Source organism: Ferrimonas sediminum (assembly GCF_900100175.1).
Classification (GTDB): Bacteria; Pseudomonadota; Gammaproteobacteria; order Enterobacterales; family Shewanellaceae; genus Ferrimonas; species Ferrimonas sediminum.
Genome location: NZ_FNEM01000006.1, coordinates 1 through 56,718, shown reverse-complemented (window position 1 = coordinate 56,718; position 56,718 = coordinate 1). Strand labels below are relative to the sequence as shown.

56 protein-coding genes and 3 tRNA genes (1 of these 59 only partly in view) are annotated in these 56,718 nt (G+C 55.9%); 27 read left to right on the top strand and 32 right to left on the bottom strand.

From position 1 onward, the window contains the following. A protein-coding gene (locus BLT77_RS09145) for a hypothetical protein (RefSeq protein WP_143026598.1) crosses the window boundary here: on the bottom strand, positions 1-325 show its 5' portion. 467 nt of this gene lie to the left of the window's left edge; 325 of the gene's 792 nt are visible here — the first part of the coding sequence; the start codon lies at positions 323-325; the stop codon falls past the left edge of the window. A gap of 361 nt (positions 326-686) precedes the next feature. On the opposite strand from BLT77_RS09145, the gene potA reads away from it, so the two are divergent. The 6 genes from potA to BLT77_RS09115 all read left to right on the top strand — a co-directional run bounded on the left by potA (position 687) and on the right by BLT77_RS09115 (position 6,920). Next, positions 687-1,796 carry a spermidine/putrescine ABC transporter ATP-binding protein PotA gene (potA, locus tag BLT77_RS09140; protein WP_090364971.1) on the top strand — a complete coding sequence of 370 codons (1,110 nt, stop codon included), beginning with the start codon at positions 687-689 and terminating at the stop codon, positions 1,794-1,796. Next, positions 1,783-2,643, top strand: coding sequence for a spermidine/putrescine ABC transporter permease PotB (gene potB, locus BLT77_RS09135; RefSeq protein WP_090364970.1), 861 nt, complete (start codon positions 1,783-1,785; stop codon positions 2,641-2,643). Before potA ends, potB begins: the two co-directional genes overlap by 14 nt. Further along, positions 2,636-3,406 (top strand): spermidine/putrescine ABC transporter permease PotC, encoded by a 771-nt coding sequence (potC, locus tag BLT77_RS09130; protein ID WP_090364969.1) that lies wholly within the window; start codon positions 2,636-2,638, stop codon positions 3,404-3,406. Before potB ends, potC begins: the two co-directional genes overlap by 8 nt. Before the next feature lie 31 nt (positions 3,407-3,437). Then, positions 3,438-4,502, top strand: a complete 1,065-nt coding sequence (locus BLT77_RS09125) for an extracellular solute-binding protein (protein ID WP_245709907.1) — start codon at positions 3,438-3,440, stop codon at positions 4,500-4,502. 601 nt (positions 4,503-5,103) lie between these two features. Then, positions 5,104-6,084: a transposase gene (locus BLT77_RS09120; RefSeq protein ID WP_090364968.1), complete on the top strand. Its 981-nt coding sequence runs from the start codon at positions 5,104-5,106 to the stop codon at positions 6,082-6,084. A 383-nt stretch (positions 6,085-6,467) separates the two neighbouring features. Then, positions 6,468-6,920 carry a Spy/CpxP family protein refolding chaperone gene (locus BLT77_RS09115; protein WP_090364965.1) on the top strand — a complete coding sequence of 151 codons (453 nt, stop codon included), beginning with the start codon at positions 6,468-6,470 and terminating at the stop codon, positions 6,918-6,920. Between the two features lie 2 nt (positions 6,921-6,922). On the opposite strand, the gene BLT77_RS09110 is transcribed toward BLT77_RS09115, so the two are convergent. The 14 genes from BLT77_RS09110 to BLT77_RS09045 form a co-directional block, all read right to left on the bottom strand. Continuing rightward, positions 6,923-7,456 (bottom strand): phosphoglycerate mutase family protein, encoded by a 534-nt coding sequence (locus BLT77_RS09110; protein ID WP_090364963.1) that lies wholly within the window; start codon positions 7,454-7,456, stop codon positions 6,923-6,925. A gap of 287 nt (positions 7,457-7,743) precedes the next feature. Beyond that, a complete protein-coding gene (locus tag BLT77_RS09105) occupies positions 7,744-8,181 on the bottom strand; it encodes a VOC family protein (protein WP_090364960.1) in 438 nt (145 codons plus the stop codon). A 652-nt stretch (positions 8,182-8,833) separates the two neighbouring features. Then, positions 8,834-8,907 (bottom strand) — tRNA-Cys (locus BLT77_RS09100). Positions 8,908-9,048: 141 nt separating this feature from the next. Further along, positions 9,049-9,627: a hypothetical protein gene (locus BLT77_RS09095; protein WP_090364958.1), complete on the bottom strand. Its 579-nt coding sequence runs from the start codon at positions 9,625-9,627 to the stop codon at positions 9,049-9,051. Between the two features lie 75 nt (positions 9,628-9,702). Then, a complete protein-coding gene (locus BLT77_RS09090) occupies positions 9,703-10,569 on the bottom strand; it encodes a toll/interleukin-1 receptor domain-containing protein (RefSeq protein ID WP_090364956.1) in 867 nt (288 codons plus the stop codon). Then, positions 10,553-12,856: a WD40 repeat domain-containing protein gene (locus BLT77_RS09085; RefSeq protein ID WP_143026597.1), complete on the bottom strand. Its 2,304-nt coding sequence runs from the start codon at positions 12,854-12,856 to the stop codon at positions 10,553-10,555. Before BLT77_RS09085 ends, BLT77_RS09090 begins: the two co-directional genes overlap by 17 nt. A 20-nt stretch (positions 12,857-12,876) precedes the next feature. After that, positions 12,877-14,733 carry a hypothetical protein gene (locus tag BLT77_RS09080; RefSeq protein ID WP_090364951.1) on the bottom strand — a complete coding sequence of 619 codons (1,857 nt, stop codon included), beginning with the start codon at positions 14,731-14,733 and terminating at the stop codon, positions 12,877-12,879. A gap of 349 nt (positions 14,734-15,082) precedes the next feature. Further along, on the bottom strand, positions 15,083-15,268 hold the full coding sequence (locus BLT77_RS09075) for a LysR substrate-binding domain-containing protein (RefSeq protein ID WP_245709906.1): 186 nt from the start codon (positions 15,266-15,268) through the stop codon (positions 15,083-15,085). A 12-nt stretch (positions 15,269-15,280) separates the two neighbouring features. Further along, the gene (locus BLT77_RS09070; protein WP_090365082.1) at positions 15,281-16,990 is read right to left on the bottom strand and encodes a phospho-sugar mutase; all 1,710 of its coding nucleotides are present in this window, start codon (positions 16,988-16,990) and stop codon (positions 15,281-15,283) included. Between the two features lie 598 nt (positions 16,991-17,588). Continuing rightward, a complete protein-coding gene (locus BLT77_RS09065; RefSeq protein ID WP_245709905.1) occupies positions 17,589-18,419 on the bottom strand; it encodes a nuclear transport factor 2 family protein in 831 nt (276 codons plus the stop codon). Between the two features lie 115 nt (positions 18,420-18,534). Next, a complete protein-coding gene (locus BLT77_RS09060) occupies positions 18,535-19,590 on the bottom strand; it encodes an alpha/beta hydrolase (RefSeq protein WP_090364946.1) in 1,056 nt (351 codons plus the stop codon). Positions 19,591-19,713: 123 nt separating this feature from the next. Next, positions 19,714-20,247, bottom strand: a complete 534-nt coding sequence (locus tag BLT77_RS09055) for a peroxiredoxin-like family protein (protein WP_090364944.1) — start codon at positions 20,245-20,247, stop codon at positions 19,714-19,716. 158 nt (positions 20,248-20,405) lie between these two features. Then, the gene (locus tag BLT77_RS09050; RefSeq protein WP_090364941.1) at positions 20,406-20,942 is read right to left on the bottom strand and encodes a nuclear transport factor 2 family protein; all 537 of its coding nucleotides are present in this window, start codon (positions 20,940-20,942) and stop codon (positions 20,406-20,408) included. A 67-nt stretch (positions 20,943-21,009) separates the two neighbouring features. Then, positions 21,010-21,333 carry a putative quinol monooxygenase gene (locus BLT77_RS09045; RefSeq protein WP_090364938.1) on the bottom strand — a complete coding sequence of 108 codons (324 nt, stop codon included), beginning with the start codon at positions 21,331-21,333 and terminating at the stop codon, positions 21,010-21,012. Positions 21,334-21,593: 260 nt separating this feature from the next. On the opposite strand from BLT77_RS09045, the gene BLT77_RS20630 reads away from it, so the two are divergent. After that, complete coding sequence (locus tag BLT77_RS20630; RefSeq protein ID WP_342707535.1) at positions 21,594-21,722, top strand: LysR family transcriptional regulator; 129 nt, start codon at positions 21,594-21,596, stop codon at positions 21,720-21,722. Between the two features lie 59 nt (positions 21,723-21,781). After that, entirely contained in the window at positions 21,782-22,474 is a 693-nt protein-coding gene (locus BLT77_RS09040; protein WP_245709904.1) for a substrate binding domain-containing protein, read from the top strand. A 360-nt stretch (positions 22,475-22,834) separates the two neighbouring features. Here the strand turns inward: BLT77_RS09040 and BLT77_RS09035 are convergent. From BLT77_RS09035 to uvrY, 5 genes are all read right to left on the bottom strand, one after another. Beyond that, a tRNA-Leu gene (locus tag BLT77_RS09035) sits at positions 22,835-22,921 on the bottom strand. A gap of 40 nt (positions 22,922-22,961) precedes the next feature. Beyond that, positions 22,962-23,035 (bottom strand) — tRNA-Cys (locus BLT77_RS09030). 112 nt (positions 23,036-23,147) lie between these two features. Continuing rightward, complete coding sequence (pgsA, locus tag BLT77_RS09025; protein ID WP_090364936.1) at positions 23,148-23,702, bottom strand: CDP-diacylglycerol--glycerol-3-phosphate 3-phosphatidyltransferase; 555 nt, start codon at positions 23,700-23,702, stop codon at positions 23,148-23,150. A gap of 50 nt (positions 23,703-23,752) precedes the next feature. Next, on the bottom strand, positions 23,753-25,591 hold the full coding sequence (gene uvrC, locus BLT77_RS09020; protein ID WP_090364933.1) for an excinuclease ABC subunit UvrC: 1,839 nt from the start codon (positions 25,589-25,591) through the stop codon (positions 23,753-23,755). Positions 25,592-25,603: 12 nt separating this feature from the next. Then, positions 25,604-26,245 (bottom strand): UvrY/SirA/GacA family response regulator transcription factor, encoded by a 642-nt coding sequence (gene uvrY, locus BLT77_RS09015; RefSeq protein ID WP_090364930.1) that lies wholly within the window; start codon positions 26,243-26,245, stop codon positions 25,604-25,606. Between the two features lie 776 nt (positions 26,246-27,021). Between uvrY and gloA the strand changes: the two genes are divergently transcribed. Both gloA and BLT77_RS09005 read left to right on the top strand, forming a co-directional pair. Beyond that, a complete protein-coding gene (gene gloA, locus BLT77_RS09010; RefSeq protein ID WP_090364927.1) occupies positions 27,022-27,435 on the top strand; it encodes a lactoylglutathione lyase in 414 nt (137 codons plus the stop codon). 40 nt (positions 27,436-27,475) lie between these two features. Continuing rightward, positions 27,476-28,900 carry a Mur ligase family protein gene (locus tag BLT77_RS09005; RefSeq protein ID WP_090364924.1) on the top strand — a complete coding sequence of 475 codons (1,425 nt, stop codon included), beginning with the start codon at positions 27,476-27,478 and terminating at the stop codon, positions 28,898-28,900. On the opposite strand, the gene BLT77_RS09000 is transcribed toward BLT77_RS09005, so the two are convergent. Continuing rightward, a complete protein-coding gene (locus BLT77_RS09000) occupies positions 28,897-29,160 on the bottom strand; it encodes a hypothetical protein (protein ID WP_090364922.1) in 264 nt (87 codons plus the stop codon). The genes BLT77_RS09005 and BLT77_RS09000 overlap by 4 nt on opposite strands. A 214-nt stretch (positions 29,161-29,374) precedes the next feature. On the opposite strand from BLT77_RS09000, the gene speB reads away from it, so the two are divergent. Continuing rightward, positions 29,375-30,292, top strand: a complete 918-nt coding sequence (gene speB / locus BLT77_RS08995; RefSeq protein WP_090364920.1) for an agmatinase — start codon at positions 29,375-29,377, stop codon at positions 30,290-30,292. Positions 30,293-30,482: 190 nt separating this feature from the next. Then, complete coding sequence (locus tag BLT77_RS08990; protein WP_090364917.1) at positions 30,483-31,508, top strand: acyltransferase; 1,026 nt, start codon at positions 30,483-30,485, stop codon at positions 31,506-31,508. A 180-nt stretch (positions 31,509-31,688) separates the two neighbouring features. Here BLT77_RS08990 and BLT77_RS08985 read toward each other — a convergent pair whose 3' ends face one another. Next, entirely contained in the window at positions 31,689-31,886 is a 198-nt protein-coding gene (locus tag BLT77_RS08985; protein ID WP_090364914.1) for a hypothetical protein, read from the bottom strand. Between the two features lie 363 nt (positions 31,887-32,249). Here BLT77_RS08985 and hemG point away from each other — a divergent pair, with 363 nt between their 5' ends. The 3 genes from hemG to BLT77_RS08970 all read left to right on the top strand — a co-directional run bounded on the left by hemG (position 32,250) and on the right by BLT77_RS08970 (position 34,318). Next, a complete protein-coding gene (gene hemG, locus BLT77_RS08980; protein ID WP_090364913.1) occupies positions 32,250-32,774 on the top strand; it encodes a menaquinone-dependent protoporphyrinogen IX dehydrogenase in 525 nt (174 codons plus the stop codon). Between the two features lie 25 nt (positions 32,775-32,799). Beyond that, positions 32,800-33,303, top strand: coding sequence for a cytochrome b/b6 domain-containing protein (locus BLT77_RS08975; protein WP_143026596.1), 504 nt, complete (start codon positions 32,800-32,802; stop codon positions 33,301-33,303). 361 nt (positions 33,304-33,664) lie between these two features. Continuing rightward, positions 33,665-34,318, top strand: a complete 654-nt coding sequence (locus BLT77_RS08970; protein WP_090364907.1) for a deoxynucleoside kinase — start codon at positions 33,665-33,667, stop codon at positions 34,316-34,318. 98 nt (positions 34,319-34,416) lie between these two features. Here BLT77_RS08970 and BLT77_RS08965 read toward each other — a convergent pair whose 3' ends face one another. The 4 genes from BLT77_RS08965 to BLT77_RS08950 all read right to left on the bottom strand — a co-directional run bounded on the left by BLT77_RS08965 (position 34,417) and on the right by BLT77_RS08950 (position 40,032). Further along, a complete protein-coding gene (locus BLT77_RS08965) occupies positions 34,417-35,295 on the bottom strand; it encodes a D-hexose-6-phosphate mutarotase (protein WP_090364904.1) in 879 nt (292 codons plus the stop codon). Positions 35,296-35,358: 63 nt separating this feature from the next. Continuing rightward, positions 35,359-36,831 (bottom strand): methyl-accepting chemotaxis protein, encoded by a 1,473-nt coding sequence (locus tag BLT77_RS08960; protein WP_090364902.1) that lies wholly within the window; start codon positions 36,829-36,831, stop codon positions 35,359-35,361. Between the two features lie 207 nt (positions 36,832-37,038). Continuing rightward, complete coding sequence (locus tag BLT77_RS08955; protein WP_090364899.1) at positions 37,039-39,051, bottom strand: MtrB/PioB family decaheme-associated outer membrane protein; 2,013 nt, start codon at positions 39,049-39,051, stop codon at positions 37,039-37,041. A 12-nt stretch (positions 39,052-39,063) separates the two neighbouring features. Further along, the gene (locus tag BLT77_RS08950) at positions 39,064-40,032 is read right to left on the bottom strand and encodes a DmsE family decaheme c-type cytochrome (RefSeq protein WP_090365080.1); all 969 of its coding nucleotides are present in this window, start codon (positions 40,030-40,032) and stop codon (positions 39,064-39,066) included. Between the two features lie 260 nt (positions 40,033-40,292). Here BLT77_RS08950 and BLT77_RS08945 point away from each other — a divergent pair, with 260 nt between their 5' ends. Beyond that, on the top strand, positions 40,293-40,598 hold the full coding sequence (locus BLT77_RS08945; RefSeq protein ID WP_090364896.1) for a hypothetical protein: 306 nt from the start codon (positions 40,293-40,295) through the stop codon (positions 40,596-40,598). On the opposite strand, the gene BLT77_RS08940 is transcribed toward BLT77_RS08945, so the two are convergent. Then, a complete protein-coding gene (locus tag BLT77_RS08940; RefSeq protein ID WP_090364891.1) occupies positions 40,595-41,482 on the bottom strand; it encodes an ABC transporter substrate-binding protein in 888 nt (295 codons plus the stop codon). The genes BLT77_RS08945 and BLT77_RS08940 overlap by 4 nt on opposite strands. 192 nt (positions 41,483-41,674) lie before the next feature. Between BLT77_RS08940 and BLT77_RS08935 the strand changes: the two genes are divergently transcribed. The 3 genes from BLT77_RS08935 to BLT77_RS20265 all read left to right on the top strand — a co-directional run bounded on the left by BLT77_RS08935 (position 41,675) and on the right by BLT77_RS20265 (position 44,051). Continuing rightward, positions 41,675-42,559, top strand: a complete 885-nt coding sequence (locus BLT77_RS08935; protein ID WP_090364889.1) for an ABC transporter ATP-binding protein — start codon at positions 41,675-41,677, stop codon at positions 42,557-42,559. After that, positions 42,556-43,539 (top strand): ABC transporter permease, encoded by a 984-nt coding sequence (locus tag BLT77_RS08930; protein WP_176819250.1) that lies wholly within the window; start codon positions 42,556-42,558, stop codon positions 43,537-43,539. Before BLT77_RS08935 ends, BLT77_RS08930 begins: the two co-directional genes overlap by 4 nt. A gap of 350 nt (positions 43,540-43,889) precedes the next feature. Further along, entirely contained in the window at positions 43,890-44,051 is a 162-nt protein-coding gene (locus tag BLT77_RS20265; RefSeq protein WP_176819249.1) for a hypothetical protein, read from the top strand. A 103-nt stretch (positions 44,052-44,154) separates the two neighbouring features. Here the strand turns inward: BLT77_RS20265 and BLT77_RS08925 are convergent, their stop codons facing one another. Beyond that, on the bottom strand, positions 44,155-45,033 hold the full coding sequence (locus BLT77_RS08925; RefSeq protein WP_218126919.1) for a LysR family transcriptional regulator: 879 nt from the start codon (positions 45,031-45,033) through the stop codon (positions 44,155-44,157). Positions 45,034-45,130: 97 nt separating this feature from the next. Here BLT77_RS08925 and BLT77_RS08920 point away from each other — a divergent pair, with 97 nt between their 5' ends. From BLT77_RS08920 to BLT77_RS08900, 5 genes are all read left to right on the top strand, one after another. Beyond that, a complete protein-coding gene (locus BLT77_RS08920; protein ID WP_090364884.1) occupies positions 45,131-46,192 on the top strand; it encodes an HlyD family secretion protein in 1,062 nt (353 codons plus the stop codon). Further along, the gene (locus BLT77_RS08915) at positions 46,192-47,193 is read left to right on the top strand and encodes a DUF2955 domain-containing protein (RefSeq protein WP_090364883.1); all 1,002 of its coding nucleotides are present in this window, start codon (positions 46,192-46,194) and stop codon (positions 47,191-47,193) included. The genes BLT77_RS08920 and BLT77_RS08915 overlap by 1 nt, the downstream gene beginning before the upstream one ends. 345 nt (positions 47,194-47,538) lie before the next feature. Next, entirely contained in the window at positions 47,539-48,264 is a 726-nt protein-coding gene (locus BLT77_RS08910; RefSeq protein WP_090364879.1) for a basic amino acid ABC transporter substrate-binding protein, read from the top strand. Positions 48,265-48,268: 4 nt separating this feature from the next. Continuing rightward, a complete protein-coding gene (locus BLT77_RS08905; protein ID WP_090364877.1) occupies positions 48,269-48,946 on the top strand; it encodes an amino acid ABC transporter permease in 678 nt (225 codons plus the stop codon). Beyond that, entirely contained in the window at positions 48,939-49,664 is a 726-nt protein-coding gene (locus tag BLT77_RS08900; protein WP_090364876.1) for an amino acid ABC transporter ATP-binding protein, read from the top strand. The genes BLT77_RS08905 and BLT77_RS08900 overlap by 8 nt, the downstream gene beginning before the upstream one ends. Positions 49,665-49,702: 38 nt before the next feature. Here the strand turns inward: BLT77_RS08900 and BLT77_RS08895 are convergent, their stop codons facing one another. Together BLT77_RS08895 and BLT77_RS08890 are read right to left on the bottom strand one after the other, a co-directional pair. After that, on the bottom strand, positions 49,703-50,524 hold the full coding sequence (locus tag BLT77_RS08895) for an alpha/beta fold hydrolase (protein ID WP_090364874.1): 822 nt from the start codon (positions 50,522-50,524) through the stop codon (positions 49,703-49,705). 128 nt (positions 50,525-50,652) lie between these two features. Further along, complete coding sequence (locus tag BLT77_RS08890) at positions 50,653-50,964, bottom strand: YciI family protein (protein ID WP_090364872.1); 312 nt, start codon at positions 50,962-50,964, stop codon at positions 50,653-50,655. Between the two features lie 465 nt (positions 50,965-51,429). On the opposite strand from BLT77_RS08890, the gene BLT77_RS08885 reads away from it, so the two are divergent. Continuing rightward, positions 51,430-53,337 carry a methyl-accepting chemotaxis protein gene (locus BLT77_RS08885; protein ID WP_483863927.1) on the top strand — a complete coding sequence of 636 codons (1,908 nt, stop codon included), beginning with the start codon at positions 51,430-51,432 and terminating at the stop codon, positions 53,335-53,337. A gap of 240 nt (positions 53,338-53,577) precedes the next feature. Here the strand turns inward: BLT77_RS08885 and BLT77_RS08880 are convergent, their stop codons facing one another. Beyond that, positions 53,578-54,273, bottom strand: a complete 696-nt coding sequence (locus BLT77_RS08880; protein WP_090364869.1) for a DJ-1/PfpI family protein — start codon at positions 54,271-54,273, stop codon at positions 53,578-53,580. A gap of 196 nt (positions 54,274-54,469) precedes the next feature. Here BLT77_RS08880 and BLT77_RS08875 point away from each other — a divergent pair, with 196 nt between their 5' ends. Then, a complete protein-coding gene (locus BLT77_RS08875; RefSeq protein ID WP_090364867.1) occupies positions 54,470-55,072 on the top strand; it encodes a TetR/AcrR family transcriptional regulator in 603 nt (200 codons plus the stop codon). On the opposite strand, the gene BLT77_RS08870 is transcribed toward BLT77_RS08875, so the two are convergent. Then, positions 55,069-55,911, bottom strand: coding sequence for a hypothetical protein (locus BLT77_RS08870; RefSeq protein ID WP_090364866.1), 843 nt, complete (start codon positions 55,909-55,911; stop codon positions 55,069-55,071). The genes BLT77_RS08875 and BLT77_RS08870 overlap by 4 nt on opposite strands. A gap of 252 nt (positions 55,912-56,163) precedes the next feature. On the opposite strand from BLT77_RS08870, the gene BLT77_RS08865 reads away from it, so the two are divergent. Beyond that, positions 56,164-56,718 (top strand): transposase (locus BLT77_RS08865; protein WP_483863926.1); only part of this gene is annotated, 555 nt, incomplete at its 3' end.

Genomic DNA, 56,718 nt, shown 5'->3' with positions numbered 1-56,718 from the left:
CGGTCAAGGGAACGACATCGAGCATGGCGCGGGCGCTGACGGGTCGCCCCAGGGCCCGCTGTAGACCAATATAGGCCAAGCCCGCTTCGATGGGAGCAGTCATGATCACCATGATCAACTGCAACACCATAAAGCCGTCAGAGGGCTCGCTGAGGCTGAAGGTCACCGGCATTCCCAGCACGGTTTCAATGACGGTGTAACAAACGAAGGTTGCAGCCGCCATGGCAATGCCACTGGCCAGGGTGGCAAACAACAACGGCTTTACGTCCTGACGGATCAATCGGAAAGTTTCGGTCAGAACGGCGATCAAATTCAATTTTTGCATGTAAAAACGGGCGTAGCTCGCTAAAAACATTAAAGTTAGCCGCCATTATACCTGCCTTTTCATCTGGCCCCAAACTTGTGAACCAGGCCGCAAACGTCGTTATCGATAATGAGTGTTGATCTTGACTAAATTTACTTTTGGCTGCCGTCACTCCCTGACCTTGAGTTCCTGCAACGATGCCGGGAAAATCGGGCCGCCCCGGCAAACTGTGATCCAGCCCACAGCCTGAGTCTGATGCCACAGAATTACGGTTTTAGAATAGGCAGTTAATACTTGGCGTTTTGCCTAACAAGCACTAGAATTCGCCGCCTGTTATTAAATGCCCGTAGCCCGAGCCCGCTGCCTTGAACTGGAACCGCCGATGAGTCACTCCACTCAAGAGACCATAGTCCGCCTCAATAACGTTACCAAAACCTATGGTGACAAGGTCGTTATCCAGAATCTGGATCTAAACATCAATGATGGCGAATTCGTCACTCTGCTTGGCCCCTCAGGGTGCGGTAAAACTACCGTCCTCAGGTTGATTGCCGGCCTGGAGGAGTGCAGCGACGGTACCCTGTTCATTAATGGTCAGGACGTCACCCAAACGGGCGCCGAACACCGTCACGTCAATACCGTATTCCAGAGCTATGCCCTGTTCCCCCATATGACGGTGTTTGATAACGTCGCCTTCGGCCTGCGCACCCAAAAGGTCGCGGAAAAGGAGATCAAACAACGGGTGATCGAAGCGCTGAAAATGGTGCAACTGGATGCCATGGCCAACCGCAAGCCGGATCAGCTCAGTGGCGGGCAGCAGCAGCGTATCGCCATTGCCCGGGCTGTGGTCAACCGGCCCAAGGTGCTGCTGCTGGACGAAAGTCTGTCGGCACTGGATTACAAGCTGCGCAAGCAGATGCAGATTGAGCTAAAGCAGCTGCAGCGTAAGCTGGGAATCACCTTTATCTTCGTGACCCACGATCAGGAAGAAGCCCTGTCGATGTCCGATCGCATCAAGGTGATGCACGACGGCAAAGTGGTGCAGTCCGGTACCCCGAAAGAGATCTACGAAACGCCCAACAGCCGGTTTGTGGCCGAATTTATCGGCGAGTCCAACCTGTTTGCCGCCAAGGTTCTCGACCCCATTGATGAGCGTCACTTCCTGTGCGACATCAGTGGCAAACACTACCCGGTATACAGCACCGCCCCCCTCACCCCCGGGATCATGATCAACGTGTTGCTGCGCCCGGAAGATCTGCGCCTGACCGAGATCGTTGCCGGCCAGGCCAGCGATCTGCTTACCGGTACCGTGACCGAGCGCACCTACAAGGGGATGACCCTGGACTCGGTGATTACGCTGGACAATGGCCAGCAGATTCAGGTCTCCGAGTTCTTCAACGAGGACGACCCGGACGTGGATCATAGCCTGGGCCAGCGGGTGGAAGTCTCCTGGGTACCGAGCTGGGAGGTGGTGCTGCCCTATGAAGGCGAGTAAGACCTTTAAATGGTTTTCCATCGGCCTCATCAGCCTGTGGCTGGTGACCTTTGTGCTGGTGCCCAACCTGATGGTGCTGATCAGCAGCTTTCTGGTATCCGATGTCCACGATCTGGTGAAGTTTCAGTTCACCTTTGACAACTACGCCCAACTGATCGACCCCATGTACGCCAAGGTGGTGGGTTACTCCATCTACCTGGCCGCCGTCACTACCCTGCTGTGTTTGTTGATCGGCTATCCGGCCGCCTGGTTCATCGCCCAGTTCCCGCCGAAAGTGCGGGGTGTACTGCTGTTTCTGGTGATCGTACCGTTCTGGACCAACTCCCTGATCCGTACCTACGCCATTAAAATCATTCTCGGCACCCGCGGTGTCATGAACTGGAGCCTGATGGAGCTGGGGATCATCGATACCCCCATCCGCCTGATGTACACCCAGAGTGCAGTGCTGATCGGCATGGTCTACATCCTGTTGCCGTTTATGATTCTGCCGCTGTTCTCCAGTATCGAGAAACTGCCCACCTCCTATCTGGAGGCGGCCCGGGATCTCGGCGCCGGTAAACTTCGCACCTTCAGAACCATCGTACTGCCGCTGACCCTGCCGGGCATGATCGCCGGCAGCCTGATGGTGTTTCTGCCGGCCATGGGGATGTTCTACATTGCCGACCTGCTGGAAGGCGCCAAGAACCCACTGATAGGCAACCTGATTAAAGACCAGATTCTGGTGGCCCAGAACTGGCCGTTCGGCGGCGCCCTGAGTATGGCCCTGCTGGTGATGATGGCGATGATGCTGTTCCTCTACCACCGCGTCAGCCAGATGCTGCGGCGTAAGGAGGAGTTCGATGTCTAAGATTCTGAAATGGGGCTTTCTGGGGCTGCTGTTCAGCTACCTGTACCTGCCCATTGCGGTACTGGTGGCCAACTCCTTTAATGCCCACAAGTACGGCATCAAGTGGACCGGGTTCACCACCAAATGGTACGACGCCCTGATCAACAATGCCGGTCTGATGCAGGCGGCCTCGCACTCGCTGACCATTGCGGTGCTATCGGCCACACTGGCCACGATCATCGGTACCCTGACCGCCGTGGCGCTGTTCCGTTACCGCTTTAAAGGCAAGATCGCCCTCAATGGCATGCTGTTTGTGGTCATGACCTCACCGGACATCGTGATGGCGGTGTCACTGCTGGCCCTGTTCGTCAGCCTGGGAATGGCGCTGGGATTCTGGTCGCTGCTGTTTGCCCACATTACCTTCTGCCTGCCGTTTGTGGTGGTGACCGTCTACGCCCGGCTTAAGGGCTTTGATAATGCCATTTTGGAAGCGGCCCGGGATCTGGGTGCCAGTGAGTGGCGGATCTTTAAAAAGATCATCCTGCCACTGGCCACCCCGGCGATCTTTGCCGGCTGGCTGCTCAGCTTTACCCTGTCCCTGGACGACGTGATCATCAGTTCGTTTGTGACCGGTCCCGGCTATGAAATTCTGCCCCTGAAGATCTACTCCATGGTCAAGGTGGGCGTGTCGCCTGAAGTTAATGCCCTGGCGGCGTTGATGCTGGTGTTGTCGCTGCTGATGGTGGCGCTGGCCCAGCTGCTCCTGAAACGAAAATCGGCTTAAGCTCAGGCTTGAGTCATACTTGATTGAATTAATGAACAAGGAACCCACCGCCATGCTCCGCACTCTGGCAAAAACCGCCTCAGCCGCGCTGATTGGTCTGTGCAGCCTGACCGCCCACGCGGCCAGCGACGTTGTCTACTTCTACAACTGGTCCGAATACATACCGGAAGGCCTGTTGCACGAGTTTGAACAGGAAACCGGCATCAAGGTGATCTACACCACCTACGATTCCAACGAAGCGATGCACGCCAAGCTGAAACTCACCGGTGCCAAAGGCTACGACCTGGTGGTGCCCTCCACCTATTTCGTGGCAAAGATGCGCGATGAGGGCCTGCTCCAGCCCATCGACCACAGCAAACTGTCCAACTTGAAACACCTGGACCCGGTGATGCTGGACAAGGCCTACGATCCGAAAAACCAATATTCGATCCCCTACGTCTGGGGCGCTACCGGCATCGGCATCAACACTGACTTTGTCGACGCCGACAGCATCAACAGCTGGAAAGATCTGTGGAATCCGAAGTGGAAAAGCCAGCTGATGCTGATGAACGACCCGCGGGAAGTGTTCCACATGGCGCTGCGCATTCTCGGCTACTCGGCCAACTCCACCGACGAAGCGCAAATCAAAGAAGCGTACCAACTGCTGAAAAAGCTGATGCCCAACGCATTGGTGTTCAACTCCGATACTCCGTCCCTGCCCTACATGGCCGGCGAGGTGCCGTTGGGTATGATCTGGAACGGCTCCGCCTTTGAAGCCAATAAGAATGACCCGGCCATCACCATGATCTACCCCAAAGAGGGCGCCATCTTCTGGATGGACAACATCGCTATTCCCGCCGGGGCGGAAAACGTGGACGCCGCCCATAAGCTGATCAACTTCCTGTTGCGCCCGGATGTGGCCGCCAAGGTGTGTGAAGAGGTGGGCTACCCCACTCCCAACAAAACCGCCAAGGAGATGCTGGATCCCGAGTTTGCCAACAACCCGATCATCTTTCCGCCAGCAGAGGTTATCGAAGCCGGTGAGTTCCAGTCCGACGTAGGCGACGCCGTGCGCCTGTACGACAAATACTGGCAAATGCTGCGCACCGGTAACTGATCCCACCGCCAATCACATCACAACGCCGCCCCTTTGGGCGGCGTTGTCGGTTCAGGAGATCGCACCTGCGACTGATCCCCTAGGGTTTAGGCTCGTCACTCCCGCGTAACGCCTTTTTGGGACTGAAAAAGTCGCACGCCAGCCGAGTGGCCGTTGTTGGCTGCTCCCAGGCGCCACACTGGTCGCGTTGGTGTTCAGGCATTCTGGTAAACTGCCGGCATTGTCCGCATCGATTCATATCCCCTCCCCGAAAAATAAAGACCACAACATCGGATGCACCTGTCAACGATCCCGGTCGATCACTGGTAAGCATCTACGATGGTCTGTCAGATTAGCAGCACCGACTAGGAAAAATCGACTGAAAATTCAACACGAACCAGATCCCGTGTGTCTCAAAACACAAAGAACTCCTTATCGAGACCTTATCGAGACCTTATCGAGACACCCATGTTAAAAATCCTGAACTCCTTATCAACGCCTTATTAAGACACCCACATTAATCCATCCCCTTAGCATCCATTATCGGGCGATCGTAACAACCAATCGGATCCAAGCCCGCCATCGACTACACTTTGGCTTCGTAAGTTTCAAGGATGAGACTATGCCCACCGCCAGAAAACAGCTGGTATCGCTGCAAGATACCCCTTTCTATCACTGCGTCAGTCGTTGTGTGCGCCGCAGTTTCCTTTGCGGCGTCGATACCTACACCGGCATCAGTTATGAGCACCGCCGCGACTGGGTCGAAAAACGATTACTGGCGCTCAGCGACGCTTTTTCAATCGATATCTGCGCCTTTGCCGTGATGACCAACCACACCCATCTGGTGCTCCATGTGGATGCACCAAAGGCCAATGCCTGGAGTACCCTGGATGTGCTCCATCGCTGGCACCGCGTGTTTGCCGGAACCGACCTGACCCGCAGCTATTGCGATGACGACCAGCGTGACAACCTGACCCAAGTTGAGCTGAACCAGGTGAAGCGCAAAGCGGAGCTGTACCGAACCCGACTGGCCGATTTAAGCTGGTTTATGCGCTCTCTCAACGAGTACATCGCCCGCGAAGCCAACAAAGAGGACGAGTGCACCGGCCGGTTCTGGGAGGGGCGGTTTAAATCTCAGGCACTACTGGATGAACAGGCCCTGCTTGCCTGCATGGCCTACGTCGACCTCAACCCCGTCCGTTCCGGCATCGCCACTACACCGGAGCAATCCGACTACACCAGCATCCAGATGCGCATCCGTGCGGCCCTGCAAGGCAAACAGCCACAACAATTAAAGCCTTTTGATGCCAATGAGTTGGGACCTCATACCCTGCCCTGTCACCTCAACGATTACCTGGAACTGGTGGAGTTCACCGGCCGCGCCATCAGAAACGATAAAAGGGCAGCCATCCCGGCGTCCAGCGACACACTCCTGCAACGGCTCGACATCGATTTAGACAGTTGGTTGGAGCTCACCGAGGGCTTTGAGTACCAGTTTTGCCACCTGGCAGGCCGGCTTCAAAGCCTGCAGCACTGCCGACAGACCGACGGCATGCATCGAATCCGGGGCTCGGGCAACGCCAAGCGCCTGCTTGGCACCTGACAAACATCCTCTGTTGCACATTTTTAATTAGCCTGCATTTTTCGGGCTATTTCTGCTGTTCGAGGCACGGGCCTAGGGGCACGAAACCGCTCAATCCCGCCGACTATTCCAAGTCAGCGCAAATCTCTTGCTCTGCAGCACCCGCCTGGCGTCTATGAAATACGGACTCCACAGGGAAAATCGGAGTAGGGTTTAATCTGGCTGTCTTGGTAAGGGGATGACAAACAGCGTGGGACTTAATCTGGCTGTCTTGGTAAGCGTAGGACTTAACCTGGCTGTCTTGTTAAGAGGGGTCGTTTGGGGAACAAACAGCGTGTTCATGGAGCGTTCAGTAGCACTAATTTAGATTTGAGGAATATTGGCATCACTTAAGGATACGTCATATGAAAACCATCACCTCAGCCGTTTGTGGCATCGCTGTCTCGGCCGCACTGTTTACAGCGGCTCCGTTAGCAACAGCCTCAACCACGGCCCCTGCGGTAGAACCGGCTCCCGCTCCTCAGACTAACCTGCAGAAAATGGTTCAATCTCTGGAAATAACCGACGCCCAACGGGAAAAAGTCTTCGAACTGATAGAGGATTATCAATCCAATCAGCCTGATATCAATGTGGAAAAGGTAATAACGCTAAAGAAGCAACAATTAACCTTAATAGCCCAAACGGAGTTTGACGAAGCGGCCATGGCCGATGTATTGGATGCTGCTTACTCTGAAAAAAGGGAGGCCATGCTGCATCAGATGCGATTAAAAAACCAAATCTATAATGTGTTCACGGATGAACAAAAAGCGAAGTTTAAATCCGCTCTGCAGCAGCAAATGATGAGCGAAGAGCTATGAGGCTAAGGCTCACCATACCTGAGTAACACGGTCTCCACTACACCGCCCCCCTGGGTTATCACGTACAGCCGGTCGAACTCACTGGCATCGTCGATGCTGTCACCGGCTTCGCCTCCCAACAGGGTGACCAGGGCCGGGGTGGTGTTGCTGTGGCCCACTACCAGGTGGCGGCCGCCGCGGCGCTTAAGCGTGTTGGCGAACGCCTTTAGCTTAAAGGGATCATACAGGCTCAGCTCTATGTTCAAGGCTGCGGCGGTGGGGCCGGCGGTGGCTCGAGTGCGAGCAAAATCGGTACTGTGGACGGCCTCAATTTGGGCACTCTGCAGTAGGTTGGCCAGATCCCGGGCCCTGTCCCTTCCCTCCTGAGTCAGTTCAGGATCCTTTCCTGGCTGCTGCTTTTCGGCATGTCGCACCAAAAACACCACCAACGGCATTGACGCCTGGGTGACGTCCGCGCTTGGCGCCGAGTCGGCTCCCGCCAGGGGAGAGTGAAGGGTTGCCAGCAACACCAGCAGTGAACCAATGAGTCCTTTCATGCAGATTATCCTTAGTGATTTATCGATATGGCGTCAGATGAGCCTGTCACTCCGACTCGAACGCTGCCAAAACTCGGGTGCTGGAATGATGCTCCTGCTGAATTAACCCAGCCATCGGTGCCCATCCTCTCCAGCCGTCATACTCAAAGCGGCAACAGCTACCGTGCCACCGATAGCGGCCAGACACTCGAAAGATGCCGGACGCCGCGTGTATTCGACTGAAGCTAAATGGCGTCATCGATATTGCCTCGGCCAACCATTTCCTTCCCGGACAGCGGTTTACCCCCTTAGCACCGGCTGGTTAAGGCGGATCGCAGCGCCATCGGGTGATCGTCGTTTAACTGCAACAGATCCCACAAGTTGCCATACAGATCCTCAAACACCGCCACGGTGCCATAATCCTGCTCCTTGGGCGGACGAACGAAATTAATACCAAGCTCTACCATGCGGTGGTAATCCCGCCAAAAGTCATCGGTACTGAGAAACAGGAACACACGGCCACCGGCCTGATTACCAATAAACGGCTGCTGCTCCGGTTCTGACGCTTTAGCCAGCAACAGGGTTGCGCCGTTGGATCCGGGAGGCGACACCACAACCCAGCGTTTATTCTGTTCGGGCTGATAGCTGTCTTCAATCAACTCAAACTTAAGTTTGCCGACATAAAAGTCCAGAGCGTCGTCATAGTCTTTGACTACCAGCGCAATGTGGACGATGGATTGCTTCATGTTTCTCTCATTTATCAACTGATTCAAGAAAACCGGTTCATCTGACGCAGAGTGACTCGCAGCCGCCCAAAATGCAACTGGCAGACGCAACCCCGCCCTTAGTAACCCCCACTCCCGCCTGGAAAATCACCGGCCAACAAAATGCGCTACAGCGACAAGGGTGGTCATTATTATCCGCAAGACACTGGGTACTCGCATTCGCAAGTACGACTGAGGGAGGATTCGCGTTTGGCCGGGCGTTGCCGGGTGCGGGTGTTCTCTTGCAAGGCAACGGGACTGTCGGAGTTTGAAGAAAGGACACTGGGTACTCGCATTCGCAAGTACGACCGAAGCATGGTTCAGGTGCTGTGGAAAGTCGCTAGTTCGGGTGTTTACGATTATGACAGAGGGATTTTTATGAGTTTAAAGGTAAAACCGCCAGTGCACGCGTTCGATGACGGAGGGTTGAATTTTTGGCTGTCCATACGAAAAACGGCAACCCGAATAAGGTTGCCGTTTTTGCTTAAATGTGGAGGCGCGTCCCGGAGTCGATTGGGAGTCACGAATTGGGGTCCACGGATTGGGGTCCACGGATTGCCCGTCCGCCTCGGCCTGGATTTCAAGCCTGAACGAAAAACGGCGACCCCATTTAGGGTCGCCGTTCGTCGAAATATGGAGGCGCGTCCCGGAGTCGAACCGAGGTCCACGGATTTGCAATCCGCTGCATAGCCACTCTGCCAACGCGCCAGATTCGGTGTGTTACCGAACGCTGGCTATTGTACCTGGCCACCGCTGCTGTGCAAGCCCTCAATCGTTCAAATGACGATTAATTAATTGATTTTGGGACATTTTGCAGCCAAACAGTCTAAACAGCCATGCCGTCTTTCTTTACCACGCTTCAGGCGGCACCGGAACCGGCTCGGCCAATGAGAAGCTCACCTCAAAATGGCGCCCCGACCGACTCATGCTGTAATTAAATCGGTCGGCATTCAGCTTCAGTTGCCAGACGTTGGTCACCGAGACCCCGAGACCAGTGCGCTCAAACATCGCGATAGAATAGTTGTCCACCGGAAAAGACTGCACTTTGGCACTGTCGGTGCCAATACTCGAGTCGGTGTGGCCGCCGTACCAAGTCACTTCATCATCGCTGCCATCGGCATGGCGATGCTGGTGCTTTAGCTGCAGTCCATCGTCGGTTTTGGTGATCACCCAGGTGCGGGAACGGTCGTCGCCGACAAAGAAGGGAATCCGAATCTCGCTGTCCGAGCAATCGCGCACGTGCATCACCATCTCGGCGCCGGCCATGGCTTGATCGGCAGCATCGCCGGAGATCAGACTCCCGGCATAGGCCTTGCCACAATGGGCCGACAACGCATCAAAAAACAGTTGAGATTCACTGGTCTGCGCCAACAGCGCCCCACTCCAAACCGCAGTGGCCGCGACCAGCCAGGTTATCCTTGTTGCCATCTCCCCTCCTCCTGGTTGGGTGAAATCAGAAAAAAGGCCACCGGTTTCGCGGTGGCCTTATTGGCAATACTGACACTAACGCCAGCGACTGACAAACCCCATGCCATCGGCAGGGAAGCCATCGGTCATCTTGATGTACTTGGCCTTCAACCTGCCGTGAGGCTGGGCTTGCAGCTTTAAAGCCATGAACCCGGCGGTGCCATCGGCAATGCTGTTGGCCAGGTAGAAATTCTCACTGAGAATCGCCTGCAGATACAGCGCCGGACCGGCAACCGCCCCCTGGCCGAGTTCGCCGAGACGATGCACGCAGGCGTCGGCGTCGCGCTTGCTGAGGCGACGAATCGACGTTTGCCCCTGCAAAAAGGCAATGATCTTCAGCAGCGCCAGTTCATCGTTGAATTCAGCTGGCAATCTGAGGGCATTCAGCACCTGACGGGCATCGTTGCAACGCTTCGCTTTCAGCAGGGTTTCCACCTCCTCCAGCTGGGCGGAAAATCCGCTGAAGTCCGGCTTAAGCCCGCCTTGAATTTCACCGTCAATCCGCTGGGCAATCACATCGAAGCGACGGCTGAGCAACATGGCTTCGATATCGACCCACTGGAAGTTTTTCAGCAGATAATCGAACCCGGTGGCGCCTCCGCTCTCCAGGCTGGCGTCCACCTTGAGGGGGATCACCGCAATCCCCTTCTCCCGGGCCATCTTGATCTCAGTTTTCACCTCGTTGGATCCCGGGCGAGTGGCATTGCCCACCGAATGCTCGCTGGCCAGCAACAACAAGGCTTCCGCCGACTTCATCGCATCACTGATCTCCGCCGCGAAGCATTGGCCTGCGCCAATTCGCTGTGGTGCAAACCATACCGTATGACCCAGTTGCACCAAAGCTTGCTGAATCGGCGCCGCGATGTCGTAGTCGGCGCTGGAGTAACTAAGAAATAGGTGCATCGATGTGGGCCTCGTCGTGCTTACCGGATTGCTTGTGGTCTCGCAGTTGGATACGAATGTTCTTTACGGTTTCATCCGCTTTTGAGGCGGTCTTCTGCACGTTCTGCGCCACGTTCTGAGTCTTGAGGTCGGCCATTTCAGCAGCATTCATGTCCAGCTCTTCCTGACGCTCAGTCTCGGAAATGGTCTGATCATCGAGGATGTTCTGACGCTCCTGCTCCAGCTTCTCGATGCGGTCCACCATGGTGATGTTCTCGTTATCTTTGGCCGAGGCGGCAATGGCAGAAACACTGTCTTCGTTCAAGATGGTCAGGCGAATACGCTCGCCACTGGCGACATACAGGGCAATCTCGGTTACCGAGATCTCTTTTTCATTCACCGTAGACTGGCCACCGCGCTCGACATTGCGCTTGGCGATGTTGGTAACGTCTTTGTAGTAGAAGGCGTTGGCTTCTTTACCGATGCACTTACCAGAAATGAAGTCGTAGTAGGTGGTAAATACATCCACCTTGTCTTCGGTCAGGAAGATGTACTGAATGTACTGAACGGCAAACAGAATCCCATCACTGCCAGAAGACCAGAACGACCGTTCATTGCCATAATTCAACTTGGATTTCACCTGAGCCCGCTTATCCAGATCCTGAATCAGGGCCCAGTCTGACAGGACGATGGACTCGTGATTGGTGTAAACAATGTCTTCACGCTCCAGTCCACACTCCTCCATCGCCATGGCTTCAATGGTGTCGTTGATATGACGATCCATGGTCTCCATCACCTTGTTTGGCGATAGTGCCGACATGTCTTTAACCACTGGAATGTTATTCAGCAGGCCCTGGCGGTAGTCCTTAATGGCGCCGATCAGCCCGTCAAACTGAGGCGCCAGGCAATCCACCACTTCCAGGTTGGCTTCCTGCTTGAGCTGATGCCCACGATGAATGCGGTTACGAATCAGCATAACCAGGCTCAGCAGCAAACAGGCTCCGCCGATGCCGGCAGCACCAACAGCCAGCGCCAGATTGGCATTTCGGCCCAATCTGTCCACCAGCTCAGGCTGCTGCTGACGGATCAGATCCATCACCAGGGCGTTATCAAGAAAGAACAGGTAACCCACCCCCGCAGCGACCACCGCCAGCACCAGGAATACCCACGACCAGATAGACGCGCCCTTACGTTTGCTCTGCCTGAGTTGCTGTTGTTGCTCAGACGCCTCTCGCACCCCGGCCAGGATTTCAAGCTGCTCACGCGCCTCTTTAATCGGCTGCTTCAGTGCGGTACGAATGGGGGTGAACAATGGCCGGTTAAAGAAATCCCAGAACATGCGCCGTTCGGCCTTGGCGTCCAGGTCCAGCTTCTGCTGCTCCAGTTCGGCACGGGCCGTAAAGACACTGTCGCTGTTGCCCAGCGGGTTGCGCACGTGGGGGAAATCGATCACTTCCGGCCTTTGCTCGATGTACCGCTCGCGGGTCTGGTGGCCCTGCTTCAGGTTGTCGAACGCCGCAACGATATCGTCGTCAGGCAGGTGTTCGCTGATGAGTTCCCCTTCCACATGCCACAGTCCCAGTGACTTGCCCGGCTGTCGAATCAGCAGGCGCTCACTGTCCACTTCGTGCATGTCGTCGGCAAAATCGAAGTCGAACTTAAACCGGTGCAGGAACTTACCGGTGGCCGACCAGATGCTTGGGTGCTGCTTTTCGCTCTGCACCATCCAGCTGCCATTTTGCAGCGTACTGACACCAATGATGCGGGATTTCAGTCCCTGCATGACCGCAATTTTCTTGCCGGTGAAGCTCCAGATAGACACACCTTTGCCGTCACTGATGGCCAGGTGCTCGGAGTTGGCAAACATCTGAATCGCAGACAGGGAGGTGATCTTGGCGTCGATGGTGCAGACCAGAGAGCCGCTGCGCAGATTCCAGATTCGCACCGTGCCATCGAGACTGGCGCTCAGTAATCGATCCTTGGCGATCTCGATGACCCCAAAGATGCGATCGCTGTGATCGCTCATTGAGTGCAGACTGCGGCCACTGAACGCCGACAACTGGATGACATGATCCAGGCCAATGGTCAGAAATACCTGCTTAGACCCCTTCAGGGGAAGCACCCCGATGACGGTATCACTGTGACGGTTGAAGCTCTTACGGCTGTCCTCGTCGTCACAAACCATGGTGTAACTGTCATCCCGTCCCCACTCGATGCGGATGCGGCCGTCCAGAGGGGTGCTCTGCAGCGTCGGCGACGCCAACTGCTGTTCAGTCAGGGTTTCGAAGCGAATCTGCTTACTCATCATTATCTTCCGTTAAAGATTAATTATTGCTTCTGTTTCAGATCGTTGTCTGATTCGGAATTGGTCCAGGTCACATGCTCGAACATCGCCTCTTTGGCCAGTTCAATTAGCATTGCCTGTTTGGATTCATTCAGTTCACCGTCCAGCAGGTACTGGGCGCGGCGGTACAACTGTTCTAACGAGCGGTATCCACGGGCGGTGGTGTCGTAGCCCGCCAGCTCGCCCCACAGCGCGATGGCACCGGCGGCCATCAGGGCGTACTGGGCGAAGTACATCAGGTAGTCTTTGCTGGCAACAAACAGGTCGATGCTAAAGCCGTATTGCAGCAGCAGTACCCCCAACAGGGTCACACCGAAGATCACCGCGGCGTTGAATAGCTCACTGGCCCAGCGTTCACACACGCTGGCCGCCCAGGCCGGGCGCTTGTAGAAACGCTCGGACAGACGCAGTCGACGCGGCTCTTTCAGACGCAGGCGAGTATTAAGAAAGTTGCGCTGGTCATCGAGCCAGCTGGTGCGGATCAGCTGCGGATTTTCCGGCAGCGGCGCCCGCCACCAATCCAGTTCGGCCACCGAGATGGCGTGTTCAATCAGAGGCAGGTGCTGTCGAAAACGACGCGGGATCAGCGGCGTCGGCGACGGTGCAATGGCCGACAGGTTCAGGAAGCCGCGGATGCGCATCCCTTCGGCCACGCCGCGAGCCAGTTGATATTGCCACTTGAGCTCACGCTTAGCGGCGAACCGAATGATGGCGTAACAGCCAAGCATAGCGGCGAACATGATGGCGATAAGCCAGGAGCCGGTGGACAGCTCCAGAAAGTTGGACACCACTTCGTACAGGCCCAGGGCGATCAACGCGAACAGAAAAAACATCTGGGTTAAACGTCGATAGCGGGTCTGTTGATTCAACGCCATGGCATCGGCTTTAAGGAAGATGCGTTGAGACTCCTGCAGACCCGGCGCTGGCCAGGCGGTCGCCGGATCGGCTTCAATGTTGCGCGCATGCTGGTTATAGAACCGCAGCTCTTTCAACATCAACTCAAACTCTTGCGTCAGAAACCCACTGGGGGCGATGTCGCTGTCGTCGTCGTGGTTATGGCAAACGTACAGGCCGCTGCCCTCGGGCAAGGCACCACTAAGCCCGGTCACCGGCAGTTTGGCATACGCCAGAGCGGAGGGAACCAAAGGCTGATCGGGGCGCGCCGACGGAATATGGTGAACCACTCCGCCCTGCTGGCCATCAAAATCGGACACTGGTGCCAGCGCCGGATTGGCAATGCCCAGTGGCCACTGCAATGGCAGGCCCAGCTTATACGCCACCGCATCTGCGGTGCCGCCACTGCCCCGGGACGGCGCCCCGTCCCACAAGGACAGCAACACCTGGGCGTATTTGGCCACAAACACACTCTGGTTCAGATACAGGTGATTGCGGGCTTCACCATACTCCCGATCCGCCAACGCGGTGGCCAGTTGCTGCTCATCGAGCACACTCTGAACCTGGATGATCTCATCGTTGTCATGGCGAAGCTGGGCCAGGTGGGCATGGAATTCGGTGACCGCATCGGGGGCAAACTTCAGGCCTTCGAAATCTTGCAGGTAGGACGCCTCGTCCATGGGCAGGCAGGCGATGATTTTGAGGCTGTCGGGGCCCCACTGGGCACGCAACTCACGGGCCACCTCCACCACCAGGGTGTCGGCCCCCACCGCCATGCCAGACAACAACCATATGGGGGTGTCGGTCAACTGCTGACGCCAGAAAATCAGCGCCTCCCGCACCCGCTGGCGTAACGCCTGAGTCGAGTTGGGGTCTAAGTTCCTGTGGCCGCTGACACCAATAATAAACGGTAACTGACTTGCTGTTCCCTGTGCGTCTTCAACCACGTGCACGTGTTCCTTTCACTATCCTGAGTCCGACTGGCTCCGAGCGTGAGATTGACCTCATTCGCATGGTGAGCCGGTGTTAAGTGGATCATAACACCACAGTCAAACAATTGATTCAAATGTCATTATTCTAATCTACACAAAAATGCAGCCTGAAACGGCGGTCAGGGCCACAAAATCAGTCTCTGGCGGCAAACGGGATTCAGTTCGATGGCAAATCAACCACCTGCTGCCCACCCGGCGGTGCCGACGCTAAACCAAGGGGGGCGTGCGCTATGGTGGAAGATGGGAACCGCACCGAAGGAAAGAACCAGGGGGCAACTAAAATGCCACTGCCACAATAACCTAACTACTGATAGCGGGCGTTGTCGGTAACTTTCTGTTTGATAAAATCGACAAAACACCGCACCTTAAGTGGCACATAGCGGTTTTGTGGGTAGATGGCATTGAAGGGGAGCGACTGGGCGCTGTAGTCGGCCATCACCCGAACCAGCCGGCCGGCAGCCAGGGGTTCGGTCACCACCCAGACGGGCAACGCTGCCAGGCCCTACTTGCCCAGTGACTGCTGGTGCTCATCGATCAGCATCGCCATCGCCGCCTCGGCTCGCCGCTGCACCGGCTCCAGCGCTTCTCCGGCCGCAAAGGCCTCCACCACCTCGTAATAGCACTTGAGCTTGGGTTCGGTGCCCGATGGACGTACCACGACCCGGCTGCCCGCTTGCAGGTGATAGATCAGTACGTCACTGACCGGTAAGTCGATGGACTCGGAGCGGCCATCGGCGAACCTGGTGTGCGATGATTTCAGATCATCCACCGACAGAACTGGCTGACCGGCAATCTCGGTCGGCGGCGTGCTACGCAACTTATCGCCAATGGGCGGCGCCGCCGGGTCCAGGGCAATGCTGCGCTGAGCATTCAAAAACAGGCCATGTTGACGATAGATGGCCTCCAGTTGATCCCAGATGGTCATTCCCTTGGTCGCCAACCCGGCGGTCAACTGGGCGAAGGCCACCAGGGCCGACAAACCGTCCTTATCCCAGACCTCGCTGCCGACGGTGTAGCCCAGCGCCTCTTCGTAGGCAAACAGGAACTGATGCTCGGCGCTTTGCTGCTCCATGGCCACATTCGTCAGCCACTTAAAGCCGGTCAGCGTTTGGTAATAACGGGCTCCCGCCGCCTTGGCAATGCGCTGCAGCAGGCTGGAAGAAACGATGGTGGTACCGACCAAGTCCTGCTGTGGCCGCGCCCGCGACAACAGGTAGTGGCCGAACAGCACGCCCACCTGATCGCCGGTCAGCATCTGGTATTCACCATCTGGCCGGCGCACCGCCACCGCAAGCCGGTCAGCATCGGGGTCATTGGCACAGGCCAGGGTGGCATCATGGGCGCGGGCTTCCTCGATGACCAGGTCCATGGCGCCGGCCTCCTCCGGATTGGGAAAGTTCACCGTCGGAAAGCGACCGTCCGGCTCTCTTTGCGCCGCCACGCTGTACACATTACAGAACCCTGCATCCGCCAACAGTGCTTCCGCCATCTCGGCCCCAACCCCATGCATGGCGGTATAGGCCAGGCTGATGTTCTGTGGCTGAGTATGGTTGTTCAACAGAGGGTTGGCCTTCATGGTATCCCGATAGGACTGGTAGAAACCGTCATCCAACCACAGCAACAATCCCTGCTGCTGAGCCTTGTCCAGATCCATCAGTTGCAGGTCAGATTGAGCGGCCCGCTCAATCTCGGCGGCAATGCCGCTGTCGTGGGGCGAGATGATCTGGGCGCCGTTGCCCCAATACACCTTAAACCCATTGTATTGGGGCGGATTGTGGCTGGCAGTCACCACGATGCCAGCGGCGGTGCCTAAATGGTTTACCCCGTAAGCCACCAGAGGTGTGGCCGCCACTCGAAGCGTCAGATACACCTTGATACCGTGGGCGGTCAGCGCCGAAGCGGAATCGATGGCAAACTGGCGCGAGTCAGGACGGCCGTCATAACCAATCACCACCCCCTGCCCGGCCGCCTCGGCGCACTGGGACTTCAGGTAGTGGGCCAGCCCGGTGGCCGTTTCCTGAATCACCAAACGGTTCATGCGGTTAGGGCCGGCTCCCACCACTCCTCTCAAGCCTGCGGTGCCAAAAGCCAACCGGGTTTCAAACCGGCTCTTGAGAGCGGCCTCATCCCGCGCGTCCACCAAGGCCTGCAACTCCTCCCGGGTTTTGGCATCCGGGTCCCGGGCGATCCAGCGGGCGATCTCTGCGTTCATCATGGCGGTTTCCTGTAGTCGACAATGACTCAACAATACCGCCAATACGAATAATTCGCATTAGCGAACTTAAAAATCATTGATGTCGGTGTTGATGGATACCTACCAGTATAGTGACCGGCAATCCACCGGTACCGTACACTGCGGTACTCCAAACTCGAAGCACCGCTTTTCGAAGCGGTTGGGATGGATTTGAGACAACAAAAAAGCCCAACCTCCGAAGGAGATTGAGCTTTAATGTACTAACCACAAGGGTCAGAAGATGGTGCCCCGGGCCGGACTTGAACCGGCACGCTGTTACCCCTCCCCTGATGACATCACCAGGCGATTCACCCCAGCGATGACAGCCGTCAATCCGGGCAACCCCGATTGAGCCAGAGGCCCCATGACGCCCCATACCGATCATTGATGGCTGCGAAAGTCCCTGTTTTGAAGGCGGGTGGTTTTCTGGTCATGAAGGCCACTCTACCACCTTAATGGGGGGCCGGGGTCTAAGACCACTACCGTGCCGGTCTAATTTTCCATCAGCCGAATAGTGAATAGCAGCATATAAAAAGGCAGCCCGAAAGAATTTTCGGGCTGTTATGTGAATCAAACGCTATTTGGTTAATGGGAATTTGCAGCTCCCCTTACCCGGCATAGGATCGGGTTCGGAGGGTAAATTCAGGAACTCGTAGCTGGGATCAATGCCTCCAATATCGCTACCATCGTGCCATTCGCTCGATTTTCCATCCTGGCTCCTATCACGACCGCCTTTGAACTTATCCATATAATCGTCGCTGAAGTGTCCGGTGGCCGGTACGTTGGTAAACCAGTCAAAAACCGTTAACCGACGCATTACCCGCCATTCGTCACCGCGCTTTTCAAAATTAAACAGCATTCTGCCATACAGGGTAACTTCGCGTGCTTTGTCACCTTCACCGGCCAAGTGGTAAGCGTAAACGTAGCTTTCGGCCTTGGCGGTATTTTCATCGACCAGATCGATGAGAATGTTACTGATACGGTGTTGCGTCATTCTTAGGCCAGCAAAGCCGCTCATAGCCTGACAGGGAAAGTTATTGTAGGTCCCTGGTGCCGGGTTGCTCTCGGCATCGGTAAAGAACACCGGGAACTCGGGATCCTGGTGCTCCTCGATGGCTTCCGGCCAGTACACGGAGCGCATCAGGCCACGATCCATACGGTCCAGTGAGCGGCCGAGATGGTAGATCACTTCGGTGATGGCCTGCTTGTCGAGCAGATCCTGGATCCGGTTCTCCGTGCTTCGACGCCACTGTTTGCCCTCGGCAGACTTATCGCTGAACTGCCGGTCAACGCCGGCACCGGAAGCGGTTTCGCCAGCCATGGCGGAGGAAGTCGCTACCGCCGCCAGGCAGAACAGAGTCATGCCGAGCAGCCGGTTCAGGCTTGAGGTTTGTTTGAGTAGTTTCATCTAATTCTTTCCTTGGGTTGTTCCGATATCGAAGCCGAGCTCCGACAAACTGAAACTGTACTTGTTGGGGTTCCCCTGCCCGGGACAGAGGAGGGAACACCGTTGGCGTTAACCGCTACTTCTCGGCCAATGCATTCTTCAGGGCCGAGAGGTATCCGTGGCGCATCTTCTGGCTCACCGGCGCTCCAGGTACAAAGACCTGGCCCCCGTGGTACATGCCGGGGAAGACCGCCAGCTCGGTGGAAACACCGGCGGCCATCAGGCGCTGGGCATAGTCGACGACCTCGTCTCTGAACAGATCAACCGCGCCAATGGTCATATAGGTTTTGGGCAATCCCCCCATCTCCTTCGCCCTGGCAGGGGCCGCATAGGGGGATGCTGCAGCGCCCGGAGTCCCCCCCAGGTACATCTCCCAGGCGTTAAATGAGGTTTGGCGGTTCCACACCGGGTAGTCCTCAACAGATCCGGAGGGGGTGTTGTGCAGGTTGTCCAACATGGGGTAAATCAGCAACTGCAGCGCAATGGCCGGGCCCTGGGCATCACGATTGTGCAGTACCATCCCTGCGGCCATACCCGCGCCCGCGCTATCGCCACCGACGGCGATGCGGTCAGGATCGATACCCAGCTCCTCTGCGTGCCTTACCGCCCACAAAAATGCTGCATAGACGTCGTTATGCCCGGCTGGGAACGGATGCTCCGGAGCCAGCCGATACTCGACCGAGATAACGGTCGCGCCCAACTCTTTGGCAAATTCGCCGGTAAAGTCGTTGCTGTCAGCCCGGCCCATGACGTAACCGCCTCCGTGGATCCACAGGATGGCGGGAGTAACCGCCGCGCTGTTTTCAGGACGATAAACAAAGACCGGGACCTCCCCGTCCGCGGTTACAACGTGTTTCTGTTCAACCGTGACTCCGGGGGTGTCCGGAAACTTCAACATGTTGTGCACTGTGGCTCGAGCTTCGAGGACGGTATCCCGGGTGATCACCGCCAACTCTGACGGCATCTGATCCAGCGGCGCCCTGATGTCAGGGTCGATGAACTCCCTGACGTTTTTCGATGCGTCAGCGGTTAACGCGCTGTCCATCGTATTTGAATTCTCGACGGCACATCCCGCCAGGAAGCCCAGAGCCAGGGCGGTAACCAGTAGGTTTTTAGGCGACTTTATGTTCATGACATCCTCATTAATTCAGATAGTTAGCCGCTCGCAAGGCGCGGCTTGGAAATTCGTTGGCGACAGTTAGGAGGTCGATGCCAATTGGATCAGTTCTCGACCTCTAACAAATGGTGCTAGTGCCTAGCTATAGGTGCCACGAATCGGATAGTTGTTCGCCGGATTGCGGATGAAGGCCAGCCCGGAGAGCAGAATTCCCAACTCGGGACGGGCAAAAGGACCGTTGGACATATCCAATACCTGAACCTGTCCATTGTCGTTGATCACATACAGGCCGGGTTCGGCAAATGGGTGATCCGTTTCCTGCTCTGAGCGAGGGTGGGAGATATAGAGACCCAACTGTTGCATCTGCGCAATGCTCAGGCCATAAGCTATCGGGTAACTGGCTGTCAGTTCAGGCATATGGGCGGTTAGCTGTGCCTCGCTATCGGCCGATACCGCGACAATATCGATACCGAGCTTGAAAAATTCCGCTTTGAGCTTTTCAAGTTCATTGAGGTAACGGGTACATAGCGGACAGTGCTTACCGCGATAGACCACCACCATCTGCCAGTCCGCGCCCCCCTGTGGGACTCCCAGGGTGATCGGTTCACCGCCAGCCTTGACCACCTCAATCGCTGGAAACTGTTCGCCGGCTGCAATTTTTTTTGAACTCATAGTCATTACCTTTGCTACCACATAGACACGAGCGGCCTAAAGGGTAGCAATTATGAAAGTGTGGGCAGCAGCGGGTGAACCCGCCACGTAACAAGCAGAGTTCAACGATTGGGCCGCCGCCCGAGACAAGTATAGATAGGACCGCTAGCTACACTCTGTTAGAAGCTGAGGTAGTTGTAACTGTCATCCGCTTTATCGCGCTTACCTCGGAGTTTATCGCTGTAGTTTTCTGCCCAGATGGCGGTGGCGTTCTGGTTCTGATTCCAGTCAAAGGTGGTAGAGCGGTGTTTGATTTTCCAAACCCCATTGCGTCGCTCAAACTGGAAATGGTGACGGCCGCCTAAGATGCCCTCCTTCTCAACCCCATCCTCTTCATGAACGTGGTAGGCCCACACATAGGCCTCGGCGGTGGCGGTATCACCATCGATCTCGATAAGGGGGTTACTGATGCGGTGCTGGGTCACCTTCAGCGCTCTGAACCCCTCCATCGCCGGCTCGACGAATGCGTGGGCATTGTCGTTATAGAAAAACAGATCCGGGAAGATGGGATCCTGATGCTCCTCGATGGCGTCCTCCCAATAGGTGGACTTCATCAGTTCGCCATCGACGCGATCGAGGGCTCGGGCGAATTTGTACATCAACTCGGTCATCTCTTGCTTGTCGAGCAGTTGTTTCAGTTTCTGTTGCATATCCATGATTCTCTCCTTATCTCAGCCTCAGGAGGCTGCCTGAGGCTGTTAACGGTCAATGTGAAACGCGGGATTACTTGCTTTCCCACTCATCGATGGGATCCAGCACGGTGAATTTACGGGGGCTGGCCAACAGATCTGGCAGGTAGGCCTCGTATTCATCGCGGTAGGACTTGCCCTGCAACTGGTTCTTCATAAAGTCGTCCATCGACGGCTCATTCCAGCGCTCATACAGAGTGAATTTATTCGGGTTATTGGCGTCCCGATGGAAGTAGGTGGAGACAAAGGTGTCCTCTTTGGACATCGCCTCCAGGACGCCGGTGGCGCCTTTGACAAACTTGTCGACACTCTCGGGCTTAACATCAAATTCAACATAAAAAACAAGATCTTTTGCCATGATTGATTACCTCTCTAGATATCTCGTATCAAATAGGCTGCAGCCGGTCACCGCTTAGCGATGGGTTTCAGACACAACCGGATCAAACGACCGCTTCAGCTCGAATTCGCCCATCGGGCGCCACCGCCGGTAATCGCTGTCGTTGACACTGAGACTCATGATAGATACTGCGCTTTAAGAATATAACTAGGGCATTTTGAATAGCATGAATTCCAATATGGAATTCATGCTAGCAAGGGAGAGCGGATCAACTGAGCGCCATGCGAGCATTTGTTCGAGTTGTACAGACTGGTAGTGTTTCATCGGCGGCCAGAGAACAGAGCTCGACTCAAGGCAGAATCGGTAAAACGGTGTCTGCTTTAGAGGCCAAACTCAGGGCAAGCGGTTAACCCGCAGCAGCCGCGAACGGACTCTGACCCAGGCCGGCGTAGAGTACTATGACAAATGTGTGGCAATTCTGTCCGAACTGGATGAGGCACTTGCGTTGATCAGTTCCCGGGTGGCAACGCCTCAAGGCGTTCTCCGGGTTGCAGCACCGGTAGTGTTTGGCCGCCTGGTCATTGCACCGAGTTTGGCTGAGTTTCTGTCACTCTCCCCCGATATTGAGGTAGATCTGGCGTTAAGTGACAAGCATGTAGACCTTATCAGTGAAGGCGTCGACGTCGCCATCCGGACTAAGGTGCTGGAGGACTCATCCCTGGTCGCCAGGCACCTGTTCGACAACCCTATGCTATTGGTCGCCGCTCCCGATTATCTGGCACAGCACGGAGAACCCAAAGAGCCGGCGGACCTGCAAAGACACAACTGTCTGATCTATTCGATGCTGAAGAGCATTAACATCTGGCATTTTTCCCATCACGACCCAAACGTCTCTGTCGCCTTGAATGGCAACATCCAAGGCGATAATGGTGATGTGATCCTGAAACTGGTGCTTGATGGGGCAGGCCTTGCCCAGTTAAATATCTGGATGCTTGATGAACACCTTAAATCAGGTAGGCTGGAACCGGTATTATCTGACTTTGTGGCAACACCGCTTCCTGTTAACGCGATCTATCCGCAAAGCCACTATGTCCCCCTTAAAGTTCGATGTTTTATCAATTTTATAAAACAGAAAATCTCCAAAAATTTGGTATTCCAGTAATTGCCTGAATGGCTTTTCAATCGTGAATCGCGTCATCGCGAGCGACTCGGATAACGGATTTCCCCGTCACTGGGTGCGCCGCGACGGTGCTCCTTCCCTACTAAATTGGCCGCGGTTACGACACCTTGGTCACACAGCCGATGTCGATAGGTATCGTCTGTTCTGACCCCATTGCCATCTGGGACTCCCACGGTCCAGTTTAGTCACAATTTTAGTTACGAATTTAAAGTAAATGGGAATGCACTTCTGCGTGAGTGGTAAGAAAACCACATATTAAATACGAAGGGTAGGCAGACAACAAAAAAGCCCAACCTCCGAAGGAGATTGAGCTTTAATGTACTAACCACAAGGGTCAGAAGATGGTGCCCCGGGCCGGACTTGAACCGGCACGCTGTTACCAGCGAGGGATTTTAAATCCCTTGTGTCTACCAATTTCACCACCAGGGCAGAATACAGGCACCGTATCCGGCATCTCTATTCCAAATAGTGGAGGCGCGTCCCGGAGTCGAACCGAGGTCCACGGATTTGCAATCCGCTGCATAGCCACTCTGCCAACGCGCCATTTTTCTGCCTTCGTCCCCGAAGACGCTGTGTATTCTACTTAAACCCTAACCGCCGTCAATAACCATTTGTCTTCAAACAGGTTAACTGCTGTCAAAACGGCCAATGGGGTTTAACCGTGAGCACTCAGATCCTTCCAGGCCGCTTTCAGATACACCAGCATAGACCATAGGGTCAGTGCCGTGGCCACATACAGCATCACCATGGAGATATTGACCATCTCCTCGCTCATCTGCGCAATCAGGCCGGTAATGGCCAGCATCTGGGCGGCGGTTTTGAATTTGCCAATCCAGGACACCGCCACGCTACTGCGTTTGCCCATCTCCGCCATCCACTCACGCAGGGCTGAAATCACAATCTCCCGGCCGATCATAATAATGGCGGCGATGGTCATCCAGATGGAGCTTTCGTAACTCTGCACCAGCACCACCAGGGCACTGGCGACCATCACCTTGTCGACCACCGGATCGAGAAAGGCGCCAAACGGCGTAGTCTGGTTGAGTTTTCGTGCCAGGTAGCCATCCAGTGCATCGGTAAACGCCGCCAGCATGAAGATACCCGCTGCGGTCACGTATGCGTATTCCCACGGTAGATAAAAGAACACCAAAAAGAACGGGATCAGTACGAGCCGTAACAGTGTGAGAATATTTGGAATATTAAAGGTCAAAACAAACGCCCTAGCTGGCTCACGTAGCCGTCAATCATGCCCAAAAGCGGTTAGCCGCGCAATGCGTCATGTATCTTTTGTGCCAGTTCTGCGCTAATTCCCGGTACTTTGCTCAATTCCTCAACACTGGCCCCTTTGATCTCCTGCAATCCGCCCATGTATTTGAGCAGAGATTGACGTCGTTTGGCGCCCACTCCGGGGATCTGTTCGAGGGTGGATTGGGATCGGGCTTTGCCCCGCGCCGCCCGATGGCCGGAAATGGCAAACCGGTGGGCCTCGTCCCGAATGTGTTGAATCAGGTGCAGGGCCGGCGAGTCGGCGGCCAGATCGATCACCTCCCGGGTAAAGCCGACAAACAGGGTTTCCAAACCCGGCTTACGCCCCTCCCCTTTGGCCACACCAATCAGCAGCGGCAGCCTCAAGCCTTTGGCTCCCAGAGTCTCTTCGACAATGGTTTCCGCCTGACTCAACTGGCCACGCCCGCCGTCGATAAACAAAATGGTGGGAATATTGACCTCCTCCACCACTTTATCGAACCGCCGCCTCAGGGCCTGGGCCATGGCGGCATAATCGTCTCCCGGGGTAATGCCATCGATGTTATAGCGCCGATAGTCCCGCTTCGACGGCCCCTCGGCGTCAAACACCACGCAGCTGGCGACAGTGCGCTCCCCCATGGTATGACTGATGTCGAAGCACTCCATTCGGCTGATGGGCTGACTCAGTTCCAGTGTCTCATTCAGCAACCGGTAGCGATCCGCCACTGTGGTTTTATGGGCCACCTTGCTGGAGAGTGCGGTCACCGCATTGGTCTGGGCCAGCCGCTGAAACTGCGCCCGATCGGCACGGACGGTGTGTTTCAGGGTCACCTTATGGTTGCCGCGCTGGGTCAGCGCCTCCTGCAACGGCAGCTGATCTTCCGGCATCAACGGCAGGATGATCTCCGGCGGGACCTGACGCTCGTCGCCGCCGCCGAGGTAAAACTGCAGCAGAAACGAGGTCAGCAATTCGTCGTCACTGGTGTCTGCCGGCAGGTTGGGAAAGTAGCTACGGCTGCCCAGAATCTTGCCCTCTCGAATGAACAGCATATGGCAACAGGCCATGCCTTTGTCGGTAGCCACCCCCACCACGTCCATTTGGCCCAGAGAGCCGTGCACGCCCTGCTGTTCCTGCACCGTGCGCATCGCCTGTATCTGATCCCGGTACAGGGCCGCCTTTTCAAAGTTCAGGTCGTTACTGGCCTGTTCCATCCAGCCCACCAGTTGATCGATCACCTGGCGGTTTTTGCCTTGAAGAAACAGGGTCGCCATTTTGACCTGCTCGGCGTAATCCTCATCGCTGATCTTACCGACGCAGGGGGCACTGCAGCGCTTAAGCTGGTATTGCAGGCACGGCCGGGAACGGGCTTTGTAATAGCCGTCTTCACACTGTCGAATGGGAAACAGCTTCTGCATCAGGTGCAGACTGTCGCGAACGGCACCGCCATTGGGAAATGGCCCGAAGTAACGGCCCTTGGCCCGCCGGGGGCCACGATGAAACCCCAGTTTGGGGTGCCGGTGCTGGGACAAGAAGATGTAGGGGTAGGATTTGTCGTCTCTAAGCAGAACGTTGTACCTGGGCATGTACAACTTAATGTAATCGTGCTCCAGGATCAGCGCTTCGGTTTCGGTATGGGTAACGGTGACTTCGATAAAGCCGATGTTGGCCACCAGCGCCTGGGTCTTGGCATCGGGCAACTGGGTGCGAAAATAGGAGCTGAGTCGTTTCTTAAGGTTTTTGGCCTTGCCGACGTAGATCACCGTACCGCCGGGGGCATCGTACATACGATACACCCCAGGTTGGGAAGTTACGGCCTTTAAAAACGCCTTGGCATCAAATTGTGTGTCGGTCATTCAAGCTGGGGATCAGAGTTTCTCTGCATCCAGCATACCATAGCGAATGGCCAGACGGGTCAACTCCACATCGCCGCCGATGTTCAGCTTCTGGAACAGGCGGTAGCGATAACTGTTGACGGTCTTAGGGCTCAGATTCAGGCTTTCGGAGATGTCGCTGACCTTCTGTCCGGCGGTAATCATCATCATGATCTGCAGTTCCCGCTCCGACAGGTCGTCGAACGGGTTCTCTTCGGTCTTGAATTTATTCAACGCCATCTGCTGGGCAATCTGCGGAGACAGGTAGCGCTGACCGCATGCCACCTGGCGAATCGCCTGAACCATTTCGCCCGGAGGCGCATTCTTGGTCAGGTAGCCCGCAGCGCCGGCCTGCATCACCTTGGTGGGAAACGGCTCTTCGGTATGGATGGTCAACACAATGATCTTGGCGTCGGGATTAAAACGGAGAATCTTACGAGTGGCCTCCAAACCGCCAATGCCCGGCATGTTCATGTCCATTAAAATGACATCAACATCGTTTTTGCGGCACCAGTTTACCGCGACTTCACCGTCTTCGGCTTCACCAACCACTTTGATGCCCCGCTCATCATCCAAGATTCGACGGATGCCGGTACGCACCAGTGCGTGGTCGTCAACTAGGTAGATATGGATCAAACGCCAACCCCTTTATACAAACCGTTATCACTGCTCAGTCAGCAGTCCTTCGATAATACTGAAATTACTGATGCGATCAAGGGCTTACACCAGTTTACACCCGGACGGCCCCTGCCGACACTCACTCTCATAAACTATTGATTATTAATGCACTTAATCAATTATCCCGCGAACAACCTTGCCGACTTGAGCCCCCGTTTGGCAACTAAGCGTGACAGTCTTTGCCTCTTGAATTTGAACCAGCTTATCAAGGATTTACTCCAAAAAAATCGGCTTTATTATCACTCCTAACGACCCAACGGCAATCACTCACGGTGGCAATGGACAAAGTCGCAACAGGCGAATAATCATGCGCTTATATGTGCAGATCACCCCCACCAAAACCCAAAAGAGAAAAAATTATTAGCGATTATGTCTGGATTGTGCGCACCAAAACAGGCAAACCACCTGAGAATCCACACTATTACTGCCAATAACGGCGCCCAAAAGCCACCGCAACGGAAACGACTCACAACAGAGCGGAGTGATCATTGGGTAAGCCTTCACAGGATAGTAACCGACTCCCCCATCGCAGCTAACCCTGGTTTGCCGCAGCCGTAGGATGCCGGTTGCTCCACCAAAGCCTTGTTAACTTCCTGATCTTGGCTCATTTTACTCCTGGTTCCACAGGCAGAAAATTTTGCTCGCCAGGCATCAATCTGGCTTTTCGCGGGTCGACCCGTGGCAGATTAGGCATTACACTTTGCGCCATAATTGACAATCAAGGAACGCACCCCATGCCACAAATGCTGCACACTATGCTGCGCGTGGGCGATCTCGATCGCTCCATTCAATTCTATACCGACGTCCTGGGCATGACCCTACTGCGTAAATCAGAAAATCCAGAGTACAAGTACACCTTGGCGTTTGTCGGTTACGGAGAAGAGAAAGAGGGTCATGCGGTGGTCGAACTGACCTATAACTGGGGCGTCAGCGATTACGATCCTGGCAACGCCTTTGGCCACCTGGCTCTCGGTTTTGATGACATCTACCAGGCCTGCGCCAAGATCAAAGCCGCCGGCGGCGAAGTGACCCGTGAACCCGGACCAGTACTGGGTGGCAACACCCACATCGCCTTTGTCCGCGACCCCGATGGTTACATGATTGAACTGATTCAACAGAGTCAGGCAAGTGCAGGATTGGACAACTAAACACAGCTCCCGTCGGGTCGTCAGGCCCGGCTCAAGACCTATGCTCAAATCAACGCTTCTCGACACCCTAAACCGTCTCGGCCCGGCCCGCTTTGTCCTCGACAGTCGCGCGGTACGCTCCGGCGATGCCTTCGTCTGCAAGCAGGGCCTGAATCAGGACAGCCATCAATTTGCCGAGGCGGCAGTGGATGCTGGCGCCTGTGTGGTGATTGCCACCCGGCCTCTGGCGCTGAGTGTTCCCTGCCTGGTGACCGGTAGCTTTGCCGCCAGCATCAGCCTGATCAATCACTACCTTCAGTTTCCCGCAGAGGGACTGACTCAGATAGGCGTCACCGGAACCAACGGCAAAACCACGGTGGCCTATGGCCTGCATCAGCTGCTGAACCAGGAAGACCACAGCAGCTACAGCGGCACATTAGGCCGGCTGGCGGGCAATCATCTTGTGCCGCAGCTGAACACCACCGCCGACGCCGTGACCCTGCTCAACCAGTTTCATGAGCTACGGCAACAGGGGTATCGTCATCATGTGATGGAGGTCAGCAGCCATGCACTGGCCCAGGATCGGGTCGACGCCATGCTGTTTGATGTCGCGGTATTCACCAACATCAGCGAGGATCACCTCGACTTCCATGGCCATCGCGATGCCTATCAGCAAGCCAAGCTGCGACTCATTGATCGGCTTAAGCCCGGCGGCACGGCGGTGATCAACCTGGATGACGACAGTGCCGCCGTGATTGCGGATCGTTGCCGCCAGCGTGCCGATATCATCGGTTACAGCTGCACGGATTCCAGCGCAACCCTGTACGCCGACATTCACCACTGTGGGGCTCAGGGCAGTGAGTTTGTGCTGCATTATCAGCAAAACCGTTATCCCTGTCGGCTGGCTTTGCCGTTTCAATACAATGTGGAAAATGCCCTGGCGATGATCGGTGCCGCGCTGGCCGCCGGCCACCCCCTGAGCACTGTCATCCACCAACTGGTGCAACTGCGCACCGCGCCGGGACGAGGCCAGCGGATGGTGTGGGCGGACGGCAGCCAGGCCATTGTCGATTATGCGCATAATCAGCCCAGCCTGAGTCTGTTACTCAATCAGGCTCGGCAACAGTGTCAGGGCGCCATCCATACCGTGGTGGGCGTCACCGGCGATCGGATTGAAGACGCCGCTCAGATTGGAACCACCGCACTGACCCTGTCGGATCACTGCTATTTTACCTGTGACAACCCATTAGGCCGGCCGATTGAACAGATCCTGAAGCGTATGGATCCGGATCGGGCAGCCCGGCAGATCCCCTGTCGCCACGGCGCCATCGCCGCCGCCCTGGCCGCCATGAAGCCTGGCGACCTGCTGCTGCTATGCGGCAAAGGCGATGAGCAGTATCAATACCTGAGCGCCGACCGCGCCCATCCTGCCCCTTATGACGGCGACTGGCAGATTCTGACCCAGCTCAGGCCCGCCTCCCGTTAGAACGCCCGGGCGCGCTTTTCGAAAATCAGCTCCTCGCCCACCCGGATTTTCACCGTCGGCCAGAACATCTGATACTGCACCTCGGCGCTTACCGGTTGATCGTCGAGGTGCCCCACCACACGCTGCAGTGCCGGCAAGCCGAAAACGGCGCCGTTGCGATCCACCAACTGCTCGTCCAGGTACAGACGGGTACCGGCCGCCCAAGTCGACTGCACCCGAATCTTATGCCCTTGCCATTCTACACGCCATTGATGAGACATCAGTTTTCTCCAAAATCAGGGTTGCCTCAGTGTAATGGTCACCGCGCCACATTTCGCCCCTCAGACGGGCAACTGGTCATTGTTACAGCAGTTCTTTAGCAAAAAGCGCGAATGCCGACGGGAACTTGGTGACAAAACCCGGGACTCGGGTGAAAATGTTCCTTCGTTCACCCCTTTACCAGCGCCATCCGACGTGATGGGTGTTGAGGTTAGTATGGCAACGCTTGCCGATAAAAAAGATTACTCTCTTTACTCCAATGCCTTTGGCTTTTTGCGCCAGCCTCTGGAGTTTCGTCCAACCCAGTCGAACGCCGACTGGGTGGTCACCGGTGTTCCCTTTGATCTGGCCACTACCGGCCGTCCCGGCAGTCGCAATGGCCCCGATGCCATTCGACGCGCCTCGGTAAATCTGGCCTGGGAAGATCAGCGTTATCCCTGGCGTTTCGCCCTGGAAGATCGGTTGTCCGTAGTGGATTGCGGCGATCTGGTGTTCGACTGTGGCGACGCCGAACAACTGTTGCAGGGGTTGGAAGCCCATGCCGGTTCAGTGCTTGATGCCGATAAACGGATGCTCACCTTTGGTGGTGACCATTTTGTGACTCTGCCACTATTAAGAGCCCACGCTAAAAAATTTGGCCAACTGGCACTGGTCCACTTTGACGCCCACACCGACACCTACAGCATGGGCAGTCGCTACGATCACGGAACCATGTTCTACCACGCCCCGAAAGAGGGGCTGATCGATACCGGGCACTCCATTCAAATAGGCATCCGCACCGAGTACGACTACCAGAATCACCCGTTTGAGGTGCTGACTGCGGACAGCGCCAACGATCTCAGTGCCGATGAGATTGCCGCGCAGATTATTGCCCGGGTTGGAAACCGCCCGGTGTATCTCACCTTCGACATTGACTGCCTGGATCCCGCCTATGCCCCCGGCACAGGAACGCCGGTATGCGGCGGCATGACTACGGATAAGGTACTTAAAGTGCTGCGTAAACTGACTCAATTGCCGATTGTAGGCATGGATGTGGTCGAAGTGGCCCCGGCCTACGATCACGCTGAAACCACCGCCCTGGCCGCCGCCACCATCGCCACCGAATTGCTGTACGTGGTCGCACATCAGAAGTAGCCGGTTTTCGGCTCAGGCCAACGCCGCCTCCAGGGCGGCGTTTTGTTTGCTGCGGTTCAAGATTGATTAAGCTAGGCTACTGTTTCCTCTTTATTTACTGAGGTATGCTGATGGTTTATTCGAACGATACTGAGCGGCGCAATGCCAATTCCGGCCCGTTTCCATCGGCCTGAAGCAATGAGGAAAGATCATGTCGACACAGAAGAACACCATCTTCTACCTGGATCTGCTACGCTGTCTGGCCGCCGTCGCCGTCGTCATCATCCACGTACTCGGACCCTGGCGTCACCTGTATGGATTGGCCCCGGAAACCGAGTGGTTGGCAGCCAGCAGTTACAACGCCGTTACCCGTTGGGCCGTACCGATATTCATGATGATAACCGGCGCGTTGCTGCTGTCAGACAGCCGCCCCTTTAATTGCCGCTACTACCTGACCCGTCGCCTTTCCAAAGTCGCCATCCCCTTTATTGGCTGGACGCTGATCTATTCCTTGGTACCGACGTTTTTTTCAGAAACATTTGATATTCAACCATTTATTGAAAATGTGACCGCCTCTCCCGATGAACCGGTTTGGTATCATTTGTGGTTTTTTTATGATTTTATTCCGCTCTATTTTGTGATTCCGCTTTTAGCACCGATGCTGGCTGCCATGGGAAAAGAGCGAGTCAGACTGGTCATCGCTGGCTGGTTGTTATTGACCTTAATGCACTGGCTAAAAGTAGAAACGCCACTTCGGCAGAATATAATTCTCTACAGCGGCTATCTCATTCTCGGGTGGTATTTATTTCACAACGATAATAATAACAGCCGTAAATGGTGGATTTTAGCAGGACTCACTGCCATGGTGGTCAACGTGTTTGGCAGCTGGTGGTTCAGCGAATTAAAACAAGGCTACAGCAGTTTCTTCATGGGATATAAATCCCTGAATACCGTGGCCATAGCCGGTATGATTTTTGTTCTTGCACAAAAATGGGCCGATAACATCAATGTGACAACCCGTCAGATGATATCGTTAGTCTCCAAGTACAGCCTGGGCATCTACCTCATTCATCCGTTGCTGTTAATCCCGGTACGCCAGATAGGCAATGGCTTTTACCAATGGTTTGGCAGCAACTGGCTGGCAATACCAGCCTTGTCACTACTGACATTAATCTGTGCGTTGCTGGTAACCATGGTACTGGCCCGAATTCCGTTACTAAAACGGCTGGTTCCCTGAACTATCGCACTTGAGCATCGACCTGCGTCGGTGCTCAAGTAACGGATAAAAAAGAGTTTTTCAAAATCATAGAGGGAGGGGAGCAACAGAGCGGTACGATCTGAATTCAATAGATCGTTATCAAGTTATTGGATTAATTATTCAAGTTAGAGGTTCTGGGTCGATAAGCCGCAAACGGGTTTATACGTAGCGCCCCTGCTCTATCTCTGTTTCCCGCACGTCAAAAGCTCGACAAATCGACGCTTCTTCTTCGCTATTGGCTGCGTCACGCTCCAGCTTTTCAGTCATTAATTCCAGAGTTGCTAAAGTTCTTGCTTTGCGCAACTTATAGAGATAATCAAGCTCATCGCTATTTAACTGTTCTAATCTAATTCTCATTTTTCCTACTTCAACAACGCGGGATAAGGGGTATCCCATTGACAGTGACAAAGTACCTTTTAAGTATATCACCAAATTTCTCAAGTCACCTAGGTTTAATATGAACCTTGCTCAAGACTGCCTGATTGGTGTGCCTTCGGCATCCACCTGTGACTGAAATCTGAGCAAATGCAACAACTTCATTGAACCTGTGTAACTCGTCGTTGTCCCACCACTCACAGTCGCTTTTCAGGTCACAAAACGGGCACTTAAGTCCGCTGCCAGGGCCCCAACCTGCCAAGGGGTGATCCTGTTCAAATTAAACCCTTGGGGCTATTCGCTATCATAACCCGGTCGACCCAAGGTTGATCAGCTGGAGAATACATGAGCACTACGTTAATCGCCTATTCCACCGATAAAGGCCAAACCCTAAAAATCTGCAAACAAATTCAGGCACAACTGGAGAAGAAGGGCGAAATCGTTACCTTACATAACCTGGCTGAACCTGACCTGGACCTGATGCCATTCGATAAGATTTTGATCGGTGCCAGCATCAAACACGGTAAGCATTCCCATCAGGTGTTTCAGTTCATTAAAAAACACCAAGATGTACTGGAGCAGAAACCGGCGGGGTTCTTCTCGGTCAGCCTGGTAGCCAGAAAACCGGGTAAAGACAGCCCGCAAACCAACCCCTATATGCAGGCATTCCTGAAGCGCATCGCCTGGGTGCCGGACTTCATGGAGGTGTTTGGCGGCATGATTGACTACCAGAGGTACAACTTCCTGGATAAGCACATCATCCGGCTTATCATGCGGATTACCAAGGGACCCACCGATCTCAGCAGCTGCATTGAGTACACCGATTGGGACAAGGTAGATCGCTTCTCCCGGCAAGTGGCAAACTACTAGCACTCCCTGGTGCTGACAAGGATAGATGATGTCGCAACTGTTTGAACGCCTTCACGTTATGTTGGCACTGCTGGCAATCTGGCTGTTTATCACCGCCGATCAGGTGCATCTGGCCAACCGAATCCACGTCAATGCGGGATTTTGGGACTACAACCATATTGTGCTGGGAAGCATCACGGCCCTGTTAAGCCTGTGCTTCCTGTATAAATGCTGCCGATTAGGGCAATGGCGACTGTATTTCGGCTGGTGTATTGGCCAGATCTCCCCCATAGTCAACGATTTACGCCAGCTTAAAAATAAGCAACTGCCCGCTGCGGGAGCCCCGGGCCTGCTGACGTTCATTGAGGGTTTCGGCCTGATTCTGATGGTACTGGTAGGACTGAGCGGCTGTGGCTGGCTGATGTCCCAGGGAGGTTCCATGGCCATGACATTGCGCGACTGTCATATCGATCTGGCCGGGGCGTTGTTCTGGTACCTCATTGTTCACGCCATCGCCTCTTTCAGCCATTTCCTAGAGATGCTGCGCTGATTGAACAGTTGACAATGCCTGGTTGAGATCCAGGCATTTGACCCTTTCATGCCAAAATTGATAGTTATGCAACATAGTTGTCAGCCCACATCGTAATCCGCTCCCTAATGCCGCACAAAAAACAACCAGAGCTGGTATTCACCCACTCTAACACTAAGAAATATAGGCTTAAAATACATGCAGTTAATTGTTAATTGAACTTGATTTAACCATTAAGGTGAAGAAAAATGCAAACTCATCAATATATAATGCACTGTCAACCAATTTGGTAAGAAAAACCTCAACAAAAGTGGCCTTTTTTACGTTTTAAATTCTTACAGTTTTGCTATCATCGCGTTCCAATTTACAGGAGCCGTTGAACGTGAACCAAACTCAAGATTTCAAACTGATCGCCATTGAAGGCAACATTGGCGTAGGCAAATCCACCCTACTCCCGAAACTGGCTGACCGGTTAAGCAATCTTGATGACAGGCCTTGGCGATTGATCATCGAAGAGGTGGACACAGACCCCGAATTTCAGCGACTGCTTAAGGCATTCACCAATGATCCGTCGCAGCGAATCAATTTCCAGCGCTACATCACCAACAAGCGCGCGGAAACCTGCCAAGACCTGGATCCCGGCTTTAACTACATCATCGAACGTTCTCTGTTTTCCGATCTGGTCTTTTGCCAGGCGAACCTGGCTGAAGCCTGCCGCCCGGATGGCAAAGATCTGGATTACTACTACGACATTCAGGATAAGTTGGAAGACTACCCGCAGGTCAGCGCCGTGGTGTACCTGAAGTCCGACCCTATCGTCTCCTATGAGCGTATGCTGAGCCGTGGGCGCGATGCTGAAGTGGGCACCCCACAAAGCTACATCCAGTTGATTTCTGACTGCCACAATACGTTTCTGCCGCACATCTGCGACAAGTACAATACGCACCTGTTGACCGTCGACTGGACCCACTTCGGCTGCCCGGACGGTCTGGCCGAACAGGTGATTGACGTGTGCCAGGTATTAAACGCCGGTTAGAATGCATTTTCTAAGATAGTCGCGTTTACTGGGGGTGTTGACCGTTTAAGTCAATCCTTCCCGATAAAATTCAGCCGCTTTATTTCAAGCGGCTTTTTTTATGCCTGGCGACTGACCACCAGTTTAAGTTGATGCGCCTTTCCGGGCGCCAGGGTGATACCTTCGCTTCCCAGCGCCGCCGTCTCGACGCACAGCATGGACCCGGACGTAGTCGCATCCATGTCTTTGGGGAGCCGGGTTCCCGGATGCCACACCACCACCGAGTCCATGCCGGCCTGGTCGAGTAAAATGCTGTGCTGGGCTGCCGCCATCACCACCTGGGGCGCGGCTCCAGGGTAGATGCGATCCAGCGGAGGGCTTACTTGTAAGGGGCCGGTGTCGATGACACTTTGCCCGTTGAGCTTATCCCGATAGCGGCCACCAACCCCATATACGGTGGTTTTGCTCACGTCGCCGACATTAAAGTAGCTGTGCAAGGCCGTTGAAAACCGCCACGGATGGTGGTCACAGTTGTGGCCGGTGAGCGACAGCTCCAGCTGGTGACCGATGGTGACATCCAGTTGCAACTCAAACGCAAACGGCCAGTAATCCGGACTGACATCATCGTCAGAAAGAAACAGCGACAAGGTAGTGCCGCGACTGGTGTCAGAGACCGCATCCAGCTGCCACAACTGGGTCCGGGCAAAACCATGGGCCGGCGCCCCGGAAAGCTTGGGATTTCGCCCAAACCAGGGCCAGCAGATGGGGATGCCCCCTCGTATGGGACAAGTTTGATCCAGGCGAGCCAGATTGCTGACCCACAACCACTCACTGCCACCGCAGGGGCGGTAACTGAGTAACTGAGCGCCAAATAAGCTGATGATGGCATCGGCAAACGAGTTACGAACCACCAACACTGGCAGCCCCCCCTTAAGGAAGGCCCGGGAAACCGAGTCGGTAATAAACTGCTCCGAGACCGGGTGTAGCGCTGCTTGCATGGGTACCTCTTCAATGCAGCCTATGCACTGAGGATAGACCCAGTCTCCTCATCCCGCTAAGGCTCACTCCCTACGGGAAACCGGGGCGCTGTTATCCACAACGCCGGTCAATGAAGCCGTCAACCCTTTGATGGTGGTCACCTGGTGGGCCAGCTTCGCTCCTTGCTCGGCCACCTGTTCGGCGACCTGGCTGGTGTCTACCACTCCAGACGACACTTCGGCACTGGCGGTATACAACTCCTCCACCGCCTGGGCCTGATGCTTAAAGATGTCCGTAAGCTGGCTCACCTCTTGCTGTGTAGTGCTCACCTGGGCAATGATGCCGGAGATCTCCGAGGTGGTTGACTGCATCACCTGCTGCCCATGATTCACCTCTTTGCGGCCCTCCTCCAAAATGGTGCGAATCTCCAGGGCGGCGCCATTGCTCTTGGCCGACAACTCACGCACCTGCTCTGCCACCACCGCAAAGCCCCTGCCCTGCTCGCCGGCCCGGGCCGCTTCGATGGCGGCATTCAATGCCAGCAAATTGGTCTGCTCGGCCACCGAGGTGATCAGATCCGCGACGCTGGTGATCTTTTCATTGGCGGTGAGGATGCGATCGATGGCGCCAGTGGACGCCTGCAAGCTGGAGGAGCTGCGCTGGGCCTGTTGGTTGATGGTGTCGCTGTGGTGCTGCAGATCAGAGACGAACTGATCGGAGCGATTCATGTCTTCGGTAAGTTGCTGCAGTTGGGCAGTCATCTGTTCAGAGGCGCAGGACTGACCGCTGCAGTTATTATTGAGGGTATCCACATGCTGGTGCAGGGAGTGCGACTGGCCATCCAGATCCGCCGCCAGCTCCATCAGCTGATTGACGTTCAGTCGTACCTGTTGCATCACCTCATTCAACTGCTGCTGCCCCTGCCGGGCCTGCTCCGCCGCCGCCGCCATCTCCAGTTGCGCCTGCTCAGAGTCGGCCAGCGCTTTGCGGCGTAATCTGGCCGTAAAGCCCTGAGCCGTGGCAATCACCAGCAGCGGTACCACCACACCGGAGATCATCTCAATGGCCTGTGCCCGTCCGGACAGCGCCATCTCCGGGAACGCTGCGCCCTCCAGGAAAGCCAACACCATCGCCAGGGTGGTACCGCCAATCATCAGCGACCAGAGGGACGCCATCAGCGTCGAGGCACACAGGTAAAACGCGATGATCATCACCGGCACCCACAGGCTCTGGCTGGAGCCGATAAAACCACCGGTCTGGTAGATCATATTGAGGCAATGCAAGCTCATGCCGAAAAAGCCCAGATTCAGGGCCAGCACCGGCGCACGCAAAAAGCGGATGGTTAGCCCTGCCGCCAACTCCACGATGATCAGCAGTATCGACGTCTGAGTCAAAACCTCATGGCCATTGCTGGACCATTTTACGAGGCTGTACACACCAGTTAGAAAAGAGAGAAACAGGAAAAAAAGTGCGGTATCAACGTAGCGGGTTTGTTCATTGGTCCATTGAGCGTCCTGAGGTTGAAAGCAGTGACGCCACAGCGTTACAGGGTTCATGATGTTTTTCCTTGTCAGTCTGTTCCCCCACCTCCTCAGAGTAATCAAATCGGAATCAAAGAAATAGAGTAAAAACTCTATTCATATTCATCCGTTGATAAAACTTCTTCGTTGATCACACTTTGGTCACTCGCCATTTTATTACCCCGAACCAGGACCACAAAAAAGCGGGCCTCAGCCCGCTTGATGTAATGCCTACCTTAGCCCTTAAAGGCGATAACTCAAGGTCAGCATGATTAAGTGAGCGTTATAGTTCTGGCTCAGTTGACCCAGGCTAGTCAGGCCGGTAACGCCCTGACCGGGGTAGTTTTCCACTGGAACCTCGGCATAATCGCTGTCCTGATAGCGCTCATACTGATAACGCAGGCCCACGGAGGCAGCGGCGCTGATAGCGTAGCCGGCGTTCAACGATACACTGTGACTGTCGGACTCATAGTCGTCGTCAAAGGGTTGACCACTGGTATCGACGTCACTGCCGGAGTAGCTGTACTGATAATCCATGGACAGCTGAATGCCCTGCTCCTGCAGGCCGGTATAGGCCACAGACACGCCGGCATAGCCGAATTCATCGTGGTTCTCGGCTGCCCAGGTAGCATAGCTGCCGCTGTCACTGCCCAGCTGCTGGTTATCAATCCACTGCATGCCGCCAAAGGCGGTGACCGACACGCTGGACAGCGCCTGCCAGTGGCCGCTGAGATCCCAGCCGTAGTCCTCTGACTCAGTCAGTCCAATCTCGGTATCGCTGTAATCATCCAGCGCGTAATAGGTGCTGAAATCCAATGACACGCTGTCCAGTGGCGTGTGGCTGATCTCCAGCTCCAGCTTGGTGCGGTCACGATCCGCCAGATAGTATTTGCGCATCAGCTCATTGCTCTCAGTCGAGGTGGCCGCCCCGGCCTGATAGCGGGAACCGTCACGCTGACCAAAGCTGGCTTTCACCCGCATGTCCCAACGAGCAGCAGCAGACCAGTGGTAACGGGCCCAGGCGGTGACTTCATCGGTCTCCTCACGGTCTCCGGCACTGCGCTCGGTCTGCTTGTAATCCACACCACCGGTGAGCTTGTGGCCGGACGCCAAACGGTAATCCGCAGACACTTTGTAGGTGCCGTAGCTCCGATCAACCGCCTGAGTCTGTTCCACGGTACCGCTGAGGGTATCAAAGCGAAGCTGGTCAAACTGATACAGGGTAGACGCGTTGTCACGGTCGTTGTAGATCATCGATGCCCGCAGCGTCGACTTAGAGGACAAACGGCTTACCAGTGCCAACTGGCCGTCCAGGGTGTCCACCTGCAGATCTGCCGCCGTCACCCCAGTCGGTACGCCGGTGAGAGTGACCAGGTCCTGATCCTGAGTCTGTCGGCCGCTGGCCAGCCGACCACTCAACTGGGTAGCCCCGAGGCGATAACGCCCCTTAAGGTAGACAGAGTAAGCCTGATTGTCCGGAGCCCCGGCTTGAGCCGGCTGAGCGGCCCCTTCGAGGGACAGGCTATCGATGTCGTTGTCGTACCAGCTGCCTTTGACGCCGGCTTCCGCCAGCCAGTCGCCACCGCTCACATGCACGGCTGCCGTCAGATTCTGAGTGGTGCTGTCGATGGGCGCCACAATGTTCTGAGCTTCAACACCGCCGTTGCTGATGCTGCTGCGCTGACTGCCTTTACGCGATTCGCTGGTCATCGACAGGTAACTGCCCCAGTGACTGCCCATGTATTTGGCGTCAAAACCCAGCTGCTGCCGCTCTTTATCCAGTTGCTGCTGTACCGGCTCTCCCTGTCGCACCAGCGTATTGCCGCTGGCGAGCAGATCACTGTGGGCGGTGGTTGAATCAACCTGGTATTTTTGATCCAGGCTGGCACCCACTTTCCATTGACCCGCCCGGCCGGCAGTCACCGCCAGATCGCCGCGCTTGCTGCCCAGCTCCTTGGCCTCGACGCTGGTGCGCAAGCCGGAGTCACTGCGGTGCAGCAAGTCCGCGTCCACCGACGCCGCAAAGCCGTCCTCGTACCCCAGGGCGTTGGCGGCATGGTCGTCGCTGCTGATTGCATTGCCCAGGCCTACGGCTACGCTGCCTTGAATACTGTCACTGCTGACGCACTTCTTACACGCCCATGCGTCGGTTTTGGCCTTGCTGGTGTTGGCTGCTGGCACACCAAAATCGAAGGCGTTCGCCTGGCCACACAGGGCCAGCAGAGTGGCTGCCACTACACTGATTTGAGTTTTCATTCTGGTTCTCCCTTAAAACTGAAACGCCTGACCGGACGGATGGTTCGAGCCGTGGATCTGGCTATGACAGTTCAGGCACCCCTGGCCAGCAGTTTGAATGCTGCCATTGCCACCGGGAACGGTGCTTGGGTGATTAGACTCGGCGTGGCACTGTTTGCACAGCATCGGCACCCGGGTCTTGAGCATCTGCTCATTGACACTGCCGTGGGCATCGTGACAATTGGCGCAGTTTTCCATCACCGGCGCGTGCTCCCACAGGAACGGGCCGCGCTTGTCGGCATGGCAGGTGTAACAGGTGTCATTGAGCATCGGTTCATTCAGTGCCGACTCCGCCATCGAGCCATGAGGGTTGTGGCAATCGCTGCAGCTCATCTCATCCCACTTAATAGGGTGAGCCGAACGTTTGTGGCTGTCTGCCTTCACCTTGGTGTGACACTGTTGGCAAGTGTCGTTCTGACCGCTGCGACTGAGCACAGGGTCTTTGGCGATGTGCACCTGGTGACAATCGGTGCAGGCCACCTCTTCCGAGACGTGCGCCGATCCATGCCAGTCCATACGCTGGCTGTCGTCGTGACACCCCATGCACACGCTGTTCTGCATGTCGGCGGTTAACGGCGAGTCTTCACCAAACGTCAGCATGGGCTCATTCTTGCCCCGGTGCTTACCCTGAGGCCCGTGGCAGGCTTCACACTGCAGTCCGGCCATGGGGCCGGCGACGGTGTTGGGATCGCCATGCACACCATCAAAAATGGCGTCCACACCCTCGGTTTTGCGATGGCACATCATGCAGCCATCGGCCCCTTTTTTGGAGTATTTCCCCTGTTCAAATTTCTGTTGCAGTTGCAACAGCACGTCCTGTTGCTGAGCCTGGGCCGCGCCAGCGGTTCCCAATGCCACCAGTATCATCGCTCCAAAAGCGGTCACTGTTTTCATCATCATCTCTGCCAAGCTGTTTTTATCGAAATTAAGGCGATTGAACATCATCGATCCCGCCGCCCATTGCCCAAGACGGTAATGGGTTGAAGGCGTAAATACTCTGGGGCTTTTCACAGTGATCGCGGTTTTGCCAACGGGCTAACATAATTTTTGGGGCCGTTGAGACCCGAATGCGACCATAGATAGATATGCACTAGCAAGCGACAGGAGTTTGAACTAGTTAACTGATCTTGAAGAAATTATTATCGTAGACTCATATCTGACAATGACGATATAGTCATTCGCACACTCAAGAGGAGAAGCCTGTGGCCTGGGTTTGCAACAACTGTAATGTTCTTATCGACGACGACGCGTTTTCCCAATGCTGGCACTGCTGCTCCGCCCGCAGCCTCGATACCGGATTGCCCGACGTAGCCACCCAACCTTTATGCCTGCGCTGCGATGTTCCCCTGCAAGCACTGCCCATCACCCCATCGCCGGCATTGCAGACGCTGCTGCTGGCCCTGAGCCTGAAGCAGCCGTTGCAGCTGTATGCCTGTCGCCGCTGCGGCAAAGTGGAGCAGTTCTTATCGGAAGCGGATCGCGATAACCTGGTCGTCACCGGCGATTAATCACCGTGAATGGCCTCGGCCAGCAACCTCGCTGCCAACGGGATGCTGGGGCCGGCCTGCTTAGTCACGGCCGAATCGATGTAACGCACCTGATCCAGACGCACCGCATCCACCTTGTCGGCCTGCTCTCTGGCCCGAACCTCTGCCACCGTGGTGGTGCCACTGCCCGCCTGGGGGCCGTCAAAAACCGGTCCGCCGGCATTGGGCCACAACGGCATCAACATCACCTGTGGATTGGCCACCACCACCTCATTCCAGTTTACCGCCGGGGCGATGCCCGGCCGGTCACCAAACACAGGTTCGCCGCCCACCATCCGTATCAACTCGGTCATGTAGGAGTCGGCACCCGGCACGCACTTGTACAGATAGTTAATCTCGTAATAAACACTGACTCGTGGCTGGTGGGCGTACTGACGTGCAATCCCGGCCAATTCCGATTGAATCTGCTCTACCATAGCGTCGGCCGCCTTGGGCACGTCCAGAGCCTGCCCCAGGGCCTGAATCTTTAAATAGACCTCCTCCAGACTGCGCTCCTGCATGTGGATGACCCGCACCCCCTGTTGCTGCAAACTCTGCTGCAATCTCTGCTGCAAACCGGTTGCGGTGAGCACCAGATCCGGTTTCAGCGCCAGTACCGCCGCCACATCGATGTCGGTGAAACCCCCTACCACCGCCAGTTCGCCGCGCGCGACTCGCTGGGGAATGCTGTCAGGGAAACGAGCATAGCGAGTCACGCCCACCAGACTGTCCTCCTGCCCCAGTTCGGCCACCGTATGGCTCCAGTTTGGAGCCAGAGACACCACCCTAAGCTGTGCCCACACACTGGCCGGCGCCACCAGCACCAGCAATAACAACAGGCGTACGCGCCATCGACAAACAGACATATCAGGCTCCTAGTTTTCCAAGCGTCAGCATACTCCGCCAGTGCCGGTCGCCGCAGCGTTGAAGCAGTAAAGTCAGAGCCATTGCACAGTTCCGGCAACCGACCCAAAACTCTGTTAAAACCCACAGTGATTGCATAACAAAAGGCCCGGACAATGAGCCATTGAATTGCATTTAGGTAAAAGGGCATCCCGTTGAACACCCTGATACATGCCCAGGCTTTGAGCAAACGCTACGGCGAAAAATTGGCAGTGGACCACATCGATCTGGCCATCGAACAAGGCAGCTGCTTCGGACTACTGGGACCTAATGGCGCGGGTAAATCCACCACCCTGGAGATGCTGGAAGGCATCACCCCGCCAGACTCCGGCACCATCCTGTTTAATGGCCAGCCCTTAAGTCGTTCATACCAACACGCCATTGGCATTCAGTTTCAATCCACCGCCCTGCCCGACTATCTGAGCGTGAGGGACTGTCTGAAACTGTTTGCCAGCTTCTACCCCAAGCCGGTACCGCTGGAGCCACTGCTCGAGCAGTGCCAGCTTACCGAGGTGGCGGATCAGTTGCATTTCCACCTGTCCGGAGGCCAGCGCCAGCGGCTGCTACTGGCCATGAGTCTGGTCAATGACCCTCAATTGCTGTTTCTCGATGAGCCCACCACCGGACTGGATCCCAATGCCCGTCAAGCGTTTTGGGCCCTGCTGCAGAAAGTCAAAGCCCAGGGCAAAACCATCCTGATGACCACCCACTACATGGAGGAAGCGGAGCAACTGTGTGACCGCATCGCCATCATGGATAGGGGCCAAATCATCGCCGAACAGAGCCCGATGACGTTGATCGAGGATCACTTCTTTCCTCATCTGGTGTCCCTGCCGTCGGACCGCCGATTGCCGGATCCGCCAGCAGCAGAAATTCGAGTTCATCGCCAGGGGCCGCAGCTGTTACTGGAGTGCCGGGACACCGACGGAGTGCTGAAATGGCTCAGTGGCGCCGGCGTGTCGCTGCAGGGACTCAACATCCGCCAGCCCAATCTGGAAGACCTTTTCTTGAAACTTACCGGGAGCACGTTGCAGTCATGAACGCCCTGCTTGCACTGATTCACGCACGAAACCTGGAGTTTGGACGGGACAAGTCCGCCCTTGGCTGGTCGCTGCTGTTTCCTCTGGTGTTGGTCATCGCCCTGACTTTGGTGTTTGATGACGACGACAAACCGCTGTACCAGATCGGCATCGTCGGCCCACAAAGCGCCGTCTCTGCGTTGCGGGATCTTCGCCACATCGAACTGATCCCCTACGCCGACAGTGCGCTGGCCAAACACAAGGTGGCCCGCCATCTGGTGGATCTGGCCATCGAAGGCGATCGCTACTGGGTCAACCCCGATTCGGCCCGGGGCTACATCGTGGAGCAGCTGTTGCTGGCCCGGGCACCAAATTTGACCAAGCAGACGATACAAGGCCAAGCCGTTCGTCATGTGGAGTGGTTGCTACCCGGCATCATCGGCATGAACATGATGTTTTCCGCCCTCTACGGCGTTGGCTACGTGGTAGTGCGTTATCGGCGCACCGGCGTCCTTCGGCGCATGCAGGTCACGCCACTTAAGCCGTGGCAGTTTCTGACGTCGCAATTACTGAGCCGACTGGGCACCATCGTCGCCACCTCGGCGGTGGTGTTTACTCTGGTGTGCCTGCTGTTCTCGATTCCCATCGTCGGCAATCCGCTACTGCTGTTGCTTACCACCACACTGGGATCGGCGGCGATGATCAGCCTCGGCTTGCTGGTCGCCAGCAAAACCCGGTCCGAGGAGTTTAGCAACGGCATGCTCAACCTGTTCTCCTGGCCGATGATGCTGCTGTCCGGGATCTGGTTCAGCCTCGAGGGCAGTCAGCCCTGGGTGCGGACCCTGGCCGACCTGCTGCCACTGACCCACATGAATGACGCCAACCGGGCGGTGATCATCGACGGCGCCGGCCTCGGCGCCATCGCGCACCACCTTTGGCCCCTGGCCCTCTTTACTCTGTTGGCAATGGCGCTGGCCAGCTGGCGCTTTCGCTGGAACTGAGCCAGGCGGATAGCCGGCTCAAGGATCGGGAGAGCCGGACTCTCCCGACGTTGTTCCGTCCAACCTGAGAATTCTCACGTAGAAACGGGTTCATCACTGACATTCCGCGCCCTCTCCCACTCCCCCGCCGCCCATTGACGCCGTCGCTGCCGGTGATAGCTTGGACACAGCCGACAATAACAACCAATTAAAAGTGAAAAGAATTTTCGCATGAACCAGCCCGGATCCGCTTACTTATTCCACCCCATTGTCCCCCATCGGGGATCGGATTTTCCCGACCTTATATCGGGGCAACTGACCGCTACCACAGCGTACTGCACCACACCATCAACCACCGCATGAGAGCCAGTATGAAAACCGCCCTGATCCATGCCGCGAAAGAGAGTGCCAGCCTGGTATTGATGGTGGTCATCGGCCTGGGAATCGGCCACTGCTGGAGCGGCAGCTTAAAAAGCGTCAGCGGCTCAAGTTGTAACCGGCGAACCAGAGGGATTGGCCGCTCTGCGGCCTGATGCTCCCCCGCCCCGCCCCTTTTTAGACACAACTGGAAAGTCACATCAAGGAAGCCGGAGCGGTTTACCCGGTCTCAGGCCGGCCCTGGCGTCTCGGCGTCGATTACGACTGCTGGTTCAGCTGAATAAAAGTGTCACGGATCAAATCGATCATCTTGCGCGTCTTCTCCGGCAAGAAGGTGCGGGAGGAGTAGATCAGGCTCAGCCCCATCTCCATGGCCAAACGATCGCCAAACAGGCGCTCCAGTTGAAACTCCGGTTGAGTGCGCCTGACAAACACCTCCGGCAGCAATCCAATGCCCATACCCTGAGCCGTCAGTTGCTGGACGATATGGAGATCATCCGAGCGCAGACGAAAACTCAAGTCCTGCTGCAATACGGCGGCGATATGTCGGCTGGCGATCAGCGAATGCTGCTTCAACTCGCCTTCGTCCTGAGGACGGCCGTGCTTACTCAGATACGCCGGCGACGCAGCCCAGCAGCAGGGAAACGGCAGCAAGGTCTGGCGGACGTAATCCAGGTTGATCACCTCCGACTCTGACGGCAGCAACTGAATGTCGATGTTCTGCCGCTGCAGATCAACACTGTGCTGGTGATAAAACACCTCCAGATTGACCCGGGGAAACCTCTCAATATACTGCTGCATCATAGAGATAAAGGTCGGCGATGACGCCACCGCCGCCGGCACCGCCAGTCTCAGCGGCCCCTCCATCTGCATTCGGCGCTGCTGCAACCGGCTCATGGCAGTATTGAGGGTGTTCAGCGACGCCTGCGTCTGGTCAAACAGCATACGGCCATTTTCGGTCAGCTCGATGTGGCGGGTGGTGCGGATCAGCAACTGACACCCCAGCGCTTTTTCCAGCTCCTGCAATCGACGACTGACCCGTGAGCGTGGCATTCCGGCGGCTTTGGCCGCGGCGCTGATCCCCTGATGCCGAACCGTCATCACAAACAGGTTGAGATCATCGAGCTGAGTCATCATTGTCTCTCTATTAGGTCATATAGGTGCCATTATGCCCCCTATATGAAACCAATAACAATCTCTATACTTGCCCTCCATTTATCGAACCGGACCCGTTATGCCTACCCTGGATGCCGTTTTTAAACGCTGGACTTTCAGCCTGATCGCCCTGTTTATTGTTGTTGCCCTGTATGTGGTCATCGCCGATCGCTTTGCACCGGTCACCACCGAAGGCCGGGTTCAGGGCCGGGTGGTCCAGCTGGCAACGGAGGTATCGGCCACCGTCACCGCCGTGTACGTTAGCAACAACGATCGTGTCGACGCCGGTCAGTTACTGTTCTCTCTCGATAATCGCCGCTTCAAACTGGCGCTGGACCAGGCCAGGCTGGCCCTGCATCAGGCCCGGGAACAGCAGCAGGTGCTGATGGCTCAGATTCAAGCGGCACAGGCACAACTGGCCAGCAGCCAGGCCAATTTTGAGCACGCCTCAAAAGAGTACAATCGCGCCCGAAAGATGGGCGAGCAACAGTTGGTTTCGCAATCAGTGCTGGATCAAAACCGGACCGCGGTTCTGGCTGCCGAAGCAGATCGAAACATGGCCAAGCAACAACTAAAAACCCTTGAAGTACAACTGGTTAACGGAAGCACCTCTGCGGTGGCCCTGGCCGAAAATGCGCTCAAGCAATCACAGCTAAATCTCAGCTACACCGAGATTCGCGCACCGGAGGCCGGTACCGTTTCCAACCTGCAACTGGTCACCGGCAGCTACGCCAACGCCCATCAGCCCCTGCTCTCCTTTGTGCCCGCCGACTCACTGTGGATCAGTGCCGATTTTCGGGAGAAAGCCCTGGCCATGATGACCACAGATTCCAAGGCTCTAGTGGCCTACGATGCGCTTCCCGGAGAGGTGTTTGCCATCTCCATCGGCACTCGCGACATGGGCGTAGCCCAGGCGCAGCAAACCGCCAATGGCACCCTGGCTAGCATTCAGGTCAGTAACCGATGGGTACGAGATTCACAACGGGTTCGCCTCAACCTGACTCCAAACCGCTCTCTGCCCGATCAGCTGTTCATCGGCTCCCGTGCGTCCGTTACCCTCTACCCGGAAGAGAACAGCCTCTGGAGCACCCTGGCCCGACTGCAGATCTCGCTGATCAGCCTGTTGCATTTCATCTACTGATGGCCGCTTCAATGCTAAAGCGGCTGTGGCTTGGCGCCAGCCTGGCGTTTGCTCTATGCACCATAACCAGTTGGAGCTATGGTGCCATGTTCACCCCCCTGTTCTCGCTGGTACTGCTGTCAAGGCTGAACCAGTGGAGTGGCCTGGCGGCCCGGCAACTGCAGCAGTCCATCCTCATTGCCTGTCTGATCGCCAACCTGATCCTGGGGTTTCTGCAGCCTTTCCCAATGTTGATGCTGACCGCCGTCGCCCTGTGGATGGCAGTCAACTGCATCGCCATGACCCACCCGGGTAGCTACCTATTCGGCTTTGCCAATCTGGCGGTGGGATCGATTCTGCTCAATGTCGGCAGCTTCGACAGTTTCGACCTTCTGGATTTCAGTCTGGATCTGATGGCCTCGGCCGTTGCCGCTGCCGCCATCACCGCGCTGATGTTTCTGCTGTTTCCCGGCCAGAGCGCGACATCCGCATCGGCCGGCAATCCGCCCCCCCCTTCGGTACTGCTGCATAACCTGAAACTGTGCTGGTGGATGGTGATGCTGCTATTTGGCGCGTTTCAACTGCTGGATCTCAGTGACACCCTATCGGCCCAGGGGGCCGCCATTTTACTGCTGACCCCCATGAGCCTAAATGGCAGCGCAATCGCCACCCGGGCGCGCATTGTCGGAACCGTCATCGGCTGCAGTGCAGCGTTGTCCCTGCAACTGCTGCTGTTTTCCTACATCGACAACTTTACCCTGTACCTGCTGGGCTTTAGCCTGTTTTTAGGCCCATTCGCCTACTGGGTCTGCCAGGGCGGCGAGCGCAGCGCCATAGGGTTTGCCGGTATCTCATCACTGGTGGTATTGATGTCCGGTGTGGTCCCAGGCCAGAAAGATCTGTTTTTTTCCACCCTGTATCGGTTTAGCTCAACCCTGTCACTGGTCGTCATTACCGCCTTGCTGTTTGCCCTCATTCACCAGCTCTGGCCCCAGAAACCTAACCTGGCGAGTGCTCAGTAGCCGGAGGGCTCCCCTTTCACCCGGGGGGCTGCCTGGCGCCGCCCCCCCCTCCCTTTCGACAGGCCATATTGAATAAAAATTCACCAAACGGTCGCTCCGCGCTTATGATGCCGCCCGCTTGGCCGGCCATTAGCCATAAAGCAAAACAACCCCCGTAACCCAGCCACACAAAGCTTGATGCAAGTCACAAAATCGCCACAAAATGTAAACGCCAAGTTATCAGTGCGCTCAATCCCTACCGCCACTAAAGATTAATTATTCAAAAAAAGCGCATAAGTATTGACTGGAAAATTCTCTCTGTTTATAGTCCGTGTCAATGACGTTTTTCGATACAGAGAGTGCCCCATGAAAAAGACCCTGGCCGCCCTGAGCCTGACCCTGATCGCCCTCACCGGCTGCAATAAAAAAGAGGACGTACTGGTGGTCGGCACCAACGCCGCCTTCCCTCCGTTTGAATATATCGGTGGCGCCAGTGGCGATGAAATCAAAGGTTTCGATATCGACATCGTCAAACAGATTGCCGAGGACAGCGGCAAAACCCTCAAAGTTGAAAACATGAAGTTCGATTCGCTGATTGTGGCGCTGAACTCCGGCAAGATCGATATGATCGCCGCTGGCATGACCATCACCCCCGAACGTCAGGCCAGCGTTGCGTTCTCCGATCCCTACTACGAAGCCACCCAGGTGGTGATCACCCAAAAGCAGGACGACCAGATCCACTCTGTCGATGATCTCAAGGGTAAGCACTTTGCCGTGCAGCTGGGATCCACCGGCGACATCATGGCCAAAACCTTTACCGAGCAGGTCACCGCCTTTAATACCGGTTTTGAAGCCATGATGGAGCTGAAAAACGGCAAGGTCGATCTGGTGCTGTTCGACAGCGAACCTGCGGCCAATCACCTGCAGAAAAACCCCAACCTGAAACTGCAAAAACTGAACTTTGATCCTGAGTACTATGGTCTGGCCGTGTCCAAGGACAATCCGGAACTGCTCAAGCAGGTCAACGCCAGCCTCGACGCCATGAAAAGCAACGGCAGCTACGACGCTCTGATCACCAAGTACATGAAGTAGCGCCATGCAAGCAGTCATTGATTCCCTGTTTACGCCCATCGGTAACGATGGGCTGATCGGCGGCCTGCTGATCCTCAACGGCCTGAAAGTGACCCTGATGGTGACCTTTTTCGCCATCATTCTCGGCGCCATTCTCGGGGTCGGAACCACCCTGATGAAGATGTCCGGCAAATGGTATCTGACCTGGCCGGCCAACCTGTACGTCGGCATTATTCGGGGTACCCCGGTGGTGATTCAGCTGGTGATCCTGTACTTCATCGTACTGTCATCACTGGACGTGGATAAGATCAGCGCCGCCATCATCGCTTTCGGCCTCAACAGCGGCGCCTACATCTCTGAAATTATTCGCGCCGGGATTCAAGCGGTGGACAAAGGCCAGATGGAAGCCGCCCGTTCACTGGGGCTGTCCCATGGCCAGACCATGAAAGCCGTGATTCTGCCACAGGCGCTGAAGAACATTCTGCCGGCATTGGGGAATGAGTTTATCGTGCTGTTGAAGGAAACCGCGGTCATCGGCTTTATCGGCGGAGTGGATCTGATGCGGGCCGGTGAGATCATCCGCAGCCGCACCTTTGAAGACGTGGTACCGCTGTTTACCTGTGCCCTTATCTACCTGATTCTGACCTATACCTTCACCTTTATGTTGTCCCGGTTCGAAAAGAGGCTCAAACAAAGTGATTAAAATAAGCAACCTGCATAAGAGCTACGGCGATGTCGAGGTATTAAAGGGGATCAGTGAGCACATCAAGGCCGGCGAAGTGGTCAGTGTGATCGGCCCCAGTGGCAGCGGCAAGAGCACCTTTTTGCGCTGCATCAACCTACTGGAGCAACCCAGCAGTGGCGACATCGTCATCGAGGGTGAATCGATCACCGCCCCGGGAGCCTGCGTGGATAAGCTGCGTCAGAACGTCGGCATGGTGTTTCAGAACTTCAATCTGTTTCCCCACAAAACCGTGCGCCAGAACATCACCCTGGCACCGGTGAAACTGGGGGTCATGAGTCAATCCCAGGCCGATGGTTATGCGGTTGAGTTACTGACGCTGGTGGGACTGGCCGATAAGGCCGACGTCTACCCCTCCAGCCTCTCTGGCGGCCAGAAGCAGCGGGTGGCCATCGCCCGGGCACTGGCGATGAAACCAGACATGATGTTGTTTGATGAGCCCACCTCCGCCCTGGATCCAGAGATGGTGGGCGACGTACTGGACGTGATGAAATCACTGGCCGAACAGGGGATGACCATGGTCATCGTCACTCACGAGATGGGTTTCGCCCGCGAGGTCTCCGATCGGGTGGTCTTTATCGACGGGGGTGAAATTGTTGAGAGCAGCGAACCTAAAGCGCTGTTCGACCAGCCGCAACACCCCAGAACCCAAGCTTTTTTAAGCAAGGTGCTGCGTTAATCGGTCTCACTCCCCTGGCACAACGCCAGGGGAGTCAGTCAGCCGCGACGAATCGCTTGCTGCAAAAACGCGCCAAGAGCGTCGTTGACAAACCCCGGGTTCTCCAGGGTTGAGATGTGCCCGGCATGGGGGATCTCTTTCAGCACACTGGCGGTGATCTCGTCCTGCATCAGATAACTCTCCAGCACCGAGCGGGCTTTATCCTGCTGCCCGGTGAGAATCAACACCGGCAGGGTTAGTTTCGGCAACTGGTCGATCAGATCCCGGCGGCCGAAAATCATTCTGCCCATGGCCACCACGCCCTCCACCCGCTCGGGCGCCAACCCCAATAATACGGCTTTAAAACCGTCAGCCAGCCCGGGATTGGCCTGCTTGACATCATTGGCAAAAAACAGCGGCACAATCTGCTCCGCCATCGGGGCTGGCACGCCGCCGGTTTGCTCAATCATTCTCAACATGCCGAAGTACTTCTGGTGGGTCACCTCCGGTTCCAAGCCGACAAAAGTGTTCATCAACACCAGCGCCTGAACCCGGGCCGGGGCTTTCAGGGCCAACTCGGTGCCCCACATGCCGCCCACCGACAACCCCACTACCGTAAACTCCTCGATCTGCAGAGCGTCCATCAACGCCAGCATGGTATCCGCCACCCCGGCCAGGTTACGACAGCCGGCGGGGCGAGGACCGGATTGACCATGATCCCAGAGATCCGGAACGATGCAGCGGTAATGTTGACTGAGCACCTCTACCTGCGGAGCCCACATGGCGCTGTCCCACAAGTAGCTGTGGCCAAACAGCAGCACCGGCCCCTGGCCGACGTCCAAATAGGCCAGCCTGCTGCCCTGAATCTCTATGTTATGCATCGTTTTTATCCTGTCGAAAGCAAAATATGACACTAAAGCCATCACTCTACCCCATTTACAGAATCCACTTCATCACCTGAATGAAGCAGTTACACAACCTTAGCTCGTTAAAGGGTCAGCGCTGCAGCCTAGGGAGACTGTTCTGACCACAGTGCCACCCGAAACGGCAGTAGCTCCATTCGCATCACCGCTTCGCTGACCGCAGGATCCGCCAGCATCAACGCCCGGGCCTGCGCCTCATTGGTGACCTTTAGAATCACCAGCCCCTGTGCCCGTTCGTCGGTCACCAGGGTTCGCCCCGCCATCAGCACGCTTCCCTGTTCGGTCAACTCAGCCAGGTAACGAAAGTGCGCGTCGATGGCAGCCGACTCCTGGGGCGTCGGGCCCTGGGCTAACATGTCATCACGGGTTGGAGACAATCGGCATAAAAACTGTTCCATGATGGGTTTACACTCCCTAAATTTGCGGCCATTGTGCCTATTTCATCAGCTTAGCGGCCCGAGCGTGTCAACAACAGCGTAATTTTGTTCAAAAGCCATCGACAACTTTTCACTATGGAAGTCCCCCTCCATCAGCGGCCTTATGGCGAACAAGGAACAAGGCGCCCGGTCGCTACGCCAAGAAGATGGGAAAAGCGCGGGCCCAAAAGTGAAACTTTGCTCTGCGACCGGCGCAATTCTGCGCTGGATCCTGCCCTTTGCGCGGCTCTGTGACCCCTCTTATAGAAATGGCACTTGGTCTGGGCGCTCGGTCAAAACGCGCCTTTGTTCTCACATCATTTTCAATCACTTGAGTAACCTAACCCCATGACTTACACACTTTTGCGACCCCGCAAAAGCCGGTAAGGCGAACAGGTTGGTCCGCAAACCGGCCATCGCCCTGCCCTGCAAACGGAGAATCTCGTGGTGAAAAAACCCAACATTGGTAACCGCATCGTAATCGGCATCTGCACCATGCTGGTGGTGGTGATGTCGGTGGTGATTCCGCTGGTGCTGTCCCAGTTGTCCAAGGTGATCGATAGCGCCGAAGAACGGGAGTTAACCAAACTGTACGAAACCGCCAGCGCCCAGATCGATGCCTCCGGTAAGCTGGCCGAAGCCCTGGCCACTGTGGTAGCACAAACGCCAGAGATTCAGTCGGCCTTTGCCAATCGCGATCGCGACCGCCTGCTCAGTCGCACGCTGCCGGTGTTCGGCAAGATGAAATCCGACTTTGCCGTGCGCCAGTTTCAGTTTCATACCGCCCCCGCCACCTCGTTCCTGAGGGTGCACAAACCGGCAAAGTTTGGCGATGACCTGTCCTCTTTCCGCAAAACCGTAGTCCGGACCAACCGCGATCAGCAACCGATTCGCGGTCTGGAAAAAGGGGTCGCGGGCATCGGTATCCGTGGTGTGGTGCCCGTGGCATACCAACAGCAGCCCATCGGCTCGGTGGAGTTTGGCATCTCTTTTGGCCAGGCTTTTTTCGATGAATTCAAGCAGGCGTATCAGGTAGAGATTGCCCTGTACACGCAAAAAGACCAGCAATTTACCGCCTTTGGCTCAACCCTGGATGGCCAGATACTGTCGTCACCCGAAGTGCTGCAACAGGCCATTTCCGGCAAACCGAGTACCGAACAGGTGCTGCTCGACGACCAGCCTTACGCCGTTTACCGTCATGCGGTCAACGACTTCTCCGGGCGCCCCATCGGCGTGCTGGAGATAGCCATGGATCGCAGCCACAATGCTGCGGCCCTGGCCGACGTTCGCAACCGGGTGCTGCTGACCGGACTGATGGCGCTGATTTTCGGGGCCGGCATCGCCTGGGGCATTGGCCGGGGGATCTCCCGCCCCATCATCGAAACCACGCAAACCATGAACAACATCGCCGAGGGCGATGGCGATCTGACCCTTCGCCTGGACGACTCCGGCAGCGACGAACTGGCAGATCTGGCCCGCGCCTTCAACCACTTTGCCATAAAAGTGCACCACACCATCTCGCAAGTAGCCGGTGCCAGTGATCAGTTGGCCGGCTCTGCCGAACAGATGGCGTCGATCACCGATGGCGCCAGAGTGGGAATGGAGCGCCAGCAACAGGAGACCGAGCAAGCGGCCACGGCCATGAACCAGATGAGCGCCACGGTGCAGGAGGTAGCCCAGAACGCCACTCTGGCCGCCGATGCCGCCCAAAAGGCCAATGACTCCACCGCCGAGGGCAAACGGGTGGTGGATGCGGTATCAGGTTCCATCAACCAGCTGGCACAGGAGATTGAACAGGCCTCGCAGGTGATCAGCCAGCTGGAAACCGAAACCAGCCACATCGACAGCGTACTTGAGGTGATACGTAACATCGCCGATCAGACCAACCTGCTGGCCCTCAATGCCGCCATTGAAGCGGCCCGGGCCGGAGAACAAGGGCGAGGGTTTGCGGTGGTCGCCGATGAGGTTCGCACCCTGGCCAGTCGAACCCAGGCCTCGACCCAGGAGATTCAGCAGATGATTGAACAACTGCAGGCCGGGTCCGCCAAGGCAGTCAACGTCATGCAGCGCAGCAAATCCACCACCGCAGCCTGCGTGGACCAGGCCGGCAATGCCGATGTGGCCCTCGATGGCATCAATCAGGCGGTCAATCACATCACGGAGATGAACATGCAGATTGCCAGCGCCGCCAACGAGCAATCGGCGGTATCGGCTGAAATCAACCAGAACGTCAACAACATCAATGATATTGTTGCCGAAACCACAGAAGGTGCAGCCCAGGCCGCCGCCTCCGGGGAGCACCTGGCCCAGCTGTCGGTTCAGCTGCAACATCAGATCGGTCAGTTCAAACTCTGAGCCACCGGCCCACCGCTTCGGCGGTGGGTCATCGCCCTCTGGCCCCCCCTGCTTCAGCCGAAACGACAGGGTCTCAGCCACCACGAAAAACCAGGTGCACGTCAAACTCTTCCCATATTAATCAGTCTAATACGCAAAGTTTGCAGGCAGGAGCAAAATGGAAAAGGAAGGCGGTCGCTACCGGTTGATGACAAACCCGACCGTTTTACCAGGCCGATGACCTCAAAGCCCGTTCCACCGTTAATCAAACAACCCTTTAGCCATATTGATGACCTTCTCTTGAAGAGCTTGCCTTAACGGCAAAGGTGCCTGGCTGGGGTGGCCGCAGGCAAACGGCGGCTGCGGAGCGTACTCCAACAACAACTCCATCGCCGCCCCTTCGGAGCGACCGCCAATCTCACCGATCAGGTACAGCGCAAAGTCCAGGCCGGCAGTAATGCCACCGCCGCTGATTCGATTGCGATCATGAACCAGGCGCCCGTCATCATGAATCACCTTGGGAAACCGCGTCAGCGCCTCGGAATAGGCCCAGTGCACCGTGGTTCGATAGCCGTCCAGCAGCCCGGTCTGCGCCAGAATGAGCGCTCCAGTACAGACAGAAGTAACGTACTTCGCTCTCTGCCCCAGTTTACGTAACACCGCCAGCACCAGTGGGTCCTGCATCTGCGTCTCGGGATTGGCGCCGCCGGGCACCAACAACACATCGATCTCAGGCAAGTTTGAAAAGCCGTATTGGGGCATCAACATGACTCCGGCATCACAGGCAAGCGGCTCTGTGGTCGCGGCAAAGGTAAACACGGTAAACGACTCGCTTAATGCCAACACCTGCAGCGGTGCGTAAGCGTCCATCATGGTCATTCCGGGGAACAGAAAAATGCCAACATTCATTGGGGTCGCCTTGGTAACGGCGCTGGAGCGGTCGAAGCAAGGGGTCATAATAAAATCCTGAGAGTAAAAGACCGGACCACTATGACAACCATGGCGCCATCTCAGCAGAGTCGAATCACCACTGGAGTGCCAAACGGAACCAATGACCGTAAAGGTTCCGGTTTAGTTGCTAAACCGGTCTGTGTGCTTGCCAGCCCCAGTAAGATCATTACTCTATCCATACTCCCAATTGGCAGGTCAGTTCATGGTCAGCACACCGAACCGAAGTAAGAAAAGAATCCTGACGGCATTTCAATCACTACTAGGCCAAAAAGATTACTGCGATATTACGGTCTCCGAAATCATCGACCAGGCCAATGTTGGCAAGACCACCTTCTACCGCCATTACGAGCGCAAGCTCGATCTGTTTGTGGCGCTGCACCAAGGCGTTTTTTCACGACTGTTGGAAGGCTATTCCGCGCCGGACCAATGGTTGGATAACCAACCCCCACCGTCGGTGGTGAATATACTAGACATCATCAACCGCGAAAGTGGCTTTAGACGCTCCATGCCCTACAAGTTGGGCAACGATTGGAACCAGGCACTAAGGTTGTTGAAAGGCAACCTGGCTAAGCAGATTGCAGTCAGACTGGCGGAGGCTTTCAAAGCACAGCGGTTTGATATTGAGATTACCGAACTCTCCGGTGCCCTTGCTGCTCTGATGATAGAGATAGTGGTCCAGGTCGTTGAAGGACCGAAGCTTGCATCGGCAAACGGTAAAGCCACGACCCTGCAACGCCTGATTCAGGCCCAGGTGCACGCCTCCATCACTCTTAGGTGCAAGCCTAACGGTACCGGGAACCCTTAGTCGGTCAGGACGGAGATAAAGATCCGTTCGGCATCCCACAACTCGATGATTTTCCTTGTTTTACTACGATTCCAAAAACACTTGCCGTACAGGATTAACCCCGCCCCCTCCAGGTCACGTCGATCGGTAATGCCAAAACGCGCCAGGATTGCCTTCTTATAGCGGGCAATGGGGATGCCCACATCGTCGCAGTCCGAGGGGTTCAGCCACTCCAGATCCGCATCGGTATGGGAGATGGTTCCCCAAAACATCTTGGGTTTTACGTCGGCAGCAGAGGCTTGCGGCTCGGCATCGGCAAAGTTCACAAACAGGTTTTTGGCTTTAAAGTTGAATCGGCCGTCCAGCTGAATCACCGTCTCCGACGTATCCAGGCCGCTGCCACGCATCAAACTGGCCAGAGCCTTGTCCATGCCGATACTGGCCGGTTTCGCTGATTTGTTTACCTTATCCGGGGAGGAGCCAGGGCGGGTGTCCGCCTTGGTGGCTGCGAGAGGCGTCACCGGCTCGGATCGGCCTTTGACCGCCACAGGGCTGAAATCAAAGCGAACCTCCTCACCTGCGAGCAAAAGCTGGCGTACCTCCTGAGCCTGCTGCAGTTCCCTGCTGCCCTGTTCCGAGGAACGCCCCTCGTCACAGCCGGCTATGTGGTAGCGGGAGCCAAAACAGGCCGCCTTGCCATCGATACTGGCACGGCGATAATACGCCTTGCCGGTGCAGTCGGGGTTCGGGCATTGTAAGTGCTGGCGTTTAAGCTCAATGACCGCCGGATCCAGCTTCTGAAAGTCAAAGATGTTGTAAGTACATACCTCACCGCCATGGGTACAGACCGCATCCAGCATGACCAACTCCTCGCACTGGTGTTAACTCGTTGATAGTAATACCCTCATACTATCAGAAGCGATGAAACATTCCCCTCCCCTTATCAAGACACCCACCTTAATCTCCCTACAAAGACACCCATGCTGAGTCCTTAAACAGTTAAACAGACACCCTTGTTTAGTCGCTTCCACTTCATCATGAAGGCACCTCATCGAGTCTGCCCGACTCCCCATCAGCTACACTGAACTCTTATCAGTTTCAAGGATGAGACTATGCCCACCGCCAGAAAACAGCTGGTATCGCTGCAAGATACCCCTTTCTATCACTGCGTCAGTCGTTGTGTGCGCCGCAGTTTCCTTTGCGGCGTCGATACCTACACCGGCATCAGCTATGAACACCGCCGCGACTGGGTCGAAAAACGATTGCTGGCGCTCAGCGACGCTTTTTCAATCGATATCTGCGCCTTTGCCGTGATGACCAACCATACCCATCTGGTGCTCCATGTGGATGCACCAAAGGCCAATGCCTGGAGTACCCTGGAAGTGCTCCATCGCTGGCACCGCGTGTTTGCCGGAACCGACCTGACCCGCCGCTATTGCGATGACGACCAGCGTGACAACCTGACCCAAGTTGAGCTGAACCAGGTGAAGCGCAAAGCGGAGCTGTACCGAACCCGACTGGCCGATTTAAGCTGGTTTATGCGCTCTCTCAACGAGTACATCGCCCGCGAAGCCAACAAAGAGGACGAGTGCACCGGCCGGTTCTGGGAGGGGCGGTTTAAATCTCAGGCACTACTGGATGAACAGGCCCTGCTTGCCTGCATGGCC

What these genes read in the sequence shown, in the direction of transcription:
- potA (WP_090364971.1), top strand. Translation starts at nt 687, where the DNA reads ATGAGTCACTCCACTCAAGAGACCATAGTCCGCCTCAATAACGTTACC.
- potB (WP_090364970.1), top strand. Translation starts at nt 1,783, where the DNA reads ATGAAGGCGAGTAAGACCTTTAAATGGTTTTCCATCGGCCTCATCAGC.
- potC (WP_090364969.1), top strand. Translation starts at nt 2,636, where the DNA reads ATGTCTAAGATTCTGAAATGGGGCTTTCTGGGGCTGCTGTTCAGCTAC.
- BLT77_RS09125 (WP_245709907.1), top strand. Translation starts at nt 3,438, where the DNA reads ATGAACAAGGAACCCACCGCCATGCTCCGCACTCTGGCAAAAACCGCC.
- BLT77_RS09120 (WP_090364968.1), top strand. Translation starts at nt 5,104, where the DNA reads ATGCCCACCGCCAGAAAACAGCTGGTATCGCTGCAAGATACCCCTTTC.
- BLT77_RS09115 (WP_090364965.1), top strand. Translation starts at nt 6,468, where the DNA reads ATGAAAACCATCACCTCAGCCGTTTGTGGCATCGCTGTCTCGGCCGCA.
- BLT77_RS09110 (WP_090364963.1), bottom strand. Translation starts at nt 7,456, where the DNA reads ATGAAAGGACTCATTGGTTCACTGCTGGTGTTGCTGGCAACCCTTCAC.
- BLT77_RS09105 (WP_090364960.1), bottom strand. Translation starts at nt 8,181, where the DNA reads ATGAAGCAATCCATCGTCCACATTGCGCTGGTAGTCAAAGACTATGAC.
- BLT77_RS09095 (WP_090364958.1), bottom strand. Translation starts at nt 9,627, where the DNA reads ATGGCAACAAGGATAACCTGGCTGGTCGCGGCCACTGCGGTTTGGAGT.
- BLT77_RS09090 (WP_090364956.1), bottom strand. Translation starts at nt 10,569, where the DNA reads ATGCACCTATTTCTTAGTTACTCCAGCGCCGACTACGACATCGCGGCG.
- BLT77_RS09085 (WP_143026597.1), bottom strand. Translation starts at nt 12,856, where the DNA reads ATGATGAGTAAGCAGATTCGCTTCGAAACCCTGACTGAACAGCAGTTG.
- BLT77_RS09070 (WP_090365082.1), bottom strand. Translation starts at nt 16,990, where the DNA reads ATGAACGCAGAGATCGCCCGCTGGATCGCCCGGGACCCGGATGCCAAA.
- BLT77_RS09065 (WP_245709905.1), bottom strand. Translation starts at nt 18,419, where the DNA reads ATGAAACTACTCAAACAAACCTCAAGCCTGAACCGGCTGCTCGGCATG.
- BLT77_RS09060 (WP_090364946.1), bottom strand. Translation starts at nt 19,590, where the DNA reads ATGAACATAAAGTCGCCTAAAAACCTACTGGTTACCGCCCTGGCTCTG.
- BLT77_RS09055 (WP_090364944.1), bottom strand. Translation starts at nt 20,247, where the DNA reads ATGAGTTCAAAAAAAATTGCAGCCGGCGAACAGTTTCCAGCGATTGAG.
- BLT77_RS09050 (WP_090364941.1), bottom strand. Translation starts at nt 20,942, where the DNA reads ATGGATATGCAACAGAAACTGAAACAACTGCTCGACAAGCAAGAGATG.
- BLT77_RS09045 (WP_090364938.1), bottom strand. Translation starts at nt 21,333, where the DNA reads ATGGCAAAAGATCTTGTTTTTTATGTTGAATTTGATGTTAAGCCCGAG.
- BLT77_RS20630 (WP_342707535.1), top strand. Translation starts at nt 21,594, where the DNA reads ATGCGAGCATTTGTTCGAGTTGTACAGACTGGTAGTGTTTCATCGGCG.
- uvrC (WP_090364933.1), bottom strand. Translation starts at nt 25,591, where the DNA reads ATGACCGACACACAATTTGATGCCAAGGCGTTTTTAAAGGCCGTAACT.
- gloA (WP_090364927.1), top strand. Translation starts at nt 27,022, where the DNA reads ATGCCACAAATGCTGCACACTATGCTGCGCGTGGGCGATCTCGATCGC.
- BLT77_RS09005 (WP_090364924.1), top strand. Translation starts at nt 27,476, where the DNA reads ATGCTCAAATCAACGCTTCTCGACACCCTAAACCGTCTCGGCCCGGCC.
- BLT77_RS09000 (WP_090364922.1), bottom strand. Translation starts at nt 29,160, where the DNA reads ATGTCTCATCAATGGCGTGTAGAATGGCAAGGGCATAAGATTCGGGTG.
- speB (WP_090364920.1), top strand. Translation starts at nt 29,375, where the DNA reads ATGGCAACGCTTGCCGATAAAAAAGATTACTCTCTTTACTCCAATGCC.
- BLT77_RS08990 (WP_090364917.1), top strand. Translation starts at nt 30,483, where the DNA reads ATGTCGACACAGAAGAACACCATCTTCTACCTGGATCTGCTACGCTGT.
- BLT77_RS08985 (WP_090364914.1), bottom strand. Translation starts at nt 31,886, where the DNA reads ATGAGAATTAGATTAGAACAGTTAAATAGCGATGAGCTTGATTATCTC.
- hemG (WP_090364913.1), top strand. Translation starts at nt 32,250, where the DNA reads ATGAGCACTACGTTAATCGCCTATTCCACCGATAAAGGCCAAACCCTA.
- BLT77_RS08975 (WP_143026596.1), top strand. Translation starts at nt 32,800, where the DNA reads ATGATGTCGCAACTGTTTGAACGCCTTCACGTTATGTTGGCACTGCTG.
- BLT77_RS08965 (WP_090364904.1), bottom strand. Translation starts at nt 35,295, where the DNA reads ATGCAAGCAGCGCTACACCCGGTCTCGGAGCAGTTTATTACCGACTCG.
- BLT77_RS08960 (WP_090364902.1), bottom strand. Translation starts at nt 36,831, where the DNA reads ATGAACCCTGTAACGCTGTGGCGTCACTGCTTTCAACCTCAGGACGCT.
- BLT77_RS08955 (WP_090364899.1), bottom strand. Translation starts at nt 39,051, where the DNA reads ATGAAAACTCAAATCAGTGTAGTGGCAGCCACTCTGCTGGCCCTGTGT.
- BLT77_RS08950 (WP_090365080.1), bottom strand. Translation starts at nt 40,032, where the DNA reads ATGTTCAATCGCCTTAATTTCGATAAAAACAGCTTGGCAGAGATGATG.
- BLT77_RS08940 (WP_090364891.1), bottom strand. Translation starts at nt 41,482, where the DNA reads ATGTCTGTTTGTCGATGGCGCGTACGCCTGTTGTTATTGCTGGTGCTG.
- BLT77_RS08930 (WP_176819250.1), top strand. Translation starts at nt 42,556, where the DNA reads ATGAACGCCCTGCTTGCACTGATTCACGCACGAAACCTGGAGTTTGGA.
- BLT77_RS20265 (WP_176819249.1), top strand. Translation starts at nt 43,890, where the DNA reads ATGAAAACCGCCCTGATCCATGCCGCGAAAGAGAGTGCCAGCCTGGTA.
- BLT77_RS08925 (WP_218126919.1), bottom strand. Translation starts at nt 45,033, where the DNA reads ATGATGACTCAGCTCGATGATCTCAACCTGTTTGTGATGACGGTTCGG.
- BLT77_RS08920 (WP_090364884.1), top strand. Translation starts at nt 45,131, where the DNA reads ATGCCTACCCTGGATGCCGTTTTTAAACGCTGGACTTTCAGCCTGATC.
- BLT77_RS08915 (WP_090364883.1), top strand. Translation starts at nt 46,192, where the DNA reads ATGGCCGCTTCAATGCTAAAGCGGCTGTGGCTTGGCGCCAGCCTGGCG.
- BLT77_RS08910 (WP_090364879.1), top strand. Translation starts at nt 47,539, where the DNA reads ATGAAAAAGACCCTGGCCGCCCTGAGCCTGACCCTGATCGCCCTCACC.
- BLT77_RS08905 (WP_090364877.1), top strand. Translation starts at nt 48,269, where the DNA reads ATGCAAGCAGTCATTGATTCCCTGTTTACGCCCATCGGTAACGATGGG.
- BLT77_RS08895 (WP_090364874.1), bottom strand. Translation starts at nt 50,524, where the DNA reads ATGCATAACATAGAGATTCAGGGCAGCAGGCTGGCCTATTTGGACGTC.
- BLT77_RS08890 (WP_090364872.1), bottom strand. Translation starts at nt 50,964, where the DNA reads ATGGAACAGTTTTTATGCCGATTGTCTCCAACCCGTGATGACATGTTA.
- BLT77_RS08880 (WP_090364869.1), bottom strand. Translation starts at nt 54,273, where the DNA reads ATGACCCCTTGCTTCGACCGCTCCAGCGCCGTTACCAAGGCGACCCCA.
- BLT77_RS08875 (WP_090364867.1), top strand. Translation starts at nt 54,470, where the DNA reads ATGGTCAGCACACCGAACCGAAGTAAGAAAAGAATCCTGACGGCATTT.
- BLT77_RS08870 (WP_090364866.1), bottom strand. Translation starts at nt 55,911, where the DNA reads ATGCTGGATGCGGTCTGTACCCATGGCGGTGAGGTATGTACTTACAAC.